This window comes from Paracoccaceae bacterium, from assembly GCA_019454225.1.
Taxonomy (GTDB): Bacteria; Pseudomonadota; Alphaproteobacteria; order Rhodobacterales; family Rhodobacteraceae.
In genome coordinates this window covers 110,083-166,570 of the sequence record CP075370.1, presented here as the reverse complement: position 1 = coordinate 166,570, position 56,488 = coordinate 110,083, and the positions used below count along the sequence as shown (strand labels likewise).

General features: G+C 68.5%; 54 protein-coding genes, 1 tRNA gene and 1 pseudogene (2 of these 56 running past the window's edge). 30 read left to right on the top strand and 26 right to left on the bottom strand.

Annotated elements, in window-relative coordinates; genetic code table 11:
• The 3 genes in view from KF887_00860 to KF887_00850 are tightly spaced (at most 14 nt apart) and all read right to left on the bottom strand, a layout consistent with a single transcriptional unit that may run on beyond the window.
• A protein-coding gene (locus KF887_00860; GenBank protein ID QYK41727.1) for a Gfo/Idh/MocA family oxidoreductase crosses the window boundary here: on the bottom strand, positions 1-1,047 show its 5' portion. 66 nt of this gene lie to the left of the window's left edge; the window shows 1,047 of its 1,113 coding nt (coding positions 1-1,047); the start codon lies at positions 1,045-1,047; its stop codon lies off the left edge, out of view.
• 14 nt (positions 1,048-1,061) lie between these two features.
• On the bottom strand, positions 1,062-2,384 hold the full coding sequence (locus KF887_00855) for a DUF362 domain-containing protein (protein QYK41726.1): 1,323 nt from the start codon (positions 2,382-2,384) through the stop codon (positions 1,062-1,064).
• Between the two features lies 1 nt (position 2,385).
• Positions 2,386-4,092, bottom strand: a complete 1,707-nt coding sequence (locus KF887_00850; GenBank protein QYK43378.1) for a dihydroxy-acid dehydratase — start codon at positions 4,090-4,092, stop codon at positions 2,386-2,388.
• A 181-nt stretch (positions 4,093-4,273) separates the two neighbouring features.
• Between KF887_00850 and larB the strand changes: the two genes are divergently transcribed.
• Positions 4,274-4,936 carry a nickel pincer cofactor biosynthesis protein LarB gene (larB, locus tag KF887_00845; GenBank protein QYK41725.1) on the top strand — a complete coding sequence of 221 codons (663 nt, stop codon included), beginning with the start codon at positions 4,274-4,276 and terminating at the stop codon, positions 4,934-4,936.
• A gap of 93 nt (positions 4,937-5,029) precedes the next feature.
• Positions 5,030-6,088, top strand: coding sequence for a LacI family DNA-binding transcriptional regulator (locus KF887_00840; GenBank protein ID QYK41724.1), 1,059 nt, complete (start codon positions 5,030-5,032; stop codon positions 6,086-6,088).
• A 74-nt stretch (positions 6,089-6,162) separates the two neighbouring features.
• On the opposite strand, the gene KF887_00835 is transcribed toward KF887_00840, so the two are convergent.
• The 5 genes from KF887_00835 to KF887_00815 all read right to left on the bottom strand — a co-directional run bounded on the left by KF887_00835 (position 6,163) and on the right by KF887_00815 (position 12,441).
• Positions 6,163-7,077: a Gfo/Idh/MocA family oxidoreductase gene (locus tag KF887_00835; protein QYK41723.1), complete on the bottom strand. Its 915-nt coding sequence runs from the start codon at positions 7,075-7,077 to the stop codon at positions 6,163-6,165.
• A 51-nt stretch (positions 7,078-7,128) separates the two neighbouring features.
• Entirely contained in the window at positions 7,129-8,415 is a 1,287-nt protein-coding gene (locus tag KF887_00830; GenBank protein ID QYK41722.1) for a TRAP transporter large permease, read from the bottom strand.
• A 49-nt stretch (positions 8,416-8,464) separates the two neighbouring features.
• Complete coding sequence (locus KF887_00825) at positions 8,465-8,950, bottom strand: TRAP transporter small permease (GenBank protein QYK41721.1); 486 nt, start codon at positions 8,948-8,950, stop codon at positions 8,465-8,467.
• 123 nt (positions 8,951-9,073) lie between these two features.
• Entirely contained in the window at positions 9,074-10,057 is a 984-nt protein-coding gene (locus KF887_00820) for a TRAP transporter substrate-binding protein (GenBank protein QYK41720.1), read from the bottom strand.
• Between the two features lie 302 nt (positions 10,058-10,359).
• Entirely contained in the window at positions 10,360-12,441 is a 2,082-nt protein-coding gene (locus KF887_00815) for a GMC family oxidoreductase N-terminal domain-containing protein (protein ID QYK41719.1), read from the bottom strand.
• Between the two features lie 280 nt (positions 12,442-12,721).
• On the opposite strand from KF887_00815, the gene KF887_00810 reads away from it, so the two are divergent.
• The gene (locus KF887_00810; protein ID QYK41718.1) at positions 12,722-13,849 is read left to right on the top strand and encodes a mandelate racemase/muconate lactonizing enzyme family protein; all 1,128 of its coding nucleotides are present in this window, start codon (positions 12,722-12,724) and stop codon (positions 13,847-13,849) included.
• Between the two features lie 16 nt (positions 13,850-13,865).
• Here the strand turns inward: KF887_00810 and dapD are convergent, their stop codons facing one another.
• The gene (gene dapD / locus KF887_00805; GenBank protein QYK41717.1) at positions 13,866-14,690 is read right to left on the bottom strand and encodes a 2,3,4,5-tetrahydropyridine-2,6-dicarboxylate N-succinyltransferase; all 825 of its coding nucleotides are present in this window, start codon (positions 14,688-14,690) and stop codon (positions 13,866-13,868) included.
• A 164-nt stretch (positions 14,691-14,854) separates the two neighbouring features.
• On the opposite strand from dapD, the gene KF887_00800 reads away from it, so the two are divergent.
• A complete protein-coding gene (locus tag KF887_00800; protein ID QYK41716.1) occupies positions 14,855-15,667 on the top strand; it encodes a TIGR00730 family Rossman fold protein in 813 nt (270 codons plus the stop codon).
• 219 nt (positions 15,668-15,886) lie between these two features.
• On the opposite strand, the gene KF887_00795 is transcribed toward KF887_00800, so the two are convergent.
• The 3 genes from KF887_00795 to KF887_00785 all read right to left on the bottom strand — a co-directional run bounded on the left by KF887_00795 (position 15,887) and on the right by KF887_00785 (position 18,969).
• The gene (locus KF887_00795; GenBank protein ID QYK41715.1) at positions 15,887-17,101 is read right to left on the bottom strand and encodes a YcaQ family DNA glycosylase; all 1,215 of its coding nucleotides are present in this window, start codon (positions 17,099-17,101) and stop codon (positions 15,887-15,889) included.
• A gap of 42 nt (positions 17,102-17,143) precedes the next feature.
• Entirely contained in the window at positions 17,144-18,319 is a 1,176-nt protein-coding gene (gene rlmN, locus KF887_00790; GenBank protein QYK41714.1) for a 23S rRNA (adenine(2503)-C(2))-methyltransferase RlmN, read from the bottom strand.
• 116 nt (positions 18,320-18,435) lie between these two features.
• The gene (locus KF887_00785; protein ID QYK41713.1) at positions 18,436-18,969 is read right to left on the bottom strand and encodes a hypothetical protein; all 534 of its coding nucleotides are present in this window, start codon (positions 18,967-18,969) and stop codon (positions 18,436-18,438) included.
• Between the two features lie 184 nt (positions 18,970-19,153).
• Here KF887_00785 and KF887_00780 point away from each other — a divergent pair, with 184 nt between their 5' ends.
• The 6 genes from KF887_00780 (at position 19,154) to KF887_00755 (ending at position 23,703) form a co-directional block, all read left to right on the top strand.
• Positions 19,154-20,143, top strand: a complete 990-nt coding sequence (locus KF887_00780) for an asparaginase (GenBank protein ID QYK43377.1) — start codon at positions 19,154-19,156, stop codon at positions 20,141-20,143.
• A 241-nt stretch (positions 20,144-20,384) separates the two neighbouring features.
• On the top strand, positions 20,385-20,729 hold the full coding sequence (locus tag KF887_00775; GenBank protein ID QYK41712.1) for a DUF2794 domain-containing protein: 345 nt from the start codon (positions 20,385-20,387) through the stop codon (positions 20,727-20,729).
• Between the two features lie 39 nt (positions 20,730-20,768).
• Positions 20,769-21,119 (top strand): cupin domain-containing protein, encoded by a 351-nt coding sequence (locus KF887_00770; GenBank protein QYK41711.1) that lies wholly within the window; start codon positions 20,769-20,771, stop codon positions 21,117-21,119.
• Positions 21,120-21,124: 5 nt separating this feature from the next.
• Complete coding sequence (locus KF887_00765) at positions 21,125-22,141, top strand: P1 family peptidase (GenBank protein QYK41710.1); 1,017 nt, start codon at positions 21,125-21,127, stop codon at positions 22,139-22,141.
• A gap of 27 nt (positions 22,142-22,168) precedes the next feature.
• On the top strand, positions 22,169-22,792 hold the full coding sequence (locus tag KF887_00760; protein QYK41709.1) for an HAD family phosphatase: 624 nt from the start codon (positions 22,169-22,171) through the stop codon (positions 22,790-22,792).
• Complete coding sequence (locus KF887_00755) at positions 22,789-23,703, top strand: ornithine cyclodeaminase (protein QYK41708.1); 915 nt, start codon at positions 22,789-22,791, stop codon at positions 23,701-23,703. Before KF887_00760 ends, KF887_00755 begins: the two co-directional genes overlap by 4 nt.
• 59 nt (positions 23,704-23,762) lie before the next feature.
• Here KF887_00755 and KF887_00750 read toward each other — a convergent pair.
• The 9 genes and pseudogenes from KF887_00750 to KF887_00710 form a co-directional block, all read right to left on the bottom strand.
• Positions 23,763-23,839: transfer RNA gene (locus KF887_00750), tRNA-Pro, on the bottom strand.
• A 45-nt stretch (positions 23,840-23,884) separates the two neighbouring features.
• Positions 23,885-24,841 (bottom strand): DMT family transporter, encoded by a 957-nt coding sequence (locus tag KF887_00745; protein QYK41707.1) that lies wholly within the window; start codon positions 24,839-24,841, stop codon positions 23,885-23,887.
• 120 nt (positions 24,842-24,961) lie between these two features.
• A complete protein-coding gene (leuB, locus tag KF887_00740) occupies positions 24,962-26,068 on the bottom strand; it encodes a 3-isopropylmalate dehydrogenase (protein ID QYK41706.1) in 1,107 nt (368 codons plus the stop codon).
• Positions 26,069-26,195: 127 nt separating this feature from the next.
• The gene (locus KF887_00735; protein ID QYK41705.1) at positions 26,196-27,449 is read right to left on the bottom strand and encodes an endonuclease/exonuclease/phosphatase family protein; all 1,254 of its coding nucleotides are present in this window, start codon (positions 27,447-27,449) and stop codon (positions 26,196-26,198) included.
• A pseudogene (locus KF887_00730) lies at positions 27,368-28,162 on the bottom strand (hypothetical protein). Before KF887_00730 ends, KF887_00735 begins: the two are co-directional and overlap by 82 nt.
• 268 nt (positions 28,163-28,430) lie before the next feature.
• A complete protein-coding gene (gene leuD / locus KF887_00725; GenBank protein ID QYK41704.1) occupies positions 28,431-29,036 on the bottom strand; it encodes a 3-isopropylmalate dehydratase small subunit in 606 nt (201 codons plus the stop codon).
• A 4-nt stretch (positions 29,037-29,040) separates the two neighbouring features.
• Positions 29,041-29,733, bottom strand: a complete 693-nt coding sequence (locus KF887_00720; GenBank protein QYK41703.1) for a hypothetical protein — start codon at positions 29,731-29,733, stop codon at positions 29,041-29,043.
• Between the two features lie 21 nt (positions 29,734-29,754).
• On the bottom strand, positions 29,755-31,158 hold the full coding sequence (leuC, locus tag KF887_00715) for a 3-isopropylmalate dehydratase large subunit (protein ID QYK41702.1): 1,404 nt from the start codon (positions 31,156-31,158) through the stop codon (positions 29,755-29,757).
• A 63-nt stretch (positions 31,159-31,221) separates the two neighbouring features.
• Positions 31,222-31,362 (bottom strand): hypothetical protein, encoded by a 141-nt coding sequence (locus KF887_00710; protein ID QYK41701.1) that lies wholly within the window; start codon positions 31,360-31,362, stop codon positions 31,222-31,224.
• Between the two features lie 146 nt (positions 31,363-31,508).
• Here KF887_00710 and rsfS point away from each other — a divergent pair, with 146 nt between their 5' ends.
• From rsfS to KF887_00660, 10 genes are all read left to right on the top strand, one after another.
• Positions 31,509-31,868 (top strand): ribosome silencing factor, encoded by a 360-nt coding sequence (gene rsfS, locus KF887_00705; GenBank protein QYK41700.1) that lies wholly within the window; start codon positions 31,509-31,511, stop codon positions 31,866-31,868.
• Positions 31,868-32,338, top strand: a complete 471-nt coding sequence (gene rlmH, locus KF887_00700) for a 23S rRNA (pseudouridine(1915)-N(3))-methyltransferase RlmH (protein ID QYK41699.1) — start codon at positions 31,868-31,870, stop codon at positions 32,336-32,338. The genes rsfS and rlmH overlap by 1 nt, the downstream gene beginning before the upstream one ends.
• Before the next feature lie 93 nt (positions 32,339-32,431).
• The gene (locus tag KF887_00695; GenBank protein ID QYK41698.1) at positions 32,432-33,202 is read left to right on the top strand and encodes an SDR family oxidoreductase; all 771 of its coding nucleotides are present in this window, start codon (positions 32,432-32,434) and stop codon (positions 33,200-33,202) included.
• A complete protein-coding gene (locus KF887_00690; GenBank protein QYK41697.1) occupies positions 33,199-34,131 on the top strand; it encodes a 2-dehydro-3-deoxygalactonokinase in 933 nt (310 codons plus the stop codon). Before KF887_00695 ends, KF887_00690 begins: the two co-directional genes overlap by 4 nt.
• Complete coding sequence (locus KF887_00685) at positions 34,128-34,727, top strand: 2-dehydro-3-deoxy-6-phosphogalactonate aldolase (GenBank protein QYK41696.1); 600 nt, start codon at positions 34,128-34,130, stop codon at positions 34,725-34,727. The genes KF887_00690 and KF887_00685 overlap by 4 nt, the downstream gene beginning before the upstream one ends.
• Entirely contained in the window at positions 34,724-35,566 is an 843-nt protein-coding gene (locus KF887_00680) for an SMP-30/gluconolactonase/LRE family protein (GenBank protein QYK41695.1), read from the top strand. The genes KF887_00685 and KF887_00680 overlap by 4 nt, the downstream gene beginning before the upstream one ends.
• Positions 35,563-37,461, top strand: a complete 1,899-nt coding sequence (locus KF887_00675) for a beta-galactosidase (protein ID QYK41694.1) — start codon at positions 35,563-35,565, stop codon at positions 37,459-37,461. The genes KF887_00680 and KF887_00675 overlap by 4 nt, the downstream gene beginning before the upstream one ends.
• 163 nt (positions 37,462-37,624) lie before the next feature.
• Complete coding sequence (locus tag KF887_00670; protein QYK41693.1) at positions 37,625-38,860, top strand: MFS transporter; 1,236 nt, start codon at positions 37,625-37,627, stop codon at positions 38,858-38,860.
• Complete coding sequence (locus KF887_00665) at positions 38,857-40,026, top strand: MFS transporter (protein QYK41692.1); 1,170 nt, start codon at positions 38,857-38,859, stop codon at positions 40,024-40,026. The genes KF887_00670 and KF887_00665 overlap by 4 nt, the downstream gene beginning before the upstream one ends.
• Before the next feature lie 57 nt (positions 40,027-40,083).
• Positions 40,084-41,106: an aspartate-semialdehyde dehydrogenase gene (locus KF887_00660; GenBank protein QYK41691.1), complete on the top strand. Its 1,023-nt coding sequence runs from the start codon at positions 40,084-40,086 to the stop codon at positions 41,104-41,106.
• Positions 41,107-41,127: 21 nt separating this feature from the next.
• Here the strand turns inward: KF887_00660 and KF887_00655 are convergent, their stop codons facing one another.
• A complete protein-coding gene (locus KF887_00655; protein ID QYK41690.1) occupies positions 41,128-42,033 on the bottom strand; it encodes a LysR family transcriptional regulator in 906 nt (301 codons plus the stop codon).
• A 342-nt stretch (positions 42,034-42,375) separates the two neighbouring features.
• On the opposite strand from KF887_00655, the gene KF887_00650 reads away from it, so the two are divergent.
• Positions 42,376-42,627, top strand: a complete 252-nt coding sequence (locus KF887_00650) for an EF-hand domain-containing protein (protein QYK41689.1) — start codon at positions 42,376-42,378, stop codon at positions 42,625-42,627.
• 42 nt (positions 42,628-42,669) lie between these two features.
• Here the strand turns inward: KF887_00650 and KF887_00645 are convergent, their stop codons facing one another.
• The gene (locus tag KF887_00645; GenBank protein ID QYK41688.1) at positions 42,670-42,954 is read right to left on the bottom strand and encodes an SCP2 sterol-binding domain-containing protein; all 285 of its coding nucleotides are present in this window, start codon (positions 42,952-42,954) and stop codon (positions 42,670-42,672) included.
• Positions 42,955-43,054: 100 nt separating this feature from the next.
• A complete protein-coding gene (locus KF887_00640; protein QYK41687.1) occupies positions 43,055-44,281 on the bottom strand; it encodes an argininosuccinate synthase in 1,227 nt (408 codons plus the stop codon).
• Between the two features lie 239 nt (positions 44,282-44,520).
• Between KF887_00640 and ilvA the strand changes: the two genes are divergently transcribed.
• On the top strand, positions 44,521-45,759 hold the full coding sequence (gene ilvA, locus KF887_00635) for a threonine ammonia-lyase IlvA (protein QYK41686.1): 1,239 nt from the start codon (positions 44,521-44,523) through the stop codon (positions 45,757-45,759).
• A gap of 7 nt (positions 45,760-45,766) precedes the next feature.
• Here ilvA and KF887_00630 read toward each other — a convergent pair whose 3' ends face one another.
• A complete protein-coding gene (locus KF887_00630; GenBank protein ID QYK41685.1) occupies positions 45,767-46,081 on the bottom strand; it encodes an Hpt domain-containing protein in 315 nt (104 codons plus the stop codon).
• Between the two features lie 184 nt (positions 46,082-46,265).
• Between KF887_00630 and KF887_00625 the strand changes: the two genes are divergently transcribed.
• On the top strand, positions 46,266-47,504 hold the full coding sequence (locus KF887_00625) for a fused response regulator/phosphatase (GenBank protein ID QYK41684.1): 1,239 nt from the start codon (positions 46,266-46,268) through the stop codon (positions 47,502-47,504).
• A gap of 6 nt (positions 47,505-47,510) precedes the next feature.
• On the opposite strand, the gene KF887_00620 is transcribed toward KF887_00625, so the two are convergent.
• A complete protein-coding gene (locus KF887_00620; protein QYK41683.1) occupies positions 47,511-47,951 on the bottom strand; it encodes an NUDIX hydrolase in 441 nt (146 codons plus the stop codon).
• A gap of 98 nt (positions 47,952-48,049) precedes the next feature.
• Between KF887_00620 and KF887_00615 the strand changes: the two genes are divergently transcribed.
• The 7 genes from KF887_00615 to KF887_00585 all read left to right on the top strand — a co-directional run.
• On the top strand, positions 48,050-49,048 hold the full coding sequence (locus KF887_00615) for an Hsp33 family molecular chaperone HslO (protein ID QYK41682.1): 999 nt from the start codon (positions 48,050-48,052) through the stop codon (positions 49,046-49,048).
• Positions 49,038-49,613, top strand: coding sequence for a CoA pyrophosphatase (locus KF887_00610; protein QYK41681.1), 576 nt, complete (start codon positions 49,038-49,040; stop codon positions 49,611-49,613). The genes KF887_00615 and KF887_00610 overlap by 11 nt, the downstream gene beginning before the upstream one ends.
• Positions 49,610-50,746: a CCA tRNA nucleotidyltransferase gene (locus tag KF887_00605; GenBank protein ID QYK41680.1), complete on the top strand. Its 1,137-nt coding sequence runs from the start codon at positions 49,610-49,612 to the stop codon at positions 50,744-50,746. Before KF887_00610 ends, KF887_00605 begins: the two co-directional genes overlap by 4 nt.
• 62 nt (positions 50,747-50,808) lie before the next feature.
• Positions 50,809-52,653, top strand: a complete 1,845-nt coding sequence (locus tag KF887_00600; protein QYK41679.1) for an ABC transporter ATP-binding protein — start codon at positions 50,809-50,811, stop codon at positions 52,651-52,653.
• Positions 52,650-54,506 carry an ABC transporter ATP-binding protein gene (locus KF887_00595; protein ID QYK41678.1) on the top strand — a complete coding sequence of 619 codons (1,857 nt, stop codon included), beginning with the start codon at positions 52,650-52,652 and terminating at the stop codon, positions 54,504-54,506. Before KF887_00600 ends, KF887_00595 begins: the two co-directional genes overlap by 4 nt.
• On the top strand, positions 54,503-55,750 hold the full coding sequence (locus KF887_00590) for a class I SAM-dependent RNA methyltransferase (protein ID QYK41677.1): 1,248 nt from the start codon (positions 54,503-54,505) through the stop codon (positions 55,748-55,750). Before KF887_00595 ends, KF887_00590 begins: the two co-directional genes overlap by 4 nt.
• 12 nt (positions 55,751-55,762) lie before the next feature.
• Positions 55,763-56,488: the 5' portion of an ion transporter gene (locus KF887_00585; protein ID QYK41676.1), read on the top strand. The gene runs 132 nt beyond the window's last position; only the first 726 of its 858 coding nucleotides appear in the window; its start codon is at positions 55,763-55,765; the stop codon falls past the right edge of the window.

Sequence of the window (56,488 nt, the reverse complement as noted above, 5' to 3'; positions counted from 1 at the left end):
TTCGCCCGTCTCGGCCGCATGGAACAAGGCGGTGATCAGTTCCAGCGAACGCCGCGCATCCTCAAGGCTGACGGCAAAGGGTCGGCCCGAGGCAAGCGCATCGCAGAAATCACCGAACTGCCCTGCAAAGTCGGCCGGGCCGATGGGCGCCTCGGCCATGATGCGGTCCGCCTCGGCCTGCAGGTCGGGCGTGCGCGCAGCTACCGTCCAGGGATCGGCCCCGGGTTTCGGGGCCTCGGCATCGAAGCACTGGCGCTCGACCACGAAGTTCTCGAGGCAAAGCCGGATGCGGGTGACCGGCCGGGCGGACCCCAGCGTTGCAGCAAGCGATGCCAGCGACCCGTCGGCCATCCGAAGGCTTGCCACCGCGCAATCCTCGACCTCGATGCGGTTGACGCGGGTGGCCTTGAACCCCTTCACCTCGGCCGCCGGACCCATCAGCCACAGGAACAGGTCATGGATGTGGATCGCCTGCGTCAGCAGCACGCCACCCAGTTCCGTGGCGAACCGGCCACGCCACGGCACGGCGTAATAGTCGGCCCCGCGCAGCCAGGCGGTTTCGACCGAGGAAAGATAGGCCCGGCCCCCAAGGCCCGACCGCAGAAGGTGCCGCACCTTCGCGATCCCGTCGGCAAAGCGGTACTGGAAGATCGGCATGACACGCCGGCCGGATGCCGCTTCCGCCCCGATGATCTCGTCCATCAGGCGCAGCGAACTGGTGAAGGGCTTCTCGCAGATCACGTGCTTTCCTGCCGCGAGACCCGCCATCACCATCGCATGATGCAGCGAGGGTGGCGTGCAGATGCTGATCACGTCCAGGTCCTCGGCCAGCATGGCCGCAAGATCGGTGCTGACGGTCGCAATGCGGTGGCGCGCGGCAAAGTCCCGGGCACGGGCGGGATCGGCGTCGCAGCAGGCGACGACCGCCAGGCGTTCGGGCAACCGGGCAAAGCCCCGCTCCATCTGGCTGCCCGCCACCCACCCGCAACCGACGATGCCGACACGCAATGCGCCGGAACCACCCCGGTAGCTTCCGTTGCTTTCCATCATGGCTTCAATGCTCAGGCGGTTTCGTCGCGTTCGTAGACACGGCTCAGAAGCGTTCCATCGGCGTCAAAGCGCAGGTCCTGCAGCGGCCCTTCGGAGACATAGAGTGCGCTCTTGCGGACCTCTTCCAGCAATGGCGCCGACAGAAGCACCTCGCCCAGATGCAGCGTCGATGCGATGATGCACAGCCCCGTGGACGCATCATCGGCTGACCAGGACGTCGAGACGAGTGCGCGCATCACGTCAAGATCGTTGGCCAGCACGATCGGAAACCGCGATTTCTCGACCATGGTCGAGGTCAGCGAGTTCATGTAGATCTGCCTCAGGTCGATGGCCGAGGCCACCGCGACAGTTGTGAAGTCGGCCAGTCCGATGCCCAGCCCGTTGCCTCCGGTGGCCTTCGACAGCCCAAGCACCGCGATCCGCGACACGAAGGGCGGCGGGTTGGGGATCGACCGCAGGTCGGCACGCCCTGTCACGGCGTGATCCATGCCCGCGCCCGAGATTTCCTTGCCGATCCGCTCCACGGCCAGCGCGTCGATATGGTCGAAGGGCAGCCGCGCGACAAAGGTCTTTGCCAGCTTCAGCAGCCTTTCGTCCGATGCGAAGAACTGTTCGGGGTCCACCCCCTCGACCGCCACGAGTTCCTTTTCCGCGTTCTCGACCAGCGCGATGCCAAGGGCGACAGGCGACTTCTCGATCGCGATCCGCGCCAGCGCGGGCAGGGTGACATTCATCGCCCGCGGGCCGGTGCGATGGACCGACCGCGCGCCCTCTGCCTTGCCAAGACCGACCGCCATCATCTTGACCAGCCCGCTTTCGATCGGACGGTCGAACGTGGTGTGCGACTTGACGCGGTTGATGACGATCACGGCATCGGCGGCGGCCGCGTGGCGGTCGAACTTGCACCGCGCGCCCTCGTCGGTCACCCCGTAGTCCACCACGTCCATGGTGGCGCGGATCTCGACGCCAAGTGCCGCCTCGGTCAGCCCGAGGCTGGCCAGAACCGCCACCTGCCCCTCGGCGGTGCCGCCGCCGTGGCTGCCCATCGCAGGAACCACAAAGGGATCGTGGCCCATGGTCTTGACCGTGTCGATCGTGGCCCGGGCCACCGTCGCAATGTGCGAGATCCCGCGACTGCCCAGCGCAACCGCGACGCTGCTGCCCGGGGCAAGCCTGGCCATGCGTTCCGAGGATCGCACCGCGGCGCTGGCGGCCTTCGCGACATCGGCGACAGGATTGCCCTTCTTGTGCTGAAGCCTGACGCGCGCAACCCTCGGAAGCACGACGGAGTCGAGAAGCGGAAAGCGCAGCGCGGGAAATACTGGCGAAGCCACCTCACTCTCCTCGCATGCCGGATTCCCGCGGCCTGGCGCGCAGGAAGTTGAAATCGCAGCCGTCCTCGGCCTGCAACACCTCGTCGAAGTAGAGCTTGGCATAGCCGCGCGCCACGTTCACATGCGCGGGCGGCGACCACGCCGCCCGGCGGGCCAGCAGTTCGGCGTCATCGACCAGCAGCGAGATCGATCCCGCCCCGACGTCCAGCGCGATCATGTCGCCATCGCGCACCAGCCCCAGCGGGCCGCCTGTTGCCGCCTCGGGCGAGACATGCAGGACGATGGCGCCAAACGCGGTGCCGCTCATCCTGGCGTCGGAAATGCGCACCATGTCCCTGACCCCGGCCACCGCGAGTTTCTTCGGAATGGGAATATAGCCCGCCTCGGGCATTCCGGGCGCACCTTTCGGGCCGGCGTTCTGCAGCACGAGGATGTCATCGGCCGTCACGTCGAGCGCCGGGTCGTCCAGCCGCGCGGCCATGTCGGCCAGCGACGTGAACACCACCGCGCGCCCGGTGTGGCGCAGCAGCGACGGCGTGGCCGCAGCCTGCTTGATGATCGCTCCGTTGGGGGCAAGGTTGCCGCGCAACAGGCGGATGCCCCCGCCCGAATGGATCGGGTCCGACATCGGGCGCACCGCATCCTGCGGCCACGACGGTGGCTGTGCGTCGATGTCCTCGCCCAGGGTGCGGCCAGTCACGGTCAGGCACTGCCGGTCGATCAGGTCGCCGATCTCGCGCAGCACGGTGACCAGACCACCGGCGCGGAACAGATCCTCCATGTAGTGCTGACCCGAGGGCTTGAGATCCACCAGCACGGGCGTCTCGGCCCCCAGCCTGTCGAGTTCCTCAAGGTCGAGGTCGAACCCCAGCCGTCCCGCAATGGCCGCCAGATGCACGACGCCGTTGGTCGATCCGCCCACCGCCTGCAACACTCGCAGCGCGTTGCGCATCGAGGCGCGCGTCATGATCTGCGTGGGGCGCAACCCCTCGGCCGCCATCGCCACCGCGCGGGCCCCGGTCGCCTCGGCATGGCGCATCCGGTCGGCATGGACGGCGGGAATGGCGGCCCCCCCCGGCAGCATCATGCCCATCGCCTCGGCCACCAGCGCCATGGTGCTGGCGGTGCCCATGACCATGCAGGTGCCGGGGCCGGGCGCGAGCTTGGCGCTGATCTCCTCGATCTCGGCCGCCTCGATGGTGCCCGCACGGTGCTGCCCCCACAGGCGGCGGCAATCGGTGCAGGCGCCAAGGCGCTCGCCCTTGTGGCTGCCGGTGATCATCGGGCCCGTCACGGTCAGGATCGCGGGCACGTCCGCACTGGCCGCACCCATCAGAAGGGCGGGAACCGTCTTGTCGCAGCCGCCGATCAGCACCACGGCATCCATCGGCTGCGCGCGCACCATTTCCTCGACGTCCATCGCCATCAGGTTGCGCAGATACATGCTGGTCGGATGGGAAAACGCCTCATGCATCGAGATCACCGGAAACTCGATCGGCAGGCCGCCCGCCAGCATCACCCCGCGCTTGAGCGCCTCGATCATGTCGGGCACATTGCGGTGACATGCGTTGTAGCCGGAGAACGTGTTGGTGATGCCGATGATCGGGCGGTCAAGCGCGTCGTCCGAATACCCCATGGCCTTGATGAAGGCCTTGCGCAGGAACAGCGAAAAGCCGGCATCGCCATACCCGGCCAGCCCCTTGCGCATGCCTGTCTTTCGATCGTCCATGTCTGGTTCCCGGTGGCGCCACTTGACGTAAGCGCTTACAACGCTGGTGACGATATGATAAACTCCTGACCATGTCCATTGCAGATGAACCGGATTTCCGCGTCAACCGCCGGTGGCCGGGTCACCCGCGCGGCGCCGGGGATGCAGAAGGAGACGCGGCATGAGTGATCACCGGCTCGACTTCGGGCGCGAGGACCGGACCGGGGTTCCCGAGGTGGTTCTGGCCTCAGGGAAGACCGCAGAGCAGATCGCCCGGATTGTCGAGACGGTTCTTGACGCCGACGGGCGCATGCTGATCACCCGCCTTGATCCCGCGAAGGCCGGGGCGCTGCATCGCTTCGGCACACACCTCCGGTTCGATCCGGAATCGCACACGGCCGAGATCGGCACACCCCCGGCCGTTGCCTCCCGTCCCTCGGTTGCGGTGGTGGCGGCCGGAACCTCCGACCTCCGGGTGGCGCGCGAGGCGGTGCGGTCACTGGCCTTCCTGGGCGAGGGCGCCCTGCTTGTCGCCGATGTCGGGGTGGCGGGCCTCTGGCGGCTGACCGAACGGCTTGACGCGATACGGTCCTGCCCGGTGGCAATCGCGGTTGCCGGGATGGAGGGCGCACTGTTCAGCGTGCTTGCCGGTCTGGTCCGGGCTCCGGTCATCGCGGTGCCGACCTCGGTGGGCTATGGCGTGGCCGAGGGCGGGCGCGCGGCGCTGTCCTCGGCCCTGGCGTCCTGTGCGCCGGGGGTGGTGGTGGTGAACATCGACAACGGCTTCGGCGCGGCGGCGGCCGCGGTGAAGATCCTGAATGCCGCGCGTCCGGCCGCCGGATGACGCGCCCGTCGGCCCCCTGCTTTCCGCATCGTTCGAAATTCGTTAGGCTTTGCCCCGCGTGATTTGTGGAGACCGTGCTTGAACAAGGACACCGTGGACGCACCTGGACCGAAGCGATCGCGCTCCCGTCGTTCCGTCCAGTCGGCGGTCAAGCTTGAGGATGTCGCCCGGCTGGCCCGGGTTTCGACCGCCACGGCATCGCGGGTCATCAACACGCCCGGCGCGGTGACGGAAAAGACCCGGGCAAGGGTCGAAAAGGCGATTGCCGAACTGGGCTGGATTCCCCATGGCGCGGCGCAGGCTCTGGCCAGCCTGCGCACCCGGACGGTGGGCGCCCTGATCCCGACGCTGGGGCACCAGACCATCGCCACCATGCTGGAATCCTTGCAGCAATCGCTGGGGCAGGCGGGCTATACCCTGCTTCTGGGAAGGCCGGATGCCGCCCGGGACCGCACCGTCGTTCAGGTCTCGAAGATGATCCAGAACGGCGTCGAATGCCTTGTCCTGATGGGTGAGGATCATCCGCCCGAGCTGTTCGCGATGCTGGAACAGCGGCGCATCTTCCACGTGATCGCCTATACGACCGGGGGGCTCGGCCACACCAACTGCATCGGAATCGACAATTACGACGAGATGTCGAAGATGGTGAAGTATCTGCTGGGTCTGGGGCACCGGTCCTTTGGCGTGATCGCCGCCAACTATGACCATAACGACCGTATCCGCATGCGCATCAACGCCATCCGCGATACCCTGGCCGAAGAAGGCATCGCCGTCAGGCCGCAGCATTTCAAGGTGGTCCCGCAATGGACCATCGGTTGCGGCCGCGACGGCATGCGGGCGATCATCGACGAAGACTCCCGCCCCACCGCCGTCATCTGCACGAACGACTACCTCGCCTCGGGCGCTGTGATCGAGGCGCGCGCGGCGGGGCTTTCGGTGCCCGGTGACATCAGCGTCTCGGGCTTCGACGACAACGAACTGGCGTCCCATATCGACCCGCCGCTGACCACCGTGCATGTCCCTGCGGTCGAGATGGGCAAGACCATCGCGGAATACGTGATCTTCGTGCTCGACGGGGGCGAGGCTCCGCTGCCGATCCGGCTGGACGCGCAACTGGTGATCCGCCAGTCCACCGCCCCTCCGAAAGCCTGACCTGGCCACCTCACCGCACCCCGCCGGGGCTCGGCCCTCCGCCCGCCTGTAAGCGCTATCAGCCCGCCGTTTCCCTACACCGCCGGTGCCGCGACGGGCACGAAGTCGCCGCCCGACCCAAGGCTGTGCTGCGCGGCCGTCGCCACGCAGACCAGATGCAGCCCAAGCCCGAGCCGCGACTGCGCCTCGTCCCGCGCCCCGGCGATTTCCCGCAGCAGCAGCGACGCGGCCCTGCCCAGCGTCGCCTTGCGGTCATAGGCCAGCCCCGGCAGTTCGACGGACGCGCCGTTGCCGAACCGGTAGCGTTCCGCCAGCCTGACCCCGTGGTCGCGCAGGTTCAGGTCCAGGGTCGAGGTGCCGCCACCCTGATGGCGGCAGGAAAAGGCATAGGTGCCATCGGGCGCGCTGCTTGCCGCGATCTCGGCCACCGGTCCCAGCACCGAAACCAGAACCGACCACCCGTGCGGGGCCGCATCCCACAGCGCGCCATGTTCCTGCTGGCGCCACTCCGACCCGGCATAGGGCCCCTGGATCAGCGCGTCCGACCGGAAACCGGCCTCGCCCCATGTCGGCGCCAGCGCGCGGGCGCGGACCACGAATTCCGACATCTCGTCCACGAACATCCGCGTCAGAAAACAGATACCGGCGACGCGGTGTTCCGCCAGGGCGCGCAGGATCGTCACGGCACTGTCGATGGAATCGCCAAGCGGTTTTTCCATCAGCACATGCCTGCCGCGCGCGATGGCGGCGGGGGCAAGCGTCGCCTGCACCGCGGGCGGCACCGCAAAGGACACTGCATCGACATGGTCCAGCATCTGTTCGAAGCTGGCGAATGCCCGAACCCCGACCCTGTCCGCCAGCGCGGCGGTGCGGTCGGGCGTCCGGCCCCAGATGCCGACCAGTTCCAGGCCGGGGTTGGCCATCAGGCCGGGCAGATGCACCTGCTCCGCCCAGAACGCGGTCCCGCACAGGCCAAATCTCGGGGTCATGGGTTGCGTCCTTCTTCGCGGAACAGGGATCGGCGGCGTCTGCCCCGGCCATCACCCGAAGGCGATGGACGGAAGCCAGGTGACAAGGAACGGGATGAGCATGATCAGCACGTTGACCGCGATCAGCGCCAGCACGAAGGGCAGGATGGCGCGCGACGCCTCGGCCACCGAGATCCGGGCGATGCCCGCCGCGATGAACAGCAGCGTCCCGACCGGCGGCGTCACCCCGCCGATCAGGCAGGCCACAACGATGACGATGCCGGAATGCACCGGATCATAGCCAAGCGCCGCGCAGACGGCGGCAAGCGGTGCGGCGAACATGATCAGCACCGCCGTCGCATCGATGAACAGCGTCAGGAACAGCAGCGCCGCGATGACCAGCAGCATCTGAACCTCGGGGACCGGGCTGACCGACGACAGCATGTCGATCAGCGTCGTCTGGAACCGCGCGCGCGTCAGGAGGTTCGCAAAGACCGTCGATGCGGCCAGGATCATCATCACCATCGCGGTGGTGTATCCGGCGCTCAGGAACGCCGCGCGGATGCCGGCCCAGGTAAAGCTGCGGTAGACGAAGGTCCCGACCAGCAGGATGGTGACAACCGCCACGACCCCGGCCTCGGTCGGGGTGAAGAACCCCCCGACGATGCCGCCGATGATGACCACCGGCACAAGCATGGCGGGGCCCGCGTCGCGCAGGATTGCCGGCAGGGTGCCCCAGTCGCGCGGCTTGGCGTCGGCGTCATAGCCGATCCCCAGGCGCACCGCCTGGAAATGCGCGACCAGCATCAGCGCCAGTCCGATCAGGACGCCGGGGATCACGCCGCCAAGGAACATCCGTCCGGTGGAAACGCCGGTCAGGTAGCCGTAGATGATCATCAGCGTGCTGGGCGGAATGATCGAGCCGATCACCGACGAGGCAGCGGTCACCGCCGCCGAATAGCCCGCCGGATACCCCTGCGCCTTCATCGCCGGGATCATCATGGACCCCGTGGCGGCCGCGTCCGCCACGGCCGAACCGGTGACCCCGCCGAACAGCATCGACGCCACGATGTTCACATGCGCCAGCCCCGCACGCATCCGCCCCACCATGAAGGCCGCCAGTGCCGCAATGCGGTCGGTCAGCTGGCAGGCCCCGGCCAGCGTGCCGGTCAGCACGAAGAACGGAATCGCCATCAGCGGAAAGGAATCGATCCCGCCGAACATGCGGCTGACCACCAGGCTCAGCGGGATGTTGCCCTGCAGGATGATCGGCACCAGCGCGCCAAGGCCGATGGCAAAGGCGATCGGGACCCCAAGGACGAGCAGGATCAGGAACGAACTGAAAAGGACGCCGACCATGTGGCTTGTATCCGTGCAGGAGAAGGGAGGACCGCGACAGACCCGCGCATCAGTCCGCGAACGATTTCATCGCGGTCGATGTGCCCGTCGCCTCCAGATAGACAAGCCGCGCGGTCTCGAACAGCATGATCGCGGCACCGACCGGAATCGCGGCATAGGCATAGGTCATCGGCATCTGCAGCGAGGCGGACTGCTGCGCGTAGTTCGAAATCGCAAGCTGGGTGCCGTAGAACACCAGCACGCCCTGGAACACCATCATCAGCAGATAGGAGAAGATGAAGAACGCCCGGCGCAGCGCCTCGGGCAGCGCCATCGCCACCATGTCGACGCTCAGGTGGATGCCGTAGCGGACACCAAGGCCCGCCGCCAGGAACACCACCCAGATGCTGACGTAGCGCGTGATCTCCTCGGCCCAGAAGATGCCGCCGAACCCGGGAATGAACCGGATCATCGCCGACGAGAATGTCAGCCCGACCATGATGCACAGGCCCAGGATGATCAAAGTCTCGATGGTCAGGATATACAGCTTCGTCATGTCCGGCCCTTGCGGCTGGACCGCCTGACGCGCGCAGGTCGCGGAAGGACGGTCCAGGAATATCATGCAGCCATGTGGCGGGCCTGAACCCGGAAACCGCGTCCAGGCCCGCCGATCATGGCGTCAGTTCGCAGCTGTCGCCAGCATCTTCTGGTAGACCGCGTAGACGTCATCGCCCTTGCTCTTGATGTAGCCGTCCATCGCGGCCAGCACCGGCGTGCTGAACGGCGCGGTGTCGACCTCGATGATCTCCACTCCGCCATCGCGCATCGTCTGCATCGCGGCCTCATCGGCCGCCTTGTGCAGCGACAGCTGGAACGCCGCCGCTTCCTGCGCCGCGTCCAGGATGATCTGCTGGTGTTCGGCGCTCAGCCCGTCCCACCATGCCTTGTTCGCGACCATGGGCTGCGGATAGAAGTTGTGCTTCGTCAGGGTCAGATACTTGGCCTTCTCGAAGAACTTCTGCGACACGATGGTTTCCGAGGTGCCCTCGACCGCGTCGATCACGCCCGATTCCAGCGAGGTATAGACCTCGCCAAGGCTGATCGCCGTGGGCGTGGCGCCCCAGTTCTGGGCCAGGGCCACGAACAGCGGCGTCTGCGGGATGCGCAGCTTCAGCCCCGCCATGTCCGAATACTGGCGCACCGGCCTGGTCGACAGCAGGTTGCGCGGGCCCTGATACATGTAGCCGACAAGATGAAAGCCCTGCGGTTCCATGAAGGCATTCAGGTCGGGCGCGATCGCCGCCACCACCTTGGCCAGCTCTTCCACGTTCTCGTAGGTGTAGAAGGCCTCCATCACCTCGATCTGGGGCACGAAAGACCCTGTGCCCGGCAGCCCGCTGAGCACCATTTCCAGGCCGCCCGCGCGGGTCATCTCGGCCATCTCGCGCTCCGAGCCAAGCTCTTCGGCATAGAACACCTCGACGTCGATGGCGCCGCCGGATTTCTCCTCGACGATGCGCTCGAACTCGGCGCTTCCCTTCGAGATCGTGTGCGTGGTCTGGTACACTGTCCCGACGCGCAGCGTCACATCGGCCGCGAACCCGGCAACGGCAGAAAGCGCGAGCGCCGAAGCGGCACCTGCGACGATGGTAGAGAACTTCATGTTTTCCTCCTTTGGCACACTGCGCCGTGTTTTTCTTTCGACCCTGAAGTCGACGCACCTTCCAATCGAAGGCATCCGCAAGCTGCCGCCCCGGACTCCCCGACAGTCTTCACGCTCCTCCCGGCAGAAGCGCATTCTGTAATCGCTTACATACTTGCCGAGTCCGGATGGCCGGGTCAATCCCCATTCGATTGACACAATAGGTTTTGCGCCCAAGATAGCGCTTCCACAATGTTCGGAATGCGGAACAAGCTGCCCATGAAGTAACACACCGGCCGTGCGATGGCAAAGCCGGCCCGGGGCTAGCGGATCGACGCGGCGATGTGGTCTGCGTTGCGAAAGGCCAGGGCCATCACCGTCAGCACCGGGTTGAAGGCGCCGTTCGTGGGGTGCAGCGCGGCATCGCAGACGAACAGGTTGTCATGCCCCCAGACCCGCCCGAAGGAATCGGTGACCGAGGTCGCGGGGTCGCGGCCCATCCGGCAGGTGCCCGCCTGGTGCTGGTATCCCGACAGCCGCCGGGGCGGCATCGCCCGCCAGGTCCGCACCGCCCCCGCCGCCCTGACCCAGTCCTCCGCCCGGTCGATGACGAACGCGGCCGTCCGCATGGTCTCGGCATGGACCACCCCGGACAGCCGCGCCACCGGCATCCCCCCCGCATCGCGCAGCCCGGGGTCCAGCGTCACGCGGCAGGAAGGGTCGGGGATCTCGTGCACCGGTCCCTTCACCTGCAACACGCGGCGATAGGCGTGGCGCATGAAATCCTTGGCCTCCTGGCCCCAGCGCCGCTGCTCCGGCGGCAGGGCCGTGGCATGAAAGATCGCGGGCGGCATGATGAAGTCATCGGCCAGCATCGCACCGCCCACGATCCCGCGGTTGCCATGCACATAGGCGGCCGTGGCAATGCTGACGCCGGGGCCCCGGCTGTCATGCACCGGCCTGTCGAACAGGCCGAACACCGTGGGGTAAAGGTGCCCCTGCAGGTTGCGCCCCACAAGGTCCGCGCCGTTGCCCAGCCCCGCCGGTTCCCGCCCGCTGGCCGAGGCCAGCAGCAGCCGCGCGCTTTCGATGGCGCCCGCCGACAGAACCACGGCCCGCGCCCGCACCACCTGCCGCACCATATCGCCGTCCGGCCCGGGCCTGCGCAGGCGCACCCCCGTCACCCGGCCGGCGCTGTCGGTTTCCACGGCCTCGGCGGTGCAATCCGTGACCAGCGTGCAGCGGCCGGTGGCCAGGGCGCGGGGAATCACCGTGTTCTGCGTGCCGTTGCGCGCATCGGTCGGGCAGGGAAAGCCCACGCAGCTGCCGCACTGGATGCAGGCCCCGCGCCCGTCGCGCGGTCGCGTGTTCACCAGCAGGGGCGGCGCGAAGGTCGCGATCCCCAGCCGGTCTGCCCCCGCGCGCAGCAGGTCGCCCGCCGCATGGCGCGGCACCGGCGGCAGCGGATAGCCCCGTGCGCCCGGGGCCTGCCCGTCACTGCCCGAGGGTTCGCCCGCCACGCCGATCTCCCATTCCGCGCGGGCATAGCCAGCCGCCAGGTCCTCGATCCCGATGGGCCAGTCGGTCAGCGACGAACCCTCCGGCACGCCATAGCGCGATGCCATGCGGAAATCGTCGGGGTGAAACCGCCAGGCCAGCCCGCCATAGACCAGCGTCCCGCTGCCCACGCAGGCCGCGTTGTTGTGATATCCGAACGCATGCGGCGCCATGACATGCGCCACCCCTTCGGGATCGACCAGGACGCGCGGCGATCCCACCGGCCCCGGGCCGGTGTTCGTCCCATAGACCGAAAGGCGGTGATTGCGCAGATGGTCGCGGTGGCCGCTGTCGGCATGGCTGCGCGCCAGTCCGCGTTCGATCAGCAGCACGGATTTCCCCGCCTCGGCCAGCACGCAGGCCGCAACCCCGCCGCCCGCCCCCGCGCCGACCACGATGACGTCGAATTCGGTCATCTCCAGGGGGCCGGGCATCGGGCGGGGCGGCGTCCCCCGAGCCGGGCCGGATGGTCCCTCGGGCATCCCGTGGCGATAACCCAGCCAGTCCCAGGACGCGGCGCCCCGGTTGCCGCCGTTGTCCGGGTCGGCATAGACGCCAAGGCACACGATCTCGACCAGCCGCAGGAACCAGCCCTCGCGCGCGATGCCTTCCAGCAGCGCATCGCGCGCGCCCGCGTCCAGATCGGCAAAGGCCGCGCCATGCGACAGCCGCGCATCGCGGTCCAGCGCGTCCAGCCCGGGGCACAGGCCCGCGGCCGCAGCCGGATCGCCGTCGAGAATGCCGCGCGCATGGTCATCGGCGCCCAGCGCCAGGGCGCCCGCGTCGCGGTCCTGCGGCACGATCCGGTCGATCACCGCGCGAAACGTCCGGTCCTGCGTCGGGGTCATCGTGCTGCATCCTCGCTGCCCGGTCCGCGCGGCATGCCAGCCCGCGCCGGCCTTATGTGGAACCGCTTACAGCAGGGTGACCATGCCCCACCCACCTGTCAAGCCGGTCATCCTGCGGCACCAGTCGCCATGCTCACCGGCGTTTCCGGGTCATCGCGCCACGCGCACCAGGCATCACCCCTGCGCCGCCGCACCGGCGCAGCCCGCTGCCTCCATCCTTGTGTTAAGCGCTTACATCACTATGATGCCCGCCGATCCCCGCAACAACCGGACCCCTTCCATGCCCGACTCCGCCCCCCTCAATCACCGCATCGCGCGCGTCGATGTGCATCTTGTATCGAAGAACGTCGCGGGGGGCTTTGCCGATGCCACGCGCACCGTGGAATGCGTGGGCTTCACCGTCGTCCGCGTCACCACCGACCAGGGGCTCGAAGGCATCGGGCTGACCTATCACGAAGTCGGCGGCGAGGCGACGCGCAGCCTGATCCTGAACAACATCGCCCCCCGCATCCACGGCCGCGACCCGCTGGAAACCGAGGTGATCTGGAACGAGCTGTTCCACTACCTGCGCGGCGTGGGGCGCAAGGGGCTGACCTTCGCGGCGCTCAGCGCGGTGGACCTGGCGCTGTGGGATCTGAAGGGCAAGATCCTCGGCCTGCCGCTCTACCGCCTGATGGGGGGCAACCGCACCCGGGTGCCGGTCTATGCCAGCGGCGGCTGGACCTCCTACAGCGACGATGAACTCGTGGCCGAAATGCAGGACATGGTGGCGCAGGGCTACACGCACATCAAGTTCAAGGTCGGCGTCGACGGCGCCACCAACCTGCGCCGCGATGCGATCCGCGTGCGCAAGGTGCGCGATGCCGTGGGGCCCGACATCCGGCTCCTGCTGGATGCCAACAACTGCTGGGATGCCGCAACGGCGGTCAAGTTCGCCAACACCGTCCGCGAATGCGACATCTTCCTGTTCGAGGAACCCGTGCTGGCCGACGACATCCCCGGCCTCGCCCGGTTCAGGCGCGGCACCGACATTCCGCTGGCGACCGGCGAACATGAATACACCCGCTACGGCGCGCGCGACCTGATCCTCGCCGAGGCGGCCGACATCGTGCAGCTCGACGGGGCGCGGGCGGGCGGATATACCGAGATGGTCAAGGTCGCGGCGCTGACCCAGGCATGGAACCTGAAGTTCGCGCCTCACGCGATGGAACACATGCACCTGCATCTGGTCAGCGCCACGCCGAACGCGCTGTTCCTCGAACGCCTGCGCCTGTTCGAGGATATCACCGCCCATGTGTTCAGGGATGCGCCCCTGCCCGTGGATGGCCACATGACCATCCGCGACCTGCCGGGCCACGGCCTGACGCTGGACATGGATTTCATCCGCGACGCCGACGAGGCCCGCTAGCCTGCGGCGGCGCGGCTCAGTCGCGCAGCAGTTCGTTGATCGAGGTCTTCGACCGCGTCTGCGCGTCCACCTTCTTCACGATCACCGCGCAGTACAGGCTGACCCCGCCCTTCGACGGCATCGACCCCGCCACCACCACCGACCCCGCGGGAACCTCGCCATACATCACCTCGCCGGTTTCCCGGTCGACGATCTTGGTCGACTTGCCGATGAACACGCCCATTCCGAGGACCGAGCCCTCGCGGATGATGCAGCCCTCCACCACCTCCGACCGCGCGCCGATGAAGCAGTTGTCCTCGATGATCGTCGGCCCCGCCTGCATCGGCTCCAGCACGCCGCCGATCCCCACGCCGCCCGACAGATGCACATTCTTGCCGATCTGCGCGCAGGACCCCACCGTGGCCCAGCCGTCGACCATCGACCCCTCGTCGACATAGGCGCCCACGTTCACGAACGACGGCATCAGCACCACGTTCCGACCGATGAACGCCGATCGCCGCACGATGCTGCCGGGAACCGCGCGGAACCCCGCCTCGCGCCACTGGTTCGCGCCCCAGCCCTGCCACTTCGACGGCACCTTGTCCCACCAGTTCGACCCGCCGTTGCTGCCCGAAATCTCGTGCATGTCGGTCAGCCGGAACGACAGCAGCACCGCCTTCTTCGCCCACTGGTTCACATGCCAGTCGTTGCCGCGCTTTTCGGCCACCCGCAGGCTGCCGCTGTCCAGCGCCGCCAGCGTCGCCTCGATGGCGTCGCGCGCCTCGCCCACCGTCGCCGGGCTGATTCCCTCCCGCGCGTCCCAGGCGGTTTCGATGGCGGCTTCCAGGGCGGCGTGGCTCATGGTGTCGGTCCTTGTCTGGCGGGTCGGGCAGGCCCGGCCCCTATACTTCGCCCACCCCCGCCGCGCAATGCGGGCCGGGGCGGGGCGGCCCTGCCGCCGCTGGCCTTGCCGTGACCGGGACGCTAGGGATGGGGACGACAGGGCAATCCAGAGGGGCCGAACCGATGAAGGACGAACCGCGCAGCCACCCCTTCCGCGACAGCGTCGAGGACATGGAGGCGGCCGACCGCATCCCCGATACCCCGCAGACCCGCGCCCCCGCCTATCGCCTGGCCTTCGCCGACGCCGATTTCATGACGCGCGAGGAACTGCGGCCGGTCCGGCTGCAACTCGAACTCCTGAAGCCGCAGATGGTGATGGACGAACGCGGCATCGAAAGCACCATCGTGCTGTTCGGCGGTGCCCGCATCCCCGCGCCCGAACGGGCCGAAACGGCGCGCACCCCGGTGCTGGCGGGCCTGTCGCGCTACTACGAACAGGCCCGGCGCTTCGCCCGCATCATGACCGAGCGCAGCATGCAGAGCTATGGGCGCGAAAATGTCATCGTCACCGGCGGCGGCCCGGGGGTGATGGAGGCCGGCAACCGCGGCGCGCACGAGGCGGGCGGACAGTCGATCGGGCTGAACATCGTGCTGCCGCACGAACAGGCGCCGAACGGCTATGTCACCCCCGACCTCTGCTTCAACTTCCACTACTTCGCCATCCGCAAGATGCATTTCCTGATGCGGGCGCGGGCGGTCTGCGTGTTCCCGGGCGGCTTCGGCACGCTGGACGAGATGTTCGAAAGCCTCACGCTGATCCAGACGGGCCGGATGCGCCCGGTGCCCTTCGTGCTGTTCGGCAAGGACTGGTGGGAAGGCATCATCAACTGGCAGGCCCTGGCCGAGGCCGGAACCATCGCGCCGGAAGACCTGCGCCTCTTCCGCTATGTCGAGACCGCCGAGGAGGCGGTGGCGGCAATCGACGGGTGGGACTAGGGCGCGCGCCGTCCGGCCTGCCACCGCCCGCACCGGGCACAGGGGTCCCGGGGTGATCGACCGCATCCGCCGCAGGCTGGGTGACATCCCCCCGGCCCCGATTCGCCCCTTGTGCCCGACAGCCCCCGGGCTGCCATCTGTCTGGCCGTCTGCCAGACGCGGGCCAGACGCATGCCAGACCGTTAACCTCCCCGAAACCTGCAGATTGCCACAGCGGTCTCAGGGGGTTGGCCGGGCCACCGGCGCCCGTTCCCACCCCTCCAGGAACTCCACCCCCCCGCACCCCGCGAACCGTGCCAGCCGGTCGAGTTCCGCCTCCAGCCTCGCGCGGCGGGCCTTGGTCAGCCTGACCCCGGCTTCGGGCCAGAATCCCTTGATTCGCAACGCCCCCGCGTCGCGGAAGGCCTTGGCGTCGAGGCGGCCGACCAGCCTGTCGCCCTCCAGCACCGGGAACACGTAATAGCCGAACTGGCGCTTGGCCTCGGGCACGAACACCTCGATCCGGTAGCGGAACCCGAACAGCCGTTCCGCCCGGTCCCGGTCGCGCAGGGCAGGGTCGAACGGCGACAGCACCCGCAGCCGGGCCGGCGGTTCCGGCACCCCCTCCTCCCAGGCACCCGGCCGCATCACATGCCGCCGCAACCGGCCGTCGGCATCCTGAACCTGAACCTCCGCCACCTCGCCCCGCGCCAACGCCCCCTGCACCCAGCCGCGCGCCTGATCCGGCGTTGCCAGCGCCCAATAGGCGGCAAGCTCCCCCGATGTCGCAAAACCCAGCCTGTCCAATGCCTTGGCGCAAGCCCAGTCGACCGTTTCCGGTTCGGTGGTCACCTGTCGGAAAAGGGGGGCGGGGATCACCCGTTCGGTCAGGTCATAGATCTTGCGGAACCCGTCGCGCCGGGTGACGGCGATCTGTCCGGTGTGCCACAGCCATTCCAGCGCGGCCTTCGAGGGATGCCAATCCCACCAGCCGCCTTTTGACCGTGCCTCATCCTCGCCCACATCCGCAGTGCCCACCGGCCCGTCGCGGGCGATGCGGTCGAGGATGGTGTCGAACTGCCGCTCGTGATCGTCCGACCCCAGCCAGTCGCGCCAGCGACCGGCCCGCGTCTCGGCATGGCGGCGGAACCGGTGGCGCCAGTGCGGAAAGGTCTCGACCGGCAGGATCGAGGCGTCATGCGTCCAGTGTTCCCAAAGCCGCCGCCGCGCCAGCAACCGCTCCAGCGCCTCGGGCCGGTATGCGGGACGGCGCGCGAACAGGATCATCTGATGCGCCCGCGCGACGGTGTTGATGCTGTCGACCTGCACAAAGCCGATGCGGTCGATCAGCCCCGCCAGATCATCGCCCCGGCCCGGCCCGCTGGCCTCGGACAGGGCGTGGCGGTGCAGGAAAAGGCGGCGCGCGGCGGCGTTGGAAAGGACGGGCAGGGCCATGCCGTCACAAGAACAAAACAGGACCGGATGGTCAAGGGGCGGTCAGGCCTGCGCCGCGATGCCGGTTTTTTCGCGCCGTCCCCGCTCGGTCGCCGACTTCAGCTGCCCGCAGGCCGCCATGATGTCCTCGCCCCTGGGCGTCCGGATGGGGCTGGCGTAGCCCGCCTTGTAGACGATGTCGGCGAAGGCCTCGATCCGTTCCCAATCCGACCGCCGATAGGGGGCGCCGGGCCATTCGTTGAAGGGAATCAGGTTGATCTTGGCGGGAATGCCCGCAATCAGCCGCACCAGCCGCCGGGCGTCGGCGTCGCTGTCGTTCACGTCCCTGAGCATCACGTATTCGAAGGTGATGCGCTCCGAGTTCGACAGCTTCGGATAGTCGCGCAGCGCGTTCAGCAGGGTCTCGATGTTCCACCGCTTGTTGATCGGCACCAGCCGATCGCGCACCTCGTCGGTGGTGGCGTGGAACGAGATGGCCAGCTGGCAGCCGATCTCCTCGGCCGTCCGGGCGATTTCGGGCACCACGCCGCTGGTGGACAGGGTGATCCGCCGCCGCCCGAGCGCGATCCCCTCGCCGTCCATCACCACCCGCATCGCATCGCGGACCGCGTCGAAATTGTACAGGGGCTCGCCCATCCCCATCAGCACGATGTTCGACACCAGCCGGTCGCCCGTGCTGCCCTGTCCGGGTTCGGGCCACTCGCCCAGATCGTCGCGCGCCAGCATCACCTGGCCGACGATCTCCCCGGCGGTCAGGTTCCGCACCAGTTTCTGCGTGCCGGTATGACAGAACGAACACGTCAGCGTGCAGCCGACCTGGGACGAAATGCACAGCGTGCCGCGCCCTTCCTCGGGGATGTAGACGGTTTCCACCTCATGCCCGCCCGCGATGCGGACCAGATACTTGCGCGTGCCATCGGCGCTGACCTGGCGCGACACGACCTCGGGGACCGCGATCTCGAACCGCTCCGCCAGAAGCGCACGATAGTCCTTGGCAAGGTTCGTCATCCGCGCAAAGTCGCGCACGCCCCAGTGATAGATCCACTGCCAGATCTGCCCGACCCGCATCTTCGCCTGCCGCTCCGGCGTTCCCGCCGCGATCAGCGCATCGCGCAACTGGTCGCGCGTCAGGCCGACGATGTTCGTCCGCCCGCCCTCGGGCAGCCTGCGGGGGATGGTCAGCACGTCCTGGGTAATCGGCGCAACGGGGGCGGTCATGGGCAAGCGTCCTGCAACGGAAGCGCCGGATATAGGGGATTCGCGCGCGAAAGGCAAAACCGCCGTCGGCTGTGCCTCCGGAAATGTCGGCGGCACCTGGCCGCCGTGCGCCTGGCCTACTTGCAGCGGTTCTCGGCCTCGGTCATCGCGGCGGTGAAGCCCTGCAGGCTGAACGTGTCCTTTGTCTCGGTTCCGCGGGACGATCGCGCGGTGATCACCGCACTGGCGCCCGCCCGCATCGCTGCCAGCAGCGCGGCGTCATCCTCGGTGCTTCCCGGCCAGGCCCATTCGCCCTCGGCGACCAGGTCGAAGTTGCGGCCCTCGATTGCCACGCGCACCGGCGTTCCGCCGGCAAAGGCATAGCCGCCGGTGAACGAAATCTCGCCCCGCGCGCCCGATCCGGGCCGGAAGGTCACGAACAGCAGGATGTCGCCGCGCCGCACGCTGACGGCACGCCCGTCGCGCGTGTTCACGGTTTCCTTGGGCTTCGAGACACCCCAGCATTCCTTCGGGTCGGGCCAGACACAGACGCTCCAGTCCGTCTTGGCCGAAACGCATTCGGTTTCGCCGCCGGCCTGCTGTGCCATCGCAGCACCCGCCGTCAGCCCCAGTGCGGCGCCAAACAGCGCCCCCGCGATCCGCATCGTCATTGGTCCATCGCCTCCGCCGTCGCCATGCCGCAGCATCCGGCCGGTTTTCCCCGCGCCTTTTCGTGCTGGCAATGGCCTGCCCAACCTTGCTAACCCTTTACCGCAAGAGGGGCGGTCTGCAAAACCCCCATGGGCGGGAAATCGCGCAGGCGTGACGGTTTCCATCAAGAAACAGGGGGTGACGATGGGCGCGGTGGCAATGGCAGAGCTTTGGCGGGGCGGGCGGCTCGAAAGCCTGCATGCAGGCCATGCCGTGATTTGCGGCCCCGGCGGCGAGGTGATCGAGGCCTGGGGCGATCCGGCGACGGTGATCTTCCCCCGGTCGTCCTGCAAGATGGTCCAGGCCCTGCCGCTGCTTGAAAGCGGCGCGGGCGACATGCTGACCGACCGGCAGGTGGCCCTGGCCTGCGCCAGCCACCAGGGCGCGCACCTGCATGTCGATGCGGTGACCCGCTGGCTGGCCGATCTGGGCATGTCCGACGCCGATCTGCGCTGCGGCGCGCACGAACCCGGCGACCGCGCCGAACGGGACCGTCTGATCCGCGCCCACCAGGCGCCCTGCCAGATCCACAACAACTGTTCGGGCAAGCACGCGGGCTTCCTGACGCTGACCCGTGCCATGGGTGCCGGGCCGGAATATGTCGACCCCGACCACCCCGTTCAGCGCGCGGTCCGTCAGGCGACCGAGGAGGTTGCCGGCGAAACCTCGCCCGGCTTCGGGATCGATGGCTGTTCCGCACCCAATTTCGCGGTGACGGTGGCGGGGTTGGCCCGGTCGATGGCGGCCTTCGCCAATGCCACCGGCGGCGGGGATGCGCGCGACCGGGCGATGCATCGCCTCGCGCGGGCGATGGCCACCCATCCCGAGATGGTGGCGGGCGAGGGACGCGCCTGCACCGAGCTGATGCGCGCGATGGGCGGTCGGGTCGCGCTCAAGACCGGGGCCGAGGCGGTCTTTGTCGCCATCGTCCCCGAGCGTCGCCTCGGCATCGCGCTGAAGGTCGTCGATGGGGGCACGCGGGCTGCGGAGCTTGCGGTTGCTGCGCTGCTGGTGCGGCTCGGCGTGCTCGATGCCGATCATCCGGCCACGCGCAAGCGGCTGGATGCGGTGCAGAGCAACTGGCGCGGCACCGAAACCGGCGTGCTGCGCGCTGCCCCGGGATTCCCGGCCTGATCCGTTCCGGGCGCCGCCCGGCATGACGGCGGCACGGTACCGAGGGATCGGCCCGGCAATCCGGGCTGGGTGGGGGCTATGAACCCGAACCACCGGGCCGACCGTCCTCGATGCCCCGGGTATCGCCACCCTTCGCGGCGGCATTCGGGCGCGATCCGGCCGGTTTCGGGGTCTTTGCAGGGCTGAATTCGGGCGTCCGCGACCGCTTGATTTGCCGGGGCGCAAATGTCACCGTTCCGTCATGTCTGTACTGCCTCCGGCCACCCCCTTTGCCGCCGCCATGCCCGAGACGGTCAGCTTCGACCGCCGCGAACTCGCGGCGATCCTGACGGTCTATGGCCGCATGGTCGCCTGCGGCGAATGGCGCGACTACGGCATCTCCTGTCTGCGGGACATGGCGGTGTTCTCGGTCTTCCGCAGGACGGCAGAGCATCCGCTCTACCGGATCGAAAAGCGCCCCCGCCTGCGTGCGCGACAGGGCATGTATGCGGTGGTGGGGATGGACGGCCAGGTGCTGCGGCGCGGCCACGACCTGGCGGCGGTGCTGAAGGTTCTGGAACGGCGCCTGATCCGTTCGGTCGACTGAGCCGTTGACGCCCCCTGCGAGGCGCGGCACGCTCGGGCCATGGATGCGATCAACCTCACCGACAAGCTCGCGGCCTTCGATGGTCACTGGTCGCCCAGGATTGTGGGCGCCTTCAACGGCCATGACCTGATGGTGGTCAAGGTGCTGGGCGAATTCGTCTGGCACGACCACCCCGATACCGACGACTTCTTCATGGTGCTGTCCGGCGAGCTGGCGATCGACCTGCCCGGCCATACCGTGACGCTGCGCCCGGGCGAGGTATTCGTGGTGCCGAAGGGCATGCAGCACCGGCCCCGGGCCGAGGTTGAGACGCATCTGCTGCTGATCGAGCCTGCCGGAACGCCCAACACCGGCGATCCGGCCACGGCGGCGGTCAAGACCCGCATCTGACCGACATGCACCCCGGGCCGCGGAACCTGATCACCGATGTCGAGGGACTGCGTGTCGGCAATGCCCAGGACGCGGTCCTGCGCTCGGGCGTCACGGTGCTGACGGCCGACCGCCCCTTTACCGCTGCCGTTCACGTCATGGGCGGCGCCCCCGGCACCCGCGAAACCGATCTTCTGGCCCCCGACCGGCTGGTCGGGGCGGTGGATGCCCTTGTCCTGTCGGGCGGGTCGGCCTTTGGCCTTGCGGCCTGCGACGGGGTGATGGCGGGGCTCGCGGCGATCGGCCGCGGCTTTGCCGTCGGGCCGGCGCGCGTGCCCATCGTGCCCGGCGCCATCGTCTTCGACCTGCTGAACGGCGGCGCCAAGGACTGGCGCGACAATCCCTATCCGGCGCTTGGCCGGGCGGCCCTGGCGGCGGCGGGCGAGGGGTTCGCGCTCGGCTCGGCCGGTGCGGGCCTCGGCGCGATGACCGGGCGGTGGAAAGGCGGACTCGGCTCGGCCTCCGCGGTCCTGGCAACGGGGCACGTGGTCGGCGCATTGGTTGTGGTGAACGCGCTCGGTTCGGCCACGGTGGGCGATGGCCCGCATTTCCACGCCGCCCCTTGGGAGATCGGCAACGAATTCGGCGGCCTCGGCCTGCCGGCAGCCTTTCCCGCCACCGACGAGCCACCGCCCCGCAAGCGTCTGGGCGAGGCGACCACCATCGCCGTCGTGGCCACCGATGCCGCGCTGACCAAGGCCCAGGCACAGCGGATGGCGGTGGCCGCACACGACGGCATGGCGCGCGCCCTGGTGCCCAGCCACACGCCGCTTGACGGCGACCTCGTGTTCGCCGCCGCGACCGGCGCGCGGCCCCTGTCGGATCCGCTGGCCGATACCTTTGCGCTCGGCCATGCCGCGGCCTGCGTCCTGGCCCGGGCCATCGCCCGGGCGGTCTATCTGGCCGAACCCCGCGCGGACGACCTGCAACCGGCCTGGGCCGCGCGCTTCGAGGGGTTGGCAGCGGCGCGGCCCCCCGCCTAGGGTGTCGCGCCCAACAAGGAGTGCGCCATGACCCCCCCAAAGGCCGTGATCTTCGACATCGGCAACGTGCTGGTGGAGTGGAATCCCCATCGTGTCTACGAGGCACGTCTGGGCCCGGCCGAAAGCGCGCGGCTGTTCGCCGAGGTCGATATCCACGGCATGAACCTTTCGGTCGATGCGGGTGCGCCCTTCCGCGCATCGGTCGAGGCGCTGGCTGCCCGCCACCCCGAATGGGCCGAGCAGATCCGCTGGTGGCATGACGACTGGAACCAGATGTTCTGGCCGCCGATCGACCGCTCGATCCGCCTGCTGCGGGCGCTGCGGGCGCGGGGCGTGCCGGTATTTGCCCTGACGAACTTCGGCGACGAGACCTTCGCGGCCGCGCAGGCCGGCCACCCCGTCCTGTCGGAATTCGACCGCGCCTATGTCTCGGCCCGCCTGCGCCTGCTGAAACCCGATCCGGCGATCTACGCGGCGGTCGAGGCCGATTGCGGCATCGCGCCCGCCGACCTTATCTTTGCCGACGACAAGGCCGAGAATGTGGCTGCCGCCGAGGCGCGCGGCTGGCGCGGCCATCTGTTCGACGGCCCCGAGGGCTGGGCCGCGCGCCTGGTCGCCGAGGGCCTGCTGACCGAGGGAGAGGCCGCATGACCTTTGCGATCATCGGACCCGAGATCGAGGCCCGCCTGACCTGGGCCGGGCTTTGCGATGCGATCGAGGCCGGGCACCGGCTGCCCCGCGCCGAGATCGGTGACACGCTGCTCTATCGTGGCAGCGACACGCTGCTGAACCGGGCGGCCTGGATCGACGGGCTGGGCCAGCTCGTGAAATGCGCGACGATCTTTCCGGGCAACGCGGCACTGGGCAAGCCCACGGTGAACGGGGCCGTGACGCTCTATGACGACCGGACGGGTGAACTTGCGGCCGTGGTCGATTTCCACCTTGTGACGAAGTGGAAGACGGCGGGCGACAGCCTGCTTTCGGCGCGGCGGCTGGCGCGCAGGGACAGCCGGTCGATCCTGCTGGTCGGAGCGGGCACGGTGGCGCGGTCGATGGTCGCGGCCTATGGCTCGGCCTTTCCCGGGGCCCGCTTTGCGGTCTGGAACCGGAACGAGGCCCGCGCGCAGGCGATGGCGGCGTCGCTGCCCGGGCTGGAGGTTGTCACGGATCTGGCCGCGGCGGTGGCCGGTGCCGACATCATCTGCACCGCCACCATGGCCAGCGAACCCGTCATCCGGGGCGAATGGCTGCGGCCCGGCCAGCACCTCGACCTGATCGGCGCCTACACGCCCGCGATGCGCGAGGTGGATGACGCGGCGATGGCCCGCGCCCGTGTCTTTGTCGACGCCCGGGCAACCACCCTGCATCACATCGGCGAACTCATGGCACCGATCGCCTCGGGTGCAATCACCGAGGGCGACGTGATCGCCGATTTCTATGATGACCCGGCCGCATTCACCCGCCGCTCGGACGACGAGATCACCATCGCCAAGAACGGCGGCGGCGCGCATCTGGACCTGATGACGGCAACCTACATCGCCCGCGCCTTCGCAGGCGGCTGACCGGCTGACCGGCGGTCCTGGGGACGCCGTCGACGTGGTTACCGGGGTATCGGGATGATTGGTCGGAGCGAGAGGATTCGAACCTCCGACCCCCTGCTCCCGAAGCAGGTGCGCTACCAGGCTGCGCTACGCTCCGACCGTGGGCGGGGCTGTATCCCCAAGCCGCGGGCTTTGCAAGGGTTCAGTCGCGCCGCCCCGACCGGCCCATCAGCGTGCTGACGCGCGGCCAGATGCCGGTTTCCGGGCGCGACTGCGTCTGCAGAACGGGGGTGTTCTTCGACACTTTCGCGCGGCCTTCGCGCAGCACGATATAGACCCCCGAGGCGATGATCACCGCCGCCCCGACCAGCGTCCAGGTGTCGGGGGATTCGTCGAAGATCAGCGCGCCGAAGATCGCGGCCCAGATCATCTGCGAATACTGCATCGGCGCCACCACCACGGCGGGTGCCGCCCGATAGGCCGCGATGACGAACAGCATGGCCACGAAGCCGAACAGCGCGATGATCCCCACCATGCCCAGATGCTCGACCGGCATGGGGTGGTAGACGAACGGCAGCGCCATCCCCAGCACGACGAAGTTCGCAAGCATCGGGTAGAGCAGCAGCACCGCCGACCGTTCCTCGGACCCGATCTTTCGCACGATCACCGAGGCAAGCGACGAACAGACCGCCGCCGTCAGCGCCGCCGCATGGCCAAGACTGAGCGGTTCGGCCCCCGGGCGCAGCACGATCAGCACGCCGCACATGCCCACCAGCACCGCGACTCCGCGACGGACCCCGACCCTTTCGCCGAGGATCGGAATGGCAAGAACGGTGATCAGCAGCGGCGCCGCAAACAGGATCGCGTAGGTCTGCGCCAGCGGCAGCACCGAGAATGCATAGAAGGCGGTCACACCGGTCACCACCGCGGCAGCGGTGCGCAGCGCCGTCCACCACGGATGGTTGGGCCGCAGGTTGCCGTCGGTCCGGTCGCGGATCAGCATCAGCATCACCAGCGGAAAGCCGAACATGACCGAGAAGAAGATGATCTGTATCGCGTGATACTGGCCGCCGAGGAACTTCACCACGACATCATGGGTGGAGAAGATGGCGAACGAGATCAGCGCGAAGGCCGCGCCCCTGACCGTGCTGCCGCCCATCGAACGGGCCCTCGCCTTGCTGCTGCCTTGTCACGGGTGCGGCCCCGTGGCCGCACCAGCCCGACACTTGCCAGAAACGCCGCCGGTGCTCAACCCGGACGGCGGACGCGGCGCGGCCTGTCAGAGGCTCGCGTCAAGGGCCGCGACGATCGCGTCGCCCATCTGGATGGTCGACACCGGAACGCCGTCCGCCGGGCCCATCAGGTCGGCGGTGCGCAGGCCGTCGGCCAGCACCTTTTCCACCGCCTTCTCGACCCGCTCCGCCTCGGCCCCCATGTCGAACGAATAGCGCAGCGCCATCGCAAAGCTGAGGATGCAGGCGATCGGGTTTGCCTTGCCCTGGCCGGCGATGTCGGGGGCCGATCCGTGGACGGGTTCGTACAGGGCCTTCGGACGGCCGTTCGCCATCGGCGCCCCGAGGCTGGCCGAGGGCAGCATGCCCAGGCTGCCGGTCAGCATCGCGGCCAGGTCCGACAGCACGTCGCCGAACAGGTTGTCGGTGACGATGACGTCGAACTGCTTGGGCCAGCGTGTCAGCTGCATGGCGCCCGCGTCGGCATACATGTGCGACAACTGGACGTCGGGGTATTCCTTGTCATGGATCTCCTGCACCACCTCGCGCCACAGGATGCCCGATTCCATCACGTTGGCCTTCTCCATCGAGCAGACCTTGTTCGACCGCCGCCGCGCCAGTTCGAAGGCCGAACGCGCCACGCGGGCGATCTCGGATTCGGTGTATCGCTGGGTGTTGATGCCGACCCGCTCGTTGCCTTCGACGAAGATGCCACGCGGCTCGCCGAAATAGACGCCACTGGTCAGTTCGCGGATGATCACGATGTCGAGGCCCGCCACCACCTCTTTCTTCAGGGACGAGAAATCCGCCAGCGCGTCGAAGCACTGGGCCGGGCGGAGGTTGGAATAGAGGTCCATCTCCTTGCGCAGGCGCAGCAGGCCCCGCTCGGGCTTCACGCTGAAGTCGAGCGTGTCGTACTTCGGCCCGCCCACCGCGCCCAGCAGCACCGCGTCCACCGCCTGAGCGCGGGCCATCGTCGCGTCGGTCAGGGGCGTGCCATGGGCATCGTAGGCGCAACCGCCGACCAGGCCTTCCTCGACATCGAAGGTGATGCCGCGCCGGGCACCCATCCAGCCGATGATCTTCTTCACCTCGGCCATGACTTCGGGGCCGATGCCGTCGCCGGCGAGGATGAGGAGGGAGGGATTGGCCATGGCGGGCTCCTGACTGGGGGACGGACGCGGCGTAGCGGGCCGCGGCGGCGGGGTCAAGCGGCGGCGGGGCGTCCCATCGTGGGACAGGAATCCGGTTCAATGATTCCAGCGGCTTGCGCGCGCGGATTTACCGTTCGTTCATTTCCGGGCCGGGTGAGCCCATGCGCATTGTCCCGGCATCCCGCGCCGACCGTCGCCCGGCCTGGTCCCGGCCCAGTTCGACCCAGACCGGCCGGTGACGCCCTGCCGTGGCAAGCGTTTCGGCCAGGGGGTCGCCCCCGGGCGGCCAGAGCACGCCTGCCGCGGTCACCCGCAGGTCGGCCGAGGGCAGGACATAGGTGACACGCAGGGCGCCCGGATAGCCGCGGGCGCGGCCAAAGTCCGCGGTGTCCTGCGCGGTGTCGCCCGCGTGGTCGGGCTCGGACCGGCCGGAGGTGCCCAGGGGCGCGGGGTCTTGCAGGGCGGGATGGGCCAGCAGGGCGCGGATGGCGTCCTTGTCGCCGTCGCCATCAAGCGGATCGGCATTGGCATTGCCGAGGATCACGAACGGCGGCGGTGGCGGCGCGAAGGGCAGCGCACCGTCGAGAAGGCGCAGCCAGAACGCCGTTTCGTCATGGTTGCGGGCGCGGTTGCGCCGATCGAAGGCGGGCGGTGCCGCGTGAAACGCCAGCAGGCGCAGCCGCCCGCCGTCGGGACGCACCAGCGGAACCTCCCAGAACCTGGTGGTGGCCAGGCGCTGCATGGCGCGGGCCTCGGGTGTCATGCCCTCGGGCAGCGCGGCGCCGGGCAGGTCGGCCCAGAGAAAACCGGTCCAGTCGCGCACCTCGTCCGCCGCGACCGGCAGGCGCGACAGGATCGCCATGCCGCCCTGTCCGGCATAGGCGCCAAACCCCTGCGCGTCGCCGGGCTCGCCGGTGCGGCCGTTGCCGTCCAGATCAAGCCCGGTGGGCACGCCCCGGTTCGGCGGCAGGGCGAAGCGATGGGGGTAGGGGGCACCCGCCCCGGCCAGGCGGTCGGCCAGCGCCGCCAGCGTGACCAGCCGGGGGTCGAAGTCGACGTCGAGCAGCAGGATCGCATCGGCACCGGTGGCCGCGATGGCCGCGATGGCAGCTTCGGTGGCCGGGCTGCGGCCGGTCGTCAGTTCGTGCAGAAGCAGGCCGGGGCCCTTGCGGGACATCTCGGTGTGATAGGCGGCGATGCGCAGGGTTTCGGCCGCCGCCGGTCCGGCGGCCAGCGCCAGCGCCGCCAGCGCGGCGATCAGGCCGCGACGTAGCCGGGCGCGGTGGGCGACACGCCCTGGCGCCGCCGCTCGCGGATCATCGCGGCGACGCGCGCCATGGCGATGCCGCGCATGAACAGCGAGGCAGGCAGGAAGGCCCATGCGGCGATCATCCAGACAAGGGTTTGCGGTGCGGACATGTCGATGGCGCCAAGGCCCATGCCCCCGGCCTTGACCACGGCGGGGATCACGAAGGGCAGCAGGAACCCGAGCGCCAGGTTGATGCGGGCGTCGCGTTCCAGCCGCGCCACGACGTCGCCGCCCGCCGTGGGGTCGAAGGTGGGCAGGTTGACCCAGACGTTGAACGCCCCCTTGCCGAAAGGCCAGGCGTTCAGCCGCAGCACCGCGACAAAGGCCACCAGCGACAGAAGCGCGATCATGTAGGCCGCCCCGGCGGCGGCGCGCACCATCGGCGCCACCTCGGGCGGGGCACCGTGCGACAGCAGGATGGTGACCAGCCGGACCGGGCTGTAGGGGAAATCGAGCGCCAGGCCGCAAAGCTGCGCGATCACCCCCAGCAGCGCGCCCAGCGTCGATGCGGTGCCGGAATCGCGCAGCGCCAGCGACAGCACGAAGACCATGGCGAACAGCATGCCGTAGCGGATGCGGTTGTAGGGCGGGGCATCGCGGAACTCGACCAGGACGGGGTAGGACGCGGAATACTCGATGAAGGTCAGCGCGCCCGCGATCACCGCGACCAGCGCGGCCATCTGCCGACCATCGGCCCCGGTGCCGGGCAGCAGCACCGAGGGCATGGCGATCAGCACCATGACCAGAATTGCCCGCACGGCTGCGCCTGCCACCTGGCTCAGCATCGCCACCCATTCCTCGCCCGGACCGGGGACGATGCGTAGCCGCCCCGTTGTTCCGATGTTGATCCGCCATTTGTGGCGGGCTGCCTCAATCTTGCCCAATTGTTGCCTTCTTTCCGGAACGGTCGCAACAGTCCCGGAAACAAAGCCTTGGATTTGTGGCGGTTTCGCGGTGAATGTGTCGCGAAGTTGCATCAATCCTGCGGGAAAAAACGGGCCGCGCCCGCCGTTCGGGCGAGCGCGGCACAAGATGTTGACAGGTCGGCGGCCGTCAGGCCCAGGGCATCAGGGTGGCGGCCCGTGCCTCGTAGGCGTCGATCGCCGCGCCCTTTTCCATCGTCAGGCCGATGTCATCGAGGCCGTTCATCATGCAGTGCTTCTTGAACGGGTCGACGTCGAAGGCGAAGGTCGTGCCATCGGCGGCCGTGACGGTCTGGGCCTCAAGGTCCACGGTGATGCGGGCATTCGCCCCCTTCGTCGCGTCGTCCATCAGGTGGTCCACCGCCTCTTTCGGCAGGATCACCGGCAGGATGCCGTTCTTGAAGCAGTTCTGGTAGAAGATGTCGGCAAAGCTGGTCGAGATCACGCAGCGGATGCCAAAATCCAGGAGCGCCCAGGGCGCGTGTTCGCGCGACGACCCGCAGCCGAAGTTGTCGCCCGCCACGATGATCTCGGCCTGCCGGTATTGCGGCTGGTTCAGCACGAAATCGGGGTTCTCGGTGCCGTCCTGGGCATAGCGCATCTCGTCGAACAGGTTCTTGCCCAGGCCCGACCGCTGGATGGTCTTCAGGAACTGCTTGGGGATGATCATGTCGGTGTCGATGTTGACCAAGGGCATGGGCGCCGCGATGCCGGTCAGGGTGGTGAATTTGTCCATGGTTTTATTCTCCCGTCATTTCTGACATGTGCTGAAGCAGGATTGCGCAGTCTGGGCTATCAAGAACCACGGTTTCGCGATCCGAGTCACGGTCTTGTGCGTTCTCGGCAATGCTCAAGACGCACTGGTCTTGTTCTTCGTTCCACAGCCTCGTCCAGAAGGTCTTTGGTTTGTTCACGTACCTTATCTCATTTCGACTTTCTGGGATGAAAATTTCAAACGAGTCTTCTTCTTCTACCGAAAGTACGACATTTGAGATTGGTGTTCGCAGGTCAAACTCATATGTTTGAACATGATTTTCGCTTACCTTCGTTGCATAGATTGAGAATGCATCTCGCAAACCCAATGGTCGCAATCCATCATTCAGCAAGCTGACTTCGACTATTGGAAGTTCATTCCGAGTTTTAACATACGCGGCATTCACCGTGACACTTCTTAGATCCCCGTCAGACCAAACTAGGCCCAGGGCCCCAAAGCCTAGTGCCGCAACACCAGCAAGCGGTGTCAGGGTTTTGATCCAATACCCTGTCGGCGTTGCTGCGCTGTGACATGCCGGGCACCAAATCGCGTCCTTATGAATAGGCGTCAGACACTGAAAGCATGCGGGCAATGAATCTTCCTCAGAGCCCATGAGCTCTGAGGAATGACGATTCACATGTTGTTTCGTCAAGAAACGGCGCAAGAAGTGGAATACCATGATTCCTATCCTTGGAACTTGCTACATCATTTCCCTTACGTCCGTCAGCCGCCCGGTGATTGCGGCCGCCGCCGCCATGGCGGGGCTCAGCAGGTGGGTGCGGCCGCCGCGGCCCTGGCGGCCCTCGAAGTTGCGGTTCGACGTGGCCGCGCAGCGCTCGCCGGGCGACAGCTGGTCGGGGTTCATCGCAAGGCACATCGAGCAGCCCGCCAGACGCCATTCGAAGCCCGCGTCGATGAAGATCTGCGCCAGCCCCTCTTCCTCGGCCTGGGCGCGCACGAGGCCCGAGCCGGGAACGACCATCGCGCGCTTCACGGCGATCTTCCTGCCCTTCAGGATCGCGGCGGCGGCGCGCAGGTCCTCGATCCGGCCATTCGTGCAGGAGCCGATGAAGACGGTGTCGATCGCGATCTCGCTGAGCTTCTGGCCGGGTTTCAGGCCCATGTAGTCAAGGCTGCGCTTCACCGCCTCGACCTTGCCGCCGGTGAAGTCCTCGGGCGCGGGCACGGTGCCGGTGATCGGCAGCACGTCCTCGGGGCTGGTGCCCCAGGTCACGACCGGGGCGATATCCTCGGCCCGGATCGTCACCACCTTGTCGAAATGCGCGCCCTCGTCGGTAAAGAGGGTTTTCCACCAGGCCAGCGCGGCCTCCCACTTGGCGCCCTTGGGCGCGTGGGGGCGCCCCATCACATAGGCATAGGTCTTTTCGTCCGGCGCGATCAGGCCCGCCCGCGCGCCGCCCTCGATCGCCATGTTGCAGACGGTCATGCGGCCCTCGATGGAAAGCTCGCGGATCGCATGGCCGCAGTATTCGATCACATGGCCGGTGCCGCCCGCCGTGCCGGTATGGCCGATCACGGACAGGGTGATGTCCTTGGCGGTGACGCCGGGGCGCAGCGACCCGGTGATCTCGACCTTCATGTTCTTCGATTTCTTCTGGATCAGCGTCTGGGTGGCCAGAACATGCTCCACCTCGGACGTGCCGATGCCATGCGCCAGCGCGCCGAAGGCGCCGTGGGTCGCGGTGTGGCTGTCGCCGCAGACCACCGTCATCCCCGGCAGCGTCCAGCCCTGTTCGGGGCCGACGATATGCACGATGCCCTGCCGGATGTCCGACACCGGGTAATAGTGGATGCCGAAGTCACGCGCGTTCCTGTCCAGCGCCTCGACCTGGATGCGGCTTTCCTCGTTCTCGATCACCGTGTCGCGGCCGGCCGTGGTGGGCACGTTGTGGTCGGGCACCGCGATGGTCTTTTCCGGCGCGCGCACCTTGCGGCCGGTCATCCGCAGGCCCTCGAAGGCCTGCGGGCTGGTCACCTCATGCACCAGGTGGCGGTCGATATACAGCAGGCAGGTGCCGTCATCGGACTCGTGCACCACATGGGCGTCCCAGATCTTGTCATAGAGCGTTTTCGGAGCGGTCATGGCTCGGTTCCCGTCAGGAATGGCTGTGAATGGCAGGCAGGCGGGCGAACCCGCAACGGCAGCTCAGCGAAGTCGCGCGAGCACCGACCGACCCTCGCGGACGAAGCGCCAGGGCAGGCGGGCATGGTCGGCCATGTCGAAGAAGCGGATCATGCCCGCGTGATACGCGCGAATCCCCCGCAGGGCAAGGCGGTCGCCACCCATGGTTGAGGTCGGCCGGTGCAGGTGATAGGCTCAGGCCTGACCGGGCGCCGGGGACAAAGCGGCGCCGACCATTGGAGGACGATGTCCTGTCGCATTCAGATCCGTCGACCGGGCTTCCGGTCGGACCCCGCGCCACCCGCGTGACCATGACCGCAGAGCATACGTCCGAACAGGTCCTTGCCGCCGTGATGGCCTCGCTCGACGACGACAAGGCCGAGGATGTCGTGCAGATCGACCTGCGGGGCCGGTCCGACATGGCCGACTACATGGTGATCTGCCAGGGCCGCTCGTCGCGGCAGGTGGCGGCCATCGCGGAAAAGCTGGCCGACCGGCTGAAACAGGGATTCGGCATCCTGTCCAAGATGGAAGGCAAGGAGGCCGGGGACTGGGTGCTGATCGACACCGGCGATGTCATCGTGCATGTCTTCCGCCCCGAGGTCCGCGAGTTCTACCAGCTTGAGAAGATGTGGCTGCCGGCCGCGCTGCAAAGGCCGCAGCGCGCCTGATGCGGGTGCATATCTGCGCGGTGGGGCGGTTGCGCCCCGGGCCCGAGCGGACATTGCTTGACGACTATCTCGACCGCTTCGGCAAGACCGGGCGCGCGCTGGGCCTTGGCCCCGCCACCCTGCACGAGGTCGAGGACCGGCGGGGCGGCGGCATGGCGGCCGAGGGCGCGCTGCTGGCCCGCGCGGTTCCGCCCGGCGCGGCGGTGGTGGCGCTGGACGAACGCGGCCGCACCATGGCCAGCCCCGAATTCGCGGCGCTGCTGGCGGGCTGGCGCGATGCCGGGCGCGGCGATGCCGCGCTGCTGATCGGCGGGGCCGACGGGCTTGACCCCGCGCTGCGCGTCCGCGCCGATCTGGTGCTGTCCTTCGGCGCGATGGTCTGGCCGCACATGCTGGTGCGGGTGATGCTGGCGGAACAACTGTATCGCGCGGCGACGATCCTCGCCGGGTCGCCCTATCACCGGGCCTGATCGCGGGACTGCATGGCGGCGGACCCCTAGCCCTTTCGGATGGCTTGACCTATCCATGTTGCAGCCCCGACCCTTGCGACCGGATGCAGCGCCATGCAGGACCTTCCCGTCTTTCCCGACCTTCGCGGCGCCTCGGTCTTCGTGACCGGCGGCGGGTCGGGAATCGGCGCGGCCCTGACCGAGGCGTTCCTGCGCCAGGGGGCGCGGGTGGCGTTCTGTCAGCGCAGCGATCCGGCAGCCTTCTGCGATGCCATGGCGGCGGCCACCGGAAGCCGCCCGCTGGGGATTGCCTGCGACATCACCGACACCGCGGCCCTGCGCGCGACGCTCGACCGCGCGGCCGCGGCCCACGGGCCGGTCACCGTGCTGGTCAACAACGCCGCCGACGACCTGCGGATGGAGACGCTGTCGATCACGCCCGAGCAGTGGGACGCCAGCCAGGCGGTGAACCTGCGGGCCTATTTCTTTGCGGCGCAGGCGGTGATTCCGGGCATGATCGCGGCGGGCGGCGGGGCGATCGTGAACTTTTCCTCGATCAGCTACATGATGGCCGATACCGGCTATCTGCCCTACATGGCCGCCAATGCCGCGATCACCGGCATGACCCGCAGCCTCGCCCGCGAATTCGGGCCAAGGGGGGTGCGGGTCAACGCGCTGGCCCCGGGCTGGGTGCTGACCGAGAAACAGCGGCGGCTCTGGGCCACGCCCGACGCGGTGGCCGGATTCCTGAAACGCCAGTGCATCCCCGAAAGCCTGGCGCCCGACGATGTGGCCGGGGGATGCCTGTTCCTGGCCAGCCGCGCATCCCGCATGATGACCGGGCAATGCATGGTGATCGACGGTGGCGTGGTGGTGACCGGATGACGGGGCAGGCAGGAACCGGCCCCGAATGGCTGGCGGTGGACTGGGGCACGTCGCACCTGCGCGTCTGGGCGATGCAGGGCAGCACCGTGCTGGACGAGGCCGCCAGCGCCGACGGCATGGGCGGCCTTGCGCCCGATGGCTTCGAACCGGCGCTGCTGCGCCTGGTCGCGCCCTGGCTGGGCGACGGGCCGGTCGATGTGCGGCTCTGCGGCATGGCAGGCAGCCGCCAGGGCTGGCACGAGGCACCCTATCGCGCGGTGCCCTGCGCCCCGCTTGACCCCGACGCGCTGGTCGCCGTTCCGGTGCGCGACGCCCGCCTGCGGGTGACGCTGGTGCCGGGGCTGATGCAGGCCGCGCCGCCCGATGTGATGCGGGGCGAGGAAACCCAGATCGCCGGGGCGCTGTCCCTGCTGCCCGGATTCGACGGCGTGTTCTGCCTGCCCGGCACGCACAACAAATGGGCCCATGTCTCGGCGGCCGAGGTGGTCAGCTTCCAGACCGTGATGACGGGGGAACTGTTCGCGCTGCTGTCGGGCCAGTCGGTGCTGCGCCACAGCCTTGGCGGCGCCGGTGACGCGACGGCCGACCAGACCGATGCGGCCTTCGACGCGGCGCTGGCCGACGCCATGGCGCATCCGGGTCGCGTGACCGCGCGGCTGTTCGGCCTTAGGGCCGAGGCGCTGCTGTCCGGGCTTGACCCGGCGGTGGCGCGGGCGCGGCTGTCGGGACTGCTGATCGGGCTTGACCTTGCGGCATCGCGCCCCTGGTGGCTGGGTCAGCCCGTGGTGATCCTGGGCGATGACCGGCTCGCGGCGCTCTATGCCCGCGCGCTGGCGGCGCAGGGCAACGCGCCGCGCCGCCTGCCGGTGCGTCAGGCCACGCTGGCCGGTCTTGCCGCCGCCCGAACCCCTGCAAGGACCTGGCCATGACGCATCGCCCCCTGATTGCCATCCTGCGCGGCCTGACCCCGCCCGAGGCGCTGCCGATCGGCCGCGCCCTGATCGGTGCGGGCATCACCCGCATCGAGGTGCCGCTGAACTCGCCCCATCCGATGACGTCGATCGCCGCCATGGTCCGGGCCTTCCCGGGGACGCAGATCGGCGCGGGGACCGTGCTGACCACGGCCGAGGTGGCCGAGGTGGCCGATGCCGGGGGCACGCTGGTGGTGTCGCCCAACACCGACCCCGCCGTGATCGCCGCAACCCGCGCCCGGGGCATGGAAAGCTGGCCCGGTGCCATGACGCCGACCGAATGCTTCGCCGCCATCGCGGCCGGGGCGACGGGGCTGAAGCTGTTTCCCGCCAGCCTGATCGGGCCGGACGGCCTGCGCGCGCTGCGCGCCGTGCTGCCGCCGGGGCTGCCGGTCTATGCGGTGGGCGGCGCCGGGGCTGCGAACTTTGCCGAATGGCGCCGCGCGGGCGCCGATGGCGCGGGCATCGGCACCGCGCTCTACACACCCGGCATGACGGCGGACGAGGTCGGCACCCGCGCCCGCGCGCTGGTGGCGGCATGGGAGGCAGCATGATCTTTGACGCAAGAGCCTGCACGCTGGGCGAGGGCCCGCTGTGGCACCCGCGCCGCGAACAGCTGTTCTGGTTCGACATCACCGGGCGCCGCCTGCTGACCCGCAAGGGCGAGGAGGCGCAGGAATGGCACTTTCCCGACATGGTCTCGGCCGCCGGATGGACCGGGCCGGACGGCCTGCTCATCGCCTCCGAGCGTGAACTGTTCCAGTTCGATATCGAAAGCGGCATGCGCGTGCACCTGTGCCCGCTCGACGCGGGCAATCCGGCCACGCGGTCGAACGACGGGCGCGCCGACCCGCAGGGCGGATTCTGGATCGGCACGATGGGCAAGGCGGCCGAGCCCGGGCTGGGCGCGATCTGGCGCTGGCACCGCGGCACGCTGCGGCGGCTCTATCCCGACATCAGCATCTCGAACGCCATCGCCTTCGCCCCCGACGGCCGCACCGCAACCTTTGCCGACACCGCGCGCGGCAAGGTCTGGCGCGTCGCGCTGGATGCCGAGGGTTGGCCCCAGGGTACGCCCGAGGTGTTCCTGGACCTGACGGCCGAGGGGCTGAACCCCGATGGCGCGGTGTTCGATGCCGACGGCCGGTTCTGGCTGGCCGAATGGGGCGCGGCGCGGGTGGCGGCCTATGGCCCCGACGGCGCGCGCCTGTCGACCGTCGCCTTCGATGCCCCGCACACCTCCTGCCCGGCCTTCGGGGGCACCACGCTCTATTGCACCACCGCGCTTCAGGGCATGTCCGCCGCCGCCCGCGCCGCCCATCCCGACGCGGGCGCCACCTTTGCCGCGACCAACGTCGCCCGTGGCCTGCCGGAACACCGGGTCCTGCTGTGAAGCGGTCGCTGGGCGTCTGCTATTACCCCGAGCACTGGCCCGAAGGCATGTGGGCCGCCGATGCCGCGCGGATGCGCCGCGTCGGCCTGTCCCGGGTGCGGATCGGCGAATTCGCCTGGTCACGGATCGAGCCGGAACCCGGGCGTCTGGAACTCGGCTGGCTCGACCGCGCCATCGCCACGCTGGGCGACCACGGCCTGAAGGTGGTTCTGGGCACGCCCACCGCCGCGCCGCCGCGCTGGATGCTCGACCGGCATCCCGACATGCTGCCAGTGGACCGCGACGGGCGCCAGAGGGGGTTCGGCAGCCGCCGCCACTATGATTTCAGCCATCCGGGCTATCTGGCCGAATGTGAACGGATCGTCACGATCCTGGCTGAACGCTACGGTGGCAACCCCCATGTCGCGGCCTGGCAGGTCGACAACGAATACGGCTGCCATGACACCACGCTGTCCTGGTCGGACGCGGCGCGCAGCGCGTTCCGCGACTGGCTGGCGCTGCGCTACGGGTCGGTGCAGGCGCTCAACCAGGCCTGGGGCAATGTGTTCTGGTCGATGGACTATCGCGGCTTTGACGACATCGGCCTGCCGAACCAGGCCGTGACCCAGTCCAACCCGGCGCACTGGCTGGATTTCCGGCGCTTCGCCTCGGACCGGGTGGCGGCGTTCAGCCGCGCCCAGGTCGCCGCGATCCGCCGCCATTCGTCCGCGCCGGTCGCCCACAACTACATGGGCGGCATCACCGATTTCGACCATTACGCCACCGGTGCCGATCTCGACATCGCCGGATGGGACAGCTATCCGCTGGGTTTCCTGTCCGACCGCGTTCCGGCGGATGCCGAACACAAACGGATGTTCGCCCGGCAGGGTGACCCCGACTATCAGGCGTTTCACCACGATCTCTACCGGTCGGTCGGTCGGGGCCGGTGGTGGGTGATGGAACAGCAGCCCGGCCCGGTGAACTGGGCGCCGCACAACCCCGACCCGCTGCCGGGCATGGTCCGCCTCTGGGCGTGGGAGGCCTTTGCCCACGGCGCCGAGACGGTGTGCTGGTTCCGCTGGCGCCAGTTGCCCTTCGGCCAGGAACAGCATCACGCGGGCCTGTTGCGCCCCGACGATGCCCCCGCCCCCGCCCGGCACGAGGCGGGCAAGGTCGCGCGCGAACTGGCCGACGCGCCCGAGGTTCCCGCGCCGCCCCCCGCGCCGGTGGCGATCGTCTTCGACTATGCCTCGGCCTGGGCGTGGCAGGCGCTGCCGCAGGGCGCGGGGTTCGACTATTTCGGGCTGGTCTTTTCGATCTACCGTGCGCTGCGGCGTCTTGGCCTGAACATCGACATCCTGCCCCCCGACACCGCCAGCCTCGCGGGCCGCAGGCTGGTGCTGGTTCCGGCGCTGGCCACGCTGTCGGCGCCGCTCCGCGCGGCGCTGGCGGCGCATGACGGCATCGCGATGCTGGGGCCGCGCAGCAACGCCTGCACCGAACACCTTGCGATCCCCGTGCCCCTGCCGCCCGCGATCCCGGGCCTCGACTGCACGGTGGCCCGGGTGGAAAGCCTGCCACCCGACCTGCCCGTGCCGCTGGCGCGCGGCGGGGCCTTCCACCACTGGCGCGAGAAGGTCGAAGGCGCCCCGGTGATCGAGAAAACCGCCGATGGCTGGCCCGCCCTGGTCGGCGACCGCCTGCGCTATCTGGCCGGCTGGCCGGATGACGCGGCGCTGCACCGCATCTTGCGCGCGACCTGTGCCGAGGTTGCGCTGCCGGTGATGGACCTGCCGCCCGCGCTGCGCACCCGCAGCGACGGGCGCCACCGGTTCTGGTTCAACCATGGGCCCGAACCGGTCGCCCATGGCGGCATCGGCATTCCGCCTGCCGGGGTCCTGCGCGAACCGCTCTGACCACCGGCGCGCGCGGCCTGTCGGTACAGGTGTCGGTACAGATGCCATACGCCTGCCAGACGCGCGCGGTACGGATGCCGGACGCTTATTTCACCCGTCACAATTCCGCATTTGACGCCGCCCGCGCCCGGGTCCACCTTCCGCGCCGCGCCCGGAGGATGCCATGACCAAAGCCCCCCTGTTCACCCCAGTCCTGATCGCGGGCAGCGTGATCCTGATGCTGGGCTTTGCGATCCGCGCCAGCTTCGGTGTGTTCCAGATCCCGATTGCGAGCGAATTCAACTGGTTGCGGTCTGACTTTTCGCTGGCGATCGCGATCCAGAATCTCGCCTGGGGGATCGGGCAGCCGATCTTCGGGGCGCTGGCCGAACGCTTCGGTGACCGCCGCGCCATCGTCGCCGGCGCGCTGATGTATGCCGCGGGCCTGGTGCTCAGCTCGTTCGCCGTCACCCCGGGGCAGCATCAACTTCTTGAAATCCTTGTAGGATTCGGCATCGCCGGAACCGGATTCGGGGTGATCCTGGCGGTGGTCGGCCGCGCCGCGGCACCGGAACACCGGTCGATGACCCTGGGCCTGGCCACCGCCGCCGGTTCCGCAGGCCAGGTGATCGGCGCACCTACGGCAGAATTTCTATTGCAATCAATGCCATGGCAGTCAGTGTTCCTGGTCTTTGCGGCCGTCATCCTGGCCTCGCTGATGCTCTTGCCCCTGATGCGCTCGCCCGCCCCGGCCTCGAAGGCGGAACTGCAGGAAAGCCTGGGCCAGGTGCTGGTCCGGGCCCTGCGCGATCCGTCCTATACATTGATTTTCCTTGGATTTTTCTCCTGCGGCTATCAGCTTGCCTTCATCACCGCGCATTTTCCCGCCTTCGTCACGGAACGCTGCGCCGTGCCCGACCCCGGCGGAATGCTGGCGGGCCTTGGCATCTCGACCACATCGGCGGTCGGCGCCCTGTCCATCGCGGTGATCGGCATGGCCAACATCGGCGGCACGATCCTGGCCGGGTATCTGGGCAAGACCTACACCAAAAAGTATTTGCTGGCAGGCATTTACACGGCGCGCACGGTGGTCGCGGCGGTGTTCATCCTGATGCCGATGACCCCGGCTTCGGTGCTGATCTTCTCGGCGGCGATGGGGTCGCTCTGGCTGGCCACGGTGCCGCTGACGTCGGGTCTTGTCGCGCATATCTGGGGCCTGCGCTATATGGGCACGCTCTACGGCCTGGTGTTCTTCAGCCACCAGCTTGGCGGCTTTCTGGGTGTCTGGCTGGGCGGAAAAATGTATGACATGACAGGGGATTACACGCTGGTGTGGTGGGTTGGCGTGGCGGTTGGCGCGTTCTCGGCCATCGTCCACCTGCCGGTCCGCGAACACCGCCCGGCCGCGGTTCCCGCATGATCGCGGGCATCGCCGCGCTCGTCGCGGCCTATGTCCTGTCGCAGTTCTACCGGGCGTTTCTCGCCGTGATGGCCCCGGCGCTGACCGCGGACCTCGGCGCCACGGCCGAGGATCTGGCGGGGGCGTCGGGCGTCTGGTTCCTCGCCTTCGCCGCGATGCAGCTTCCCGTCGGATGGGCGTTGGACCGCGTGGGCCCCCGCCGGACCGCGGCGGCGCTCCTGGCGGCGGGCGGCGCGGGCGGGGCGTTCCTGATGGCGGCGGCCGGTTCGGTGATGCATGTCAACCTGGCCATGGCGCTGATCGGGATCGGATGCTCACCCGTTCTCATGGCGAGTTACTACGTGTTTGCAAGAACTTACCCCGCTGCGATCTTCGGGACGCTGGCCGGGGCCACGATCGGGGTGGGATCGCTCGGCAATATCGCGGCCTCGCTGCCGCTGGCACTTGCGGTCGAGGCGATGGGCTGGCGCGGCGCGATGGCGGCGCTCGGGGCGGTGACACTGGCGGTCGCCGCGCTGGTGGCGGCGGTCCTGTGCGACCCGCCGCAGGCCAACGGCGCGGCGCAGGGCTCGCTGCGCGACATCCTGCGGATTCCGGCGCTGTGGCTGATCCTGCCCATTGCCGCCGTCAACTACCTGCCCGCGGCCGGGTTGCGGGGGCTGTGGGTGGGGCCATGGTATGGCGACGTGTTCGGGGCGGACGCCGCGGGCATCGGGCAGGTCACGCTGTTCATGGGGCTGGCCATGGTGGCGGGGAATTTTGCCTATGGCCCGCTGGATCGCATGCTCGGAACGCGCAAGTGGCTGATATTCGGCGGAAACGCCGTCACTGCCGCCTGCCTGTTCGCGCTGTGGGCGCTGCCCCCGGACTGGTGGACGGGCGCCATCCTGCTGATGGCGGTCGGGTTCTTCGGGGCGTCCTTCCCGATGGTCATGGCCCATGGGCGGGCGTTCTTTCCGCCGCATCTGGTGGGGCGGGGGGTCAGTTTCCTGAACCTCTTTGCCCTTGGCAGCGTCGGGATCGCGCAGTTCGCGACCGGCCGCCTGCATGCCGCAATTCCGCCCGATCCGGCCCAGGCGCCCTATGCCGCGCTGTTCCTGGCCTTCGGGCTGGTGCTGGTGGCGGGCCTTGTGCCCTATCTGCTCGCGCCCGACCGCACCGACTGACCCTTTCCCCCGCGTTTCGCATGGGCTAAGGGGGCGCGTCACACCTAGGAGGCCGAAATGGGCTATCGTGTCGTCGTCGCGGGCGCCACCGGGAACGTGGGCCGCGAAATGCTGAACATCCTCGCCGAGCGGGAATTTCCCGTGGACGAGATCGTGGCGCTTGCCTCGCGCAGGTCGCTGGGAACCGAGGTCAGCTTTGGCGACAAGACGTTGAAGACGAAGGATCTTGACACGTTCGATTTCGCCGGCTGGGACATCGCGCTGTTCGCCATCGGGTCGGATGCCACCAAGATCTATGCGCCCAAGGCAGCGGCATCGGGCTGCGTGGTGATCGACAACTCGTCGCTCTACCGCTACGACCCGGCGATCCCGCTGGTGGTGCCCGAGGTCAATGCCGAGGCGGTGGACGGCTACAAGAACCGGATGATCATCGCGAACCCCAACTGCTCGACCGCGCAGATGGTGGTGGCGCTGAAGCCGCTGCATGACCGGGCGCGGATCAAGCGGGTGGTGGTTTCGACCTACCAATCCGTCTCTGGCGCCGGGAAGGAGGGGATGGACGAGCTGTGGAACCAGACCAAGGCCATCTACAACCCGACCGACGACGTGCCGCCCAAGAAGTTCCAGAAGCAGATCGCCTTCAACGTCATCCCGCAGATCGACGTCTTTCTTGATGACGGGTTCACCAAGGAAGAATGGAAGATGGTCGCCGAGACGAAGAAGATCCTCGATCCCAGGATCAAGGTCACCGCGACCTGCGTGCGGGTGCCGGTGTTCGTGGGCCACAGCGAGGCGATCAACATCGAGTTCGAGGAGTTCCTCGACTGGCAGGAGGCGCAGGACATCCTGCGCGAGGCGCCGGGCATCATGCTGGTCGACAAGCGCGAGCCGGGTGGCTACGTGACGCCCATCGAATGCGTGGGCGACTATGCCACCTATGTGTCGCGCGTCCGGCAGGACAGCACGATCGACAACGGGATCAGCCTTTGGTGTGTCAGCGACAACCTGCGCAAGGGCGCGGCCCTGAATGCCGTGCAGATTGCCGAGGTTCTGGGCAACCGCTGCCTGAAGAAGGGCTGACAGGCCCCGAAGGGCCGGGCATCACCAGCTGTCCGGCCCCTTGTCCGAGAAGCGCCGCGCCAGGAAGTCGATGAAGGCACGCACCTTGGGCTGGGTGAACCTGCCCGGGGGATAGACCGCATAGATCCCCAGAATCTCGACCGGAAGGCCGGGAATCGCCTCTTCCACCTGGCCCGCGCGCATCGCCTCGGCGTAGAGGAACGACGGCAGGTAGGCGATCCCCAGACCCGACACCGCGGCATTCAGCAGCGACTGCCCGTCGTTCACCGTCAGCCATCCGGCCGTGCGCACCTGCCGCTTTTCCCCGGAGGGGGTGGGGATGCGCCAGACGTTGCCGTTTGCCTGGTTCGAATAGTGCAGAAGCTTGTGGTCGTTCAGGTCGTCGATCTTCATCGGACGGCCGAACTTCTGGAAATAGGCGGGCGAAGCAATCATCCGCTTGGCGGTCTCGGTCAGCTTGCGGGCGCGCAGCGACGAATCCTCCAGCTCACCCACCCGGATTGCCAGGTCGAAGCCCTCGCTGATCAGTTCCACATAGCGGTTGTTCAGGACCATGTTGACGGTGATGTCGGGGTACTCCAGCAGGAAATCCCCGAGGATCGGCGACAGCAGGTTAACCCCGAAATCCGTGGCCACCGACAGCCGCAGAAGGCCCGACGGTGCGGACTGCATCGAGGTGACAAGCGCGTCTGCCTCGCCCGCGTCGTTCAGGACGCGGCGGGCGCGGTCGTAGTAGGCCAGCCCGATCTCGGTGGGTGACACGCGCCGCGTCGTGCGGTTCAGAAGCCGCGCGCCCAGTCGCGCCTCGAGCGCGGATACATGTTTGGACACGGCAGACTTGGAGATGCCCATCTTCTTGGCCGCGTCGGTAAAGCCGCCCTGGTCCACCACGGTGGCGAAGGCTTCCATTTCTGTCAGTCGGTCCATTGTCGTCCCCAGGCAGCAGCGTGCAGCAGTTGCCAGTGTTCTGCCCGTCAAATCAGGCAGGATGACGGCGATGAAGCGACGATGGCAGGGAAATGTCGTGGATCGTTCAGGATGGGGAAACGGCAGTGGCTGCGCTGAAAGGTGCCGAGGTGGCGGGCGGCCAGCGGCGGAAAAAGGATGCCGCAAGCGCGTAGGCGGAATAATGTTCCATTTCATTCATGCGATCGGCAGGTTCGGGCGCCTGTCTGGGTGATATCCGCGCGGCAGGTAGGAATCTTTCCTGCGCCGATCTATGTGGATCGGGCAGGCGACACAGCCTGCGGCAAACTGAGGAGACCCGAAATGATCACCCGGACGCTTACCCTTGCGGCGACGCTGTCGGCGCTCGCCATCGGTCCGCTGATGGCACAGGCGGTGACACTTCCCCCCGATCCGGACGGCAACGGCACCTGGTCGGCCGAGGAACTGCGGGCCGTCGTGCCGGACCTGACCGACGAGGGGTTCGCCGCCATCGATGCGGACGGCGACGGCGAGGTGAACCCCGACGAGCTTCAGGCCGGCGTTGCCGCGGGCCTCATCATGCTTCCGAACTGACCCTGTGCGGGCGGTGCCAGGGCTGCGGCACCGCCCGCGCGATCAACCTATCAGCCGTGCCATGCGCATCGCGACGGTGGCGTCGCCCGACAGCTTGAGCTTGCCGGTCGCCATGGCGATCATCGGGTTCAACTTGCCTGTCAGCAGCTTGACGAGGTTCTCCTCGGAAAGCCGCAGGGTGCAGTCGGCCGGGCGATCCTCGGTCGTGGCGCCGCCATCGGCCAGCACGATCACCCGCCCGTCGCCGCAATCGAACTTCAGCGAGCCCTCGAAGGGGTTGCTGGCCAGCTTGCGGGTGATGCGTTCGGCGATGTCGTGCAGGGTCATGGCAGGCCTCCTCGGTCGACCGAGGCATGGCGCGGCGGAGGCCACGACGCAACCGCGCCGTGGCGTCAATCGGTTTCCGGCCGCTGGCCGGGCGTGCCGCCTAGCCCTTCACACGCGCGTTCCGGGCCGCGATCAACCGCAGGCGCAGGGCGTTGAGCCGGATGAAGCCGGCCGCGTCCTTCTGGTCGTAGGCGCCCGCGTCCTCTTCGAAGGTCACGTGCTTTTCGCTGTAGAGCGAATGCCGCGACCACCGTGCCACCGTCCGCGCCGACCCCTTGTACAGCTTGACGCGCACCGTGCCGGTCACATGCTCCTGGCTCTTGTCGATCAGGGCCTGCAGCATCTCGCGTTCGGGGCTGAACCAGAAGCCGTTGTAGATCAGTTCCGCATAGCGCGGCATGATCGAATCCTTCAGGTGCCCGGCGCCCGCATCCAGCGTGATCTGTTCGATGCCGCGATGCGCTTCGAGCAGGATCGTGCCGCCGGGCGTTTCGTAGATCCCGCGCGACTTCATGCCGACGAAGCGGTTCTCGACCAGATCGAGCACGCCCACCCCGTGTTTCGCACCCAGCTCGTTCAGCCGTGTCAGAAGCGCCGCGGGTGACAGCGCCTCGCCGTTCACGGCCACGGCATCGCCGCGCTCAAATGTGATCTCGACCATCTCGGGCGCATCGGGTGCGTCCTCGGGCCGGATGACGCGCTGGCAGACATAATCGGGCGCTTCCTGCGCGGGATCCTCCAGCACCTTGCCCTCTGACGACGTGTGCAGAAGGTTCGCATCGACCGAGAACGGAGCCTCGCCCCGCTTGTCCTTGGCGATCGGGATCTGGTTCGCCTCGGCAAAGGCCAGCAGGCTGGTGCGGCTGGACAGGTTCCATTCGCGCCAGGGCGCGATCACGCGGATGGCGGGGTCCAGTGCCGCAGTGGACAGCTCGAACCGCACCTGGTCATTGCCCTTGCCGGTCGCACCATGGGCCACGGCGTCGGCCCCCGTCTCATGCGCGATGCGGACGAGATGCTGCGCGATCAGCGGCCGGGCAATCGAGGTTCCGAGAAGATACAGCCCTTCATACAGCGCGTTCGCGCGGAACATCGGGAACACGAAGTCGCGCACGAACTCCTCGCGCACGTCGACGATGTGGATGTTCTCGGGCTTGATGCCGAGCAGCAGCGCCTTGGCCCGCGCAGGTTCCAGTTCCTCGCCCTGGCCCAGGTCGGCGGTGAAGGTGATCACCTCGCAGCCGTATTCGGTCTGGAGCCATTTCAGGATGATCGAGGTGTCGAGACCCCCGGAATAGGCGAGAACGACTTTCTTCGGTGCGGACATGACGGGCTCCCCTGACCTTGTATTGCCTGCGCGTTACAGGGAAGGTGCGGCAAGGGCAAGAATGCAGCGGAGGGCTTCCGCGGGCATGGCGGGCGGGAAGGTGCGATGCGGTTGACGCGGGCGATCGTGATGGCGGCAGTGCGTGACATCCTCGGCAGTTTCGGGGTGGCGCCGCGCATCCCGGCGTTGCATGCGTGGTCGGAGGGCAGGCCGGATGGCGGCATGACCGGGGGCCGTCGATGACCGATTTCGCCGCCTCTGCCCGTGCCGCGACGACCGCCCTGCGTGCCCTGTTCGAGCCCACGCCGCTGCAGCGCAACGATCACCTGTCGGACCGCTTCGGCGCCGACATCTGGCTGAAGCGCGAGGACCTGTCGCCGGTGCGCAGCTACAAGCTGCGTGGCGCCTTCAACGCGATGCGCAAGCGCGTGCCGGGACTGGGGCATTTTGTGGCGGCAAGTGCCGGCAACCATGCGCAGGGTGTGGCCTATGCCTGCCGCCATTTCGGGGTGCGCGGCACCATCTTCATGCCGGTGACCACGCCGCAGCAGAAGATCGACAAGACGCGGATATTCGGCGGCGAGGCCGTCACCATTCGCCTGACCGGCGACTACTTCGACCAGACGCTGACCGCCGCGCAGGCGTTCTGCCGCGATGAAGGTGCGCATTTCCTGTCACCCTTCGATGACCCCGACGTGATCGAGGGACAGGCCAGTGTCGGTGTCGAGATGGTGGACCAGCTGGGCGGCCCCCCCGATCTGGTGATCCTGCCGGTGGGCGGCGGTGGCCTTGCATCGGGGGTGACCGGCTATCTGCGCGCGGTCTCGCCTGCCACCGCGTTCCGCTTTGTCGAACCGCTGGGCGGTGCCAGCCTGACGGCAGCCCTTGCGGCGGGCGGCCCGGTCACGCTGCCGCGCGTCAACAGCTTTGTCGATGGCGCCGCCGTGGCGCGGCTGGGTGCCAGCACCTACGCGATGCTCGATTGGGTCGCCGCGCGGGATGTCCTGCTGGCGCCCGAGGACCGGATCTGCGTCACCATGCTGGCCATGCTGAATGTCGAGGGGATCGTGCTGGAACCGGCCGGCGCCCTTTCGGTGGACGTGCTGCCCGACCTTGCCGAGGTGATTCGGGGCAGGCGCGTGGTGTGCGTGACCTCGGGCGGGAATTTCGACTTCGAGCGGTTGCCCGAGGTGAAGGAGCGCGCCCAGCGGTATCAGGGACTGAAGAAGTACTTCATCCTGCGGATGCCGCAGCGGCCCGGGGCGCTGCGGGAATTCCTGTTCATGCTGGGGCCCGACGACGACATCGCGCGATTCGAGTACCTGAAGAAATCGGCGCGCAACTTCGGCTCGGTCCTCATCGGGATCGAGACGAAGGACGCCGCCCAGTTCCCGCAGCTGATGCGCCGGATGGATGAGGCCGGGTTCACCTGGCGCGACATCACGGGGGACGAGACGCTGGCAGAATTTCTGATCTGACCTGCCGTCAGGCCGCCGCCCGTTTCGAAATGCCCGACAGGAACAGGTCCTTCGACTGCCGGTAGCATTCCACCACCGCATCCAGATCGGCGGTATACGGGCTGCGTTCGCCCGCCGCGCACAACTGCGCCAGATAGGTGAAGCCCAGGTTCAGCGCCGCACCCTTGAGGAAATGCAGCTCGCCCTCGACGCTGTCGGGCAGCGTCTCGGGCAGGCGGGCGGCCACGCCGTCCGCCTCATCCAGGAACAGCGCCACCACCTCGGTCACCGCGTCGGTTCCGATTTCGGCTGTCAGCTCCTCAAGTCTCGACCAATCGATCATCGCCAGCACCCCTTGCCGTCGCCCCGTTCCCCGACCCCATGACATGGCATCGGGCTTAATGTCCCGTAACCCCCGGACTGTTCTTCACGCCGCATTTTAGGCTTCACCCTCTCTTAATCCCGGCGGGGGATACGCTGTCGCGCGACAGGAGGTTCCCTTGCGTCAATCGTTCGCCCCCTTCTTGATGCCGGATCCGGCGCGACCGCCTGTTTCCCCGCGTCACATTCTGGTTGTCGATGACAGCAAGGCGCAGCGATGTGTTCTTTCTGTGGCGCTGATGCGCGGCGGCTATCGGGTGACCGAGGCGGCATCAGGCGAGGAGGCGCTGGCGCTCTGCGCCGCGCAGGAATTCGACATGGTGATATCCGACTGGGTGATGCCCGGCATGTCGGGGCTGGACTTCGTGCGGGCGTTCCGGGCGCTGCCGCAGCGGCGATATGGCTATGTCATTCTGCTGACATCCAAATCGGAGAAGGCCGAGGTTGCCGACGGGCTGGATGGCGGCGCCGACGATTTCCTGTCGAAGCCCGTGAACCCCGGCGAGCTGCGGGCGCGGCTCCGTGCCGGCGAGCGCGTCATCGGCATGCAGGCCGAACTGCTGGAAAAGAACCGGCTGGTCGGAGCGACGCTGGCGGAACTGCAGGCCGTCTATGATTCGCTGGACCGCGACCTGGTCGAGGCGCGCAAGCTGCAGGACACGCTGGTGCGCGAACGGCAGCGTGACTTCGGGCGTGGGCAGGCAACCGCGCTGCTGCGCCCGTCCGGCCGTGTCGGGGGCGATCTGGTCGGGTTCTTTCCGATCAACGCGCGGCAGGTCGCGCTCTATTCCGTCGACGTGTCCGGCCATGGCATCGCCTCGGCGATGATGACCGCGCGGCTGGCGGGACTGCTGTCGGGGTCATCGCCGGAACAGAACATCGCGCTGACCACGGCACGGGACGGCCGGCGGGTTGCCTGGCCGCCCGAGGAGGTCGCGCTGCGCTTCAACCGCATGATGATCGAGGATTTCAGGGTCGACCAGTATTTCACGCTCGCCTATGCCGAGGTCGACCTTGCAACCGGCCGCGTCCGGCTGGTGCAGGCGGGCCATCCGCATCCCGCCATCCTGCGCGCCGATGGTCAGGTCGAGTTCCTGGGCGAGGGCGGATTGCCCATCGGCCTGATCCCCGCTGCGACATGGACCGGGGTCGAGGCGTATCTGCAGCCGGGTGACCGCCTGTTCCTGATGTCGGACGGGGTGACGGAATGTCCGGGGCCAGAGGGGGATTTCGGACAGGCGGGGCTGGCGGCCTTCCTGCGCGATCATCGGGCCCTGCCCGACGATGCCCTGATCGAGGCGCTGGTCTGGACCCTGTCGCGCCATGCGGGTCAGGACGAGTTTCCCGACGATGTGTCGGGCGCGCTGTTCCGATACTCCGGCTGACCGGCCTCAGCCGCCCGCGGCACGCGCCAGCATCGCCCGGTCGCCCGGGTTGCCCAGCAGCGTCAGCGCCTCGGCGACCGGCAGCCAGACCGCCGTGTGCCCGGCCTCGGTCGGTGGTCCGACGCGGCGCAGCGGGCGGGCCAGATAGACGGTGCAGACCTTTTCGGCCCACAGGTCATACTCCGGCATGTAGGTGAACCGCCGGAAGGCGCCCAGACGGCGCAGGCCGCCAATGTGCCACCCGGTTTCCTCGTAGACCTCGCGGTGCAGTGCGGCGACGGGCTGTTCGCCGGCGTCGATTCCGCCGCCGGGAAGCTGGAACTCCGGCTGCGGTTCCGCCTGGTGGGTCGCCAGTATGCTGTCACCGCGCAGCAGGATCGCGTAGACACCAGGGCGCCTGCGATAGTGTCGCGTGGCCCGGACTGCCTCGCCGTAACGTCGGATCATGCCCTTGGTCCCGTGGTTGCCGTACCTATATGAACGCGGTATGCCCGGAGGCAGCCTCCGGGAAAACCCCCCAACACACTGGCTTCGGGACACCCCGCATGACTCTTGGTTCTCAGATTGCATGGGACGATACCGTCCTGCCCTTCCAGCTTGACCGGTCCGACATCCGCGGCCGCGTGGCGCGGCTTGACGGAACGCTGGAGGATGTGCTGCGCCAGCACCGCTATCCGCCACAGATCGAGGCGCTGGTCGCGGAAGCGGCGCTTCTGACCGCGCTCATCGGCCAGTCGATCAAACTGCGGTGGAAGCTGTCGCTGCAGGTGCGCGGCAACGGTCCGGCGCGCATCATCGCGACCGACTACTACGGTCCCGATGCCGACGGTGCCCCCGCGCGCATTCGTGCCTATGCCAGCTTCGATCCCGCACGCCTTGACCCGGCGGCCGATCCGTTCAGCCAGATCGGCGAAGGCTACTTCGCCATCCTGATCGACCAGGGTGAGGGCATGGCGCCCTACCAGGGCATCACACCGATCGCGGGCGGGTCGCTTTCCGCCTGCGCCGAGACCTATTTCGCGCAGTCCGAACAGCTGCCGACGCGCTTTGCGCTGTCCTTCGGCAGAAGCACGCTGCCGGGCCAGGTGGCGCAGTGGCGTGCGGGCGGCGTGATGTTGCAGTCGATGCCCCGGGTCGGCGGCGTCGCCGCCGAGGCGGGATCGGGCGAGGGCGGGCTGCTGCACCATGCCGATATCCTGTCCGGGGACGCGGGCGAGGACTGGTCGCGCGCCAACATGCTTCTCGATACCGCCGAGGAGATCGAACTGGTCGGGCCGTCGGTCGCGCCCACCGAACTGCTGGTCCGGCTGTTCCACGAGGAGGAGCCGCGCGTCTTCGATGCGCAGCCCATCCGTTTCGGGTGTTCCTGCTCGGAAGACCGGGTGCGGCAGTCGCTGTCGATCTACTCGGCCAAGGACATCCGCCACATGACCACGCCCGAGGGCCGCGTTACCGCCGATTGCCAGTTCTGCGGCGCGCATTACGACATGGACCCCGAGACGCTGGGCTTCGAGGCCAAGAAGGCGGTGGGGGATGGGGCCTGAGGGCTTGCGCCGGGCCTTTGACCGGCCCCTGTCCGCATCGTCGGATTTCGACCTGAACCCGGGGGTGATCCTGCCGCCGGGCCGGGTTCTGCGGCCTGCCGCCGTTCTGGTGGCGGTGCAGGGCGACCGGGTGATCCTGACCAAGCGGTCCTCGGCGCTGAAGCACCACCCGGGCCAGATCGCCTTTCCGGGGGGCAAGCTGGAGCCGGGCGAGACGCCCGAGGACGCCGCGCTGCGCGAGGCGGCCGAGGAGATCGGCCTGCCCCGCGGGCTGGTCGAGGTGCTGGGTCACCTTCCGCCGCACGAGACGGTCACCGGGTTCAGCGTGCTGCCGATCCTGGCGCATGTCCGGGGCGATTTCGACCCGACCCCGGAACAGGGCGAGGTGGACGAGATCTTCACCGTTCCGCTGCACCATGTCACCGACCCGGCGCAGTTCCGCATCGAACGCCGCCGCTGGCGGGGCGAATGGCGGCGCTACTACACGGTGCCATGGGGACCCTACTACATCTGGGGCGCCACCGCGCGGATACTCCGGGGGCTTGCCGAACGGCTGGCGCCATGATCGTCACCGGCGACTGGCTGACCCGGGCCGAAACCCGGGCGGTGTTCGCCGCGCTCGCGGCAGATGGTGCGCAGGTGCTGGCGGTGGGCGGCTGCGTGCGCAATGCCCTGTTGGGCCAGCCGGTGCATGACGTGGATATCGCGACCGGCGCCCGTCCCGAGGTGGTGACACGGCTGGCCGAGCGCGCCGGGCTGCGCGTGGTGCCCACCGGCATCGACCATGGCACGGTGACGGTCGTTTCGGGCGGCATCGCCCATGAGGTCACGACGTTCCGCCGCGACATCGAAACCGACGGTCGGCGCGCGGTGGTCGCCTTTTCCGACCGCATCGGCGACGATGCCGCCCGGCGCGACTTCACGATGAACGCGCTTTACTGCACGGCGGGCGGCGCGGTGATCGACCCCCTGCACGGCCTGCAGGACGTGATGGCGGGCCGCGTGCGTTTCGTCGGCGATCCGCAGGCGCGGATTGCCGAGGACTATCTGCGCATCCTGCGGTTCTTCCGCTTTCACGCCTGGTATGGGCGCGACGGACTTGATCCCGACGGGCTGGCGGCCTGCGCCGCACTTGCCGATGGCATCGACAGGCTGTCGCGCGAAAGGCTCGGGGCCGAGATGCGAAGGCTGCTGTCGGCCCCCGATCCGGCGCCCGCCGTCGCCGCGATGGCGGCGGCGGGGGTTCTGGCGCGCGTTCTGCCGGGGGCGGATGCGCGCGCCTTGCCGGTGCTGGTGCATCTGGAGGGCGACGCGACGATCCGCTGGCTGCGGCGGCTCGCGGCGCTCGGTGGCGAGGGCGTCGACACCGCGCTGCGCCTCAGCCGGGCCGAGGCTGCGGCGCTGGATGCGCTGCGTGACGGTGCGGCCGGCGGGCAGGGCGCGGCGGTCCTGGGGTACCGGCTGGGTGCGGGTGACGCGGCCGACGCCCTGCTGCTGCGCGCCGCCCTGACGGGAATGCCGCTGCCGCCCGGGTGGCAGCCAGAGATCGCCCGCGGCGCCGCCGCGCGGTTTCCCGTGCGGGCGGCCGATCTGATGCCGGCGCTGTCCGGCCCTGCCATCGGCGACCGGCTGCGCCTGCTCGAGGATCGCTGGATCGCCTCGGATTTCCGCCTGACGCGCGACGAATTGCTTTCCTGATGGTTTCCCTCGCCCCTGCTTCGGGCTATATGCCCGAGGCAACCGGACGGAAAGCCGCAGCCATGTTCCGCTTTTTCGAAGGGCTGGTGGACCCCTACCAACCCTGGCCGGCCACCGACACGCCACCCCGGCGGCTCTGGCCGTTCCTCAAGGACTACGTGATCCCGTTCCGCAAGGTCTTTGCGGTCACGGGGCTGCTGTCGGTTGTCGTGGCGGCGGGCGACGTGGCGCTGATCTGGTATGTGGGGCGGCTGGTCGACGTGCTGGCGGCTGGCGAGCCGGCACAGGTCTGGGCCGAATACGGAACCGAGGTGCTGCTGGTCGCCGCCGCGATCCTGATCCTGCGGCCGATCCTGGCAGGCGCCGATGTGGCCTTGCTGCACAACACCATCCTGCCCAACTTCGGCACGATGATTCGCTGGCGCGCGCACAACCACGTGCTGCGCCAGCCGGTCGGCTGGTTCGAAAGCGATTTTGCGGGCCGCATCGCCAACCGCATCATGCAGACCCCCCCGGCGGCCGGCGACGCGGTGTTCCAGACCTTCGACGCGGTCGCCTTCGGCATCGTCACCGTGATCGGCGCGGGCATCATGCTGGGCGATGCCGACCCCCGGCTGATGCTGCCGCTGGTGGTCTGGTTCGGCCTCTACATCGCGCTCGTCCGCTGGACGATCCGTCACGCCGGCCCGGCGTCCAAGGCAAGTTCGGATGCGCGCTCGGCGGTCACCGGGCGCGTGGTCGATGCCTACACCAACATCCATTCGGTGAAGCTGTTCGCGCATCACGACCGCGAACTGTCCTACGCGCGCGAGGCGATCGAGACCGCACGTTCCAAGTTCCAGTACGAGATGCGGATCATCACGCGGATGGACTTGGCGCTGACCTGCCTGAACGGCGTGCTGATCGTCGCGGTGACCGGATGGGCCATCGCCCTGTGGTATCAGGGTGCGGCCAGTGTCGGCACCGTGGCGGCCACCACCGCCCTGGTGCTGCGGCTGAACAACATGACCTATTGGATCATGTGGGCGACGTCCTCGCTGGTCCAGGCGCTCGGCGTCGTGGCCGAGGGGATGGAAACCATCACGCAGCCGGTCACGCTGGTCGACCGGCCCGGCGCGAAGCCCCTTGCCCTGACCGAGGGCCGGATCGAGGTGCAGGGTGTCAGCCATCACTACGGGCGCGGTTCGGGCGGGCTGCGCGACGTCACGCTGACCGTGGCCCCGGGCGAGAAGATCGGCGTCGTGGGCCGGTCCGGCGCGGGGAAATCAACCCTGGTGCGGCTGATCCTGCGGCTGACCGATGCCGAAGGCGGGCGCATCCTGATCGACGGCCAGGACGTGCGCGATGTGACGCAGGATTCGCTGCGCCATGCCATCGGCATGGTGCAGCAGGATTCTTCGCTGCTGCACCGGTCGGTGCGCGACAACATCCTTTACGGACGTCCGGATGCCACCGAGGCGCAGATGATCGAGGCGGCGAAGCGGGCAGAGGCGCATGATTTCATCCTGGGGCTGGAAGACCCCTCCGGCCGCAGCGGCTATGACGCGCATGTGGGCGAGCGGGGCGTCAAGCTCTCGGGCGGGCAGCGGCAGCGGATCGGGCTGGCGCGCGTGATCCTCAAGGACGCGCCCATCCTGATTCTGGACGAGGCGACTTCGGCGCTCGACAGCGAGGTCGAGGCGGCGATCCAGGACACGCTTTACGGCGTGATGCAGGGCAAGACCGTCATCGCCATCGCGCACCGCCTGTCCACCATCGCGGCGATGGACCGGATCGTGGTGCTGGACGACGGCGCCGTGGCCGAGCAGGGCACCCATCACGCGCTGATCGCCAAGGAGGGCCTGTATGCCCGTTTCTGGGCGCGGCAGTCCGGCGGGTTCATCGGCATCGACGAGGCGGCGGAATGAATGTCTTCCGGCGCCTCGGCGACATGATCGACGCCTTCGCACCGGCCGAGGGCCCGCCGCCGCAGCAACTGGCGCCGTTCATGCGGTGGTGCCTCAGGGGGTCCTGGCCGATGCTGTGGCTGGCGGGTCTCCTGTCCGGGATCGCGGGCGCGACCGAGGTGGTGTCGGCCCTGATCCTGGGCTGGGTCATCGACGCGGCGCTGGCGGCCGGGCCCGAGGCGTTCTTTGCATCGCACTGGCCGCTTCTGCTGGGTTTCCTGCTGTTCTACCTCGTCCTGCGCCCGCTTGCCTTCGGCCTGTCCTCGGCGTCGAACTCGGTGGTCGTCGGGCCGAATGTCCTGCCACTGGTCCTGTCGCGGCTGCATCGCTGGACGCTGGGGCAGGCGGTGACCTTCTTCGACAACGATTTTGCCGGCCGGATCGCGCAAAAGCAGATGCAGGCGGCGCGCGCCGTCACCGACGTGGCGACCGAAGTCATCAACACCGTGTTCTTCGCCCTGGCCTCGGTGATCGGGTCGGTGGTGTTCCTTCTGGTGATCGACTGGCGGGTGGCCGTGGCGCTGGCGGTATGGCTGGTGGCCTATCTGGCGCTGATCCGCTTCTTCATGCCCCGGGTCCGGGTCAATTCGGCGGCACGCGCCAGTGCCCGCGCCATGGTGACCGGCCAGGTCGTGGACACGATCACCAACATCAAGACGGTGAAGCTGTTCGCGCATGCGGCGTTCGAGGACAAGGTGGCCCTGCGCGCGATGGAGGTGTTCCGCGCCCGCAGCCTGGAGTTCGGCGTGATTTCCACCTGGTTCCGGCTGTCGCTGATGACGCTGGCGGGGGTTCTGCCGGTGATGCTGATCGGCGGCACGGTGATCCTGTGGCAGCAGGGCGCAGCCACTGCCGGGTCCATCGCGGCGGCCGGTGCGATCTCGATGCGGATCGCGCAGATGTCGGGCTGGGTCAGCTTCACGCTGATGTCGATCTATACCTCGGTGGGCGAGGTCGAGGACGGCATGCGCACCCTGTCGGCGCCGCACGCGCTGGCCGATGGGCCGGATGCGCGGGAACTGACCCGGGTGCAGGGCGAGGTCAGGTTCGAGGGCGTGAACTTTGCCTACGGCCGCCGCCGTGGCGGTGTGCGCGACCTCACGCTGACCGTCCGCCCGGGCGAGAAGATCGGCATCGTCGGTGCCTCGGGCGCGGGCAAATCGACGCTCGTGGCATTGCTGCTGCGGCTCTATGACACCGAAACCGGCCGCGTGCTCATCGACGGGCAGGACGTGCGCGGGGTGACCCAGGAAAGCCTGCGGCGCAACATCGGCATGGTCACGCAGGACACGGCCATGTTCAACCGGTCGGCCCGCGACAACATCCTCTATGGCCGCCCCGATGCGACGCAGGATGAACTGCTGGAGGCCGCGCGGGCGGCCGAGGCCCATGGATTCATCGAGGGCATGCTCGATCACCAGGGTCGCCGGGGCTACGAGGCATTCCTGGGCGAACGCGGGGTCAAGCTGTCGGGCGGGCAGCGCCAGCGGATCGCCCTGGCGCGGACGATCCTCAAGGACGCGCCCATCCTCGTTCTCGACGAGGCGACTAGCGCCCTCGACAGCGAGGTGGAGGCCGCGATCCAGGAAAGCCTGTCGAAGGTTATGGAGGGCAAGACGGTGCTGGCCATCGCGCATCGCCTGTCCACCATCGCGGCCATGGACCGGATCGTGGTGATGGATGACGGCCGCATCGTCGAGGAAGGCAGCCACGAGGAACTGCTGCGCCGTGGCGGGCTCTATGCTCGCTACTGGAACCGCCAGTCGGGCGGCTTCATCGGCACCGACGATGCCGTGGAGGCGGCGGCCGAGTGACCTTCACGATCCTTCGGCTTGGGCATCTGGGCGACGGAATCGCCGAGGGGCCGGATGGCCCGCTGTTCGCCGCTGGCGCCCTGCCGGGCGAGGTGGTCGCCGGAACGGTGACGGGCGACCGCCTGACCGACCTGCGCATCGTCACCCCCGTGACCGGCCGGGTGCGCCCGCCCTGTGCGCATGCCCGCACCTGCGGCGGATGCAGCATGCAGCACGCGGGCGATGATCTGGTGGCGCGGTGGAAAGAGGGGATCGTGGCCGGGGCGCTGGCCGGGCAGGGGCTGACCGCGCCGGTCCTGCCGATCCTGACCTCGCCACCCGCATCGCGCCGCCGCGCCACGCTGTCGGCACGGCGCACGAAATCGGGCGCCCTGGCCGGGTTTCACATGAAAGGGTCCGACACCATCATTCCGGTGCCGGGATGCCGTGTGCTGCATCCGGGCGTCATGGCGGCGTTGCCGGCGGTCGAGGACCTCGCCCGGATCGGCGGCTCGCGCACGGGCGAGATGTCGGTCACGGTGACGATCGGTCCGGCCGGGCCCGACATCGCGGTGACCGGCGGCAAGCCCGCCGACGCCGCGCTGCGGCTTGGCCTTGCGCGGCTGGCCGAGGCGCAGGCCGTCGCGCGCCTGACCTGGGATGGCGAGACGGTCGCGCTGCGGGCGCCGCCGTTTCAGGCGATGGGCCGGGCGCGCGTGGTCCCGCCACCCGGCGCCTTCCTGCAGGCGACCGCCGAAGGCGAGTCCGCGCTCGTCGCGGCCGTGCGGCGCATCGTCGGCGATGCCGCGCGGGTGGCCGATCTTTTTGCAGGCTGCGGCACCTTTGCCCTGCCGCTGGCGGAAGGCGCCGAGGTTCACGCGGTCGAGGGCGATGCCGCCATGGTCGCCGCGCTCGACCGTGCCTGGCGCCAGACACCGGGCCTGCGCCGCGTCACGACCGAGGCGCGCGACCTGTTCCGCCGCCCGCTGGAACCGGGCGAACTGGCCGGTTTCGACGCCGTGGTGATCGACCCGCCCCGCGCCGGGGCCGAGGCCCAGACCGACCGCATCGCGCGTGCCCGCGTGCCGGTGGTGGCGATGATCTCGTGCAATGCCGCGACATTCGCGCGGGATGCGCGGCGTCTGGTGCAGGCCGGATATGTGCCCGAATGGGTGCAACCCGTTGATCAGTTTCGCTGGTCACCGCACGTTGAGCTTGCGGCGGCGTTCCGACTTGCGGATAAGACACGCGCAGGTCAGCCCTGACGGAATTTTCGCATGCGGGAACGGATCGCCGAGTGGATCAACTCAGATCGCGTGCAGAACGTGATCATCTGGGTGATTGTGTTCAACGCATTCCTGCTTGGCCTCGATACATCGCCCACCATCATGAACTATGTCGGCCCCGCCGTGCTGTTCCTCGACAGCCTGTGCCTGGCGGTGTTCGTGGCCGAGCTGGCGGTGAAGCTCTATGCCTTCGGCCCGCGCTTCTTCCGGTCGGGCTGGAACATCTTCGACCTGATCGTGGTGGTCATCGCGCTGATCCCGTCGTCGGGGCCCGTTGCGGTCCTGCGCGCGTTGCGCGTCCTGCGGGTGTTCCGCGTGGTCTCGGTCTCTCCCAGTCTGCGCAAGGTGGTCGATGGCCTCGTGCGTGCGCTGCCGGGCATGGGGTCGGTCATGCTGCTGCTGGCGATGATCTTCTACATCGGCGCGGTCATGGGCACCAAGCTGTTCGGGGCTGTGTTCGACGAATGGTTCGGCACGATCGGCAAGTCCGCCTATTCGCTGTTCCAGATCATGACGCTCGAATCCTGGTCGATGGGCATCGTGCGCCCGGTGATGAAGGAATTTCCCTATGCCTGGGCCTTCTTCGTGCCCTTCATCATGATGACCACCTTCGCCACGGTGAACCTGTTCGTCGGTCTTGTGGTTAACTCGCTTCAGGAAGCGGCCTCCGAGGACAGCGACAAGGAAACCGACGCCTTCCGGGACGAGGTGCTGGAG

Coding starts and splice junctions, on each gene's coding strand:
- KF887_00660 (QYK41691.1), top strand. CDS start 40,084: ATGGGCTATCGTGTCGTCGTCGCGGGCGCCACCGGGAACGTGGGCCGC.
- KF887_00720 (QYK41703.1), bottom strand. CDS start 29,733: ATGGTATTCCACTTCTTGCGCCGTTTCTTGACGAAACAACATGTGAAT.
- KF887_00605 (QYK41680.1), top strand. CDS start 49,610: ATGATCGTCACCGGCGACTGGCTGACCCGGGCCGAAACCCGGGCGGTG.
- KF887_00695 (QYK41698.1), top strand. CDS start 32,432: ATGCAGGACCTTCCCGTCTTTCCCGACCTTCGCGGCGCCTCGGTCTTC.
- KF887_00665 (QYK41692.1), top strand. CDS start 38,857: ATGATCGCGGGCATCGCCGCGCTCGTCGCGGCCTATGTCCTGTCGCAG.
- KF887_00595 (QYK41678.1), top strand. CDS start 52,650: ATGAATGTCTTCCGGCGCCTCGGCGACATGATCGACGCCTTCGCACCG.
- KF887_00650 (QYK41689.1), top strand. CDS start 42,376: ATGATCACCCGGACGCTTACCCTTGCGGCGACGCTGTCGGCGCTCGCC.
- KF887_00820 (QYK41720.1), bottom strand. CDS start 10,057: ATGAAGTTCTCTACCATCGTCGCAGGTGCCGCTTCGGCGCTCGCGCTT.
- KF887_00640 (QYK41687.1), bottom strand. CDS start 44,281: ATGTCCGCACCGAAGAAAGTCGTTCTCGCCTATTCCGGGGGTCTCGAC.
- KF887_00765 (QYK41710.1), top strand. CDS start 21,125: ATGCACCCCGGGCCGCGGAACCTGATCACCGATGTCGAGGGACTGCGT.
- ilvA (QYK41686.1), top strand. CDS start 44,521: ATGACCGATTTCGCCGCCTCTGCCCGTGCCGCGACGACCGCCCTGCGT.
- KF887_00830 (QYK41722.1), bottom strand. CDS start 8,415: ATGGTCGGCGTCCTTTTCAGTTCGTTCCTGATCCTGCTCGTCCTTGGG.
- KF887_00615 (QYK41682.1), top strand. CDS start 48,050: ATGACTCTTGGTTCTCAGATTGCATGGGACGATACCGTCCTGCCCTTC.
- KF887_00610 (QYK41681.1), top strand. CDS start 49,038: ATGGGGCCTGAGGGCTTGCGCCGGGCCTTTGACCGGCCCCTGTCCGCA.
- KF887_00850 (QYK43378.1), bottom strand. CDS start 4,092: ATGCGCAAGGGGCTGGCCGGGTATGGCGATGCCGGCTTTTCGCTGTTC.
- KF887_00630 (QYK41685.1), bottom strand. CDS start 46,081: ATGATCGATTGGTCGAGACTTGAGGAGCTGACAGCCGAAATCGGAACC.
- larB (QYK41725.1), top strand. CDS start 4,274: ATGAGTGATCACCGGCTCGACTTCGGGCGCGAGGACCGGACCGGGGTT.
- KF887_00755 (QYK41708.1), top strand. CDS start 22,789: ATGACCTTTGCGATCATCGGACCCGAGATCGAGGCCCGCCTGACCTGG.
- KF887_00835 (QYK41723.1), bottom strand. CDS start 7,077: ATGACCCCGAGATTTGGCCTGTGCGGGACCGCGTTCTGGGCGGAGCAG.
- KF887_00795 (QYK41715.1), bottom strand. CDS start 17,101: ATGGCCCTGCCCGTCCTTTCCAACGCCGCCGCGCGCCGCCTTTTCCTG.
- KF887_00655 (QYK41690.1), bottom strand. CDS start 42,033: ATGGACCGACTGACAGAAATGGAAGCCTTCGCCACCGTGGTGGACCAG.
- KF887_00690 (QYK41697.1), top strand. CDS start 33,199: ATGACGGGGCAGGCAGGAACCGGCCCCGAATGGCTGGCGGTGGACTGG.
- KF887_00775 (QYK41712.1), top strand. CDS start 20,385: ATGTCTGTACTGCCTCCGGCCACCCCCTTTGCCGCCGCCATGCCCGAG.
- KF887_00625 (QYK41684.1), top strand. CDS start 46,266: ATGCCGGATCCGGCGCGACCGCCTGTTTCCCCGCGTCACATTCTGGTT.
- leuC (QYK41702.1), bottom strand. CDS start 31,158: ATGACCGCTCCGAAAACGCTCTATGACAAGATCTGGGACGCCCATGTG.
- rsfS (QYK41700.1), top strand. CDS start 31,509: ATGACCGCAGAGCATACGTCCGAACAGGTCCTTGCCGCCGTGATGGCC.
- KF887_00825 (QYK41721.1), bottom strand. CDS start 8,950: ATGACGAAGCTGTATATCCTGACCATCGAGACTTTGATCATCCTGGGC.
- rlmH (QYK41699.1), top strand. CDS start 31,868: ATGCGGGTGCATATCTGCGCGGTGGGGCGGTTGCGCCCCGGGCCCGAG.
- KF887_00680 (QYK41695.1), top strand. CDS start 34,724: ATGATCTTTGACGCAAGAGCCTGCACGCTGGGCGAGGGCCCGCTGTGG.
- leuD (QYK41704.1), bottom strand. CDS start 29,036: ATGGACAAATTCACCACCCTGACCGGCATCGCGGCGCCCATGCCCTTG.
- leuB (QYK41706.1), bottom strand. CDS start 26,068: ATGGCCAATCCCTCCCTCCTCATCCTCGCCGGCGACGGCATCGGCCCC.
- KF887_00800 (QYK41716.1), top strand. CDS start 14,855: ATGAAGGACGAACCGCGCAGCCACCCCTTCCGCGACAGCGTCGAGGAC.
- rlmN (QYK41714.1), bottom strand. CDS start 18,319: ATGACCGCCCCCGTTGCGCCGATTACCCAGGACGTGCTGACCATCCCC.
- KF887_00620 (QYK41683.1), bottom strand. CDS start 47,951: ATGATCCGACGTTACGGCGAGGCAGTCCGGGCCACGCGACACTATCGC.
- KF887_00785 (QYK41713.1), bottom strand. CDS start 18,969: ATGACGATGCGGATCGCGGGGGCGCTGTTTGGCGCCGCACTGGGGCTG.
- KF887_00815 (QYK41719.1), bottom strand. CDS start 12,441: ATGACCCCGACGCAGGACCGGACGTTTCGCGCGGTGATCGACCGGATC.
- dapD (QYK41717.1), bottom strand. CDS start 14,690: ATGAGCCACGCCGCCCTGGAAGCCGCCATCGAAACCGCCTGGGACGCG.
- KF887_00645 (QYK41688.1), bottom strand. CDS start 42,954: ATGACCCTGCACGACATCGCCGAACGCATCACCCGCAAGCTGGCCAGC.
- KF887_00780 (QYK43377.1), top strand. CDS start 19,154: ATGGGCGCGGTGGCAATGGCAGAGCTTTGGCGGGGCGGGCGGCTCGAA.
- KF887_00685 (QYK41696.1), top strand. CDS start 34,128: ATGACGCATCGCCCCCTGATTGCCATCCTGCGCGGCCTGACCCCGCCC.
- KF887_00760 (QYK41709.1), top strand. CDS start 22,169: ATGACCCCCCCAAAGGCCGTGATCTTCGACATCGGCAACGTGCTGGTG.
- KF887_00735 (QYK41705.1), bottom strand. CDS start 27,449: ATGGGCCTTCCTGCCTGCCTCGCTGTTCATGCGCGGCATCGCCATGGC.
- KF887_00745 (QYK41707.1), bottom strand. CDS start 24,841: ATGGGCGGCAGCACGGTCAGGGGCGCGGCCTTCGCGCTGATCTCGTTC.
- KF887_00670 (QYK41693.1), top strand. CDS start 37,625: ATGACCAAAGCCCCCCTGTTCACCCCAGTCCTGATCGCGGGCAGCGTG.
- KF887_00600 (QYK41679.1), top strand. CDS start 50,809: ATGTTCCGCTTTTTCGAAGGGCTGGTGGACCCCTACCAACCCTGGCCG.
- KF887_00770 (QYK41711.1), top strand. CDS start 20,769: ATGGATGCGATCAACCTCACCGACAAGCTCGCGGCCTTCGATGGTCAC.
- KF887_00710 (QYK41701.1), bottom strand. CDS start 31,362: ATGGGTGGCGACCGCCTTGCCCTGCGGGGGATTCGCGCGTATCACGCG.
- KF887_00810 (QYK41718.1), top strand. CDS start 12,722: ATGCCCGACTCCGCCCCCCTCAATCACCGCATCGCGCGCGTCGATGTG.